The 56,700-nt window shown below is 72.2% G+C and carries 52 protein-coding genes (2 of these 52 running past the window's edge); 21 read left to right on the top strand and 31 right to left on the bottom strand.

The window, feature by feature from the left end:
* On the top strand, positions 1-442 hold the 3' end of the coding sequence (locus tag ACWD01_RS06880; RefSeq protein WP_451158848.1) for a zinc-dependent metalloprotease. The gene continues 1,037 nt to the left of window position 1, outside the view; 442 of the gene's 1,479 nt are visible here — the last part of the coding sequence; the start codon falls outside the window, past its left edge; its stop codon occupies positions 440-442.
* Positions 439-969: an NUDIX hydrolase gene (locus ACWD01_RS06875; RefSeq protein ID WP_451158846.1), complete on the top strand. Its 531-nt coding sequence runs from the start codon at positions 439-441 to the stop codon at positions 967-969. The genes ACWD01_RS06880 and ACWD01_RS06875 overlap by 4 nt, the downstream gene beginning before the upstream one ends.
* Before the next feature lie 90 nt (positions 970-1,059).
* Here the strand turns inward: ACWD01_RS06875 and ACWD01_RS06870 are convergent, their stop codons facing one another.
* The 4 genes from ACWD01_RS06870 to ACWD01_RS06855 all read right to left on the bottom strand — a co-directional run bounded on the left by ACWD01_RS06870 (position 1,060) and on the right by ACWD01_RS06855 (position 4,936).
* Positions 1,060-1,815, bottom strand: a complete 756-nt coding sequence (locus tag ACWD01_RS06870; protein ID WP_451158844.1) for an AIM24 family protein — start codon at positions 1,813-1,815, stop codon at positions 1,060-1,062.
* A gap of 19 nt (positions 1,816-1,834) precedes the next feature.
* The gene (locus ACWD01_RS06865; protein WP_451158842.1) at positions 1,835-2,515 is read right to left on the bottom strand and encodes an AIM24 family protein; all 681 of its coding nucleotides are present in this window, start codon (positions 2,513-2,515) and stop codon (positions 1,835-1,837) included.
* Between the two features lie 14 nt (positions 2,516-2,529).
* On the bottom strand, positions 2,530-4,206 hold the full coding sequence (locus ACWD01_RS06860) for a TerD family protein (RefSeq protein ID WP_451158840.1): 1,677 nt from the start codon (positions 4,204-4,206) through the stop codon (positions 2,530-2,532).
* A 106-nt stretch (positions 4,207-4,312) separates the two neighbouring features.
* On the bottom strand, positions 4,313-4,936 hold the full coding sequence (locus ACWD01_RS06855; RefSeq protein ID WP_451158838.1) for a SprT-like domain-containing protein: 624 nt from the start codon (positions 4,934-4,936) through the stop codon (positions 4,313-4,315).
* 270 nt (positions 4,937-5,206) lie between these two features.
* Between ACWD01_RS06855 and ACWD01_RS06850 the strand changes: the two genes are divergently transcribed.
* Both ACWD01_RS06850 and ACWD01_RS06845 read left to right on the top strand, forming a co-directional pair.
* Positions 5,207-6,349, top strand: coding sequence for a ThiF family adenylyltransferase (locus ACWD01_RS06850; protein ID WP_451158836.1), 1,143 nt, complete (start codon positions 5,207-5,209; stop codon positions 6,347-6,349).
* A 62-nt stretch (positions 6,350-6,411) separates the two neighbouring features.
* Complete coding sequence (locus tag ACWD01_RS06845; RefSeq protein ID WP_451158834.1) at positions 6,412-7,773, top strand: ABC1 kinase family protein; 1,362 nt, start codon at positions 6,412-6,414, stop codon at positions 7,771-7,773.
* A gap of 7 nt (positions 7,774-7,780) precedes the next feature.
* On the opposite strand, the gene ACWD01_RS06840 is transcribed toward ACWD01_RS06845, so the two are convergent.
* The 5 genes from ACWD01_RS06840 to ACWD01_RS06820 all read right to left on the bottom strand — a co-directional run bounded on the left by ACWD01_RS06840 (position 7,781) and on the right by ACWD01_RS06820 (position 11,827).
* Positions 7,781-7,981, bottom strand: coding sequence for a hypothetical protein (locus ACWD01_RS06840; RefSeq protein WP_451158832.1), 201 nt, complete (start codon positions 7,979-7,981; stop codon positions 7,781-7,783).
* 254 nt (positions 7,982-8,235) lie between these two features.
* On the bottom strand, positions 8,236-8,559 hold the full coding sequence (locus ACWD01_RS06835) for a hypothetical protein (RefSeq protein WP_451158830.1): 324 nt from the start codon (positions 8,557-8,559) through the stop codon (positions 8,236-8,238).
* Positions 8,556-8,930 carry a WhiB family transcriptional regulator gene (locus tag ACWD01_RS06830; RefSeq protein WP_451158828.1) on the bottom strand — a complete coding sequence of 125 codons (375 nt, stop codon included), beginning with the start codon at positions 8,928-8,930 and terminating at the stop codon, positions 8,556-8,558. The genes ACWD01_RS06835 and ACWD01_RS06830 overlap by 4 nt, the downstream gene beginning before the upstream one ends.
* Before the next feature lie 169 nt (positions 8,931-9,099).
* Complete coding sequence (locus ACWD01_RS06825) at positions 9,100-9,429, bottom strand: hypothetical protein (protein ID WP_451158826.1); 330 nt, start codon at positions 9,427-9,429, stop codon at positions 9,100-9,102.
* A gap of 163 nt (positions 9,430-9,592) precedes the next feature.
* The gene (locus ACWD01_RS06820) at positions 9,593-11,827 is read right to left on the bottom strand and encodes an ATP-dependent DNA helicase UvrD2 (RefSeq protein ID WP_451158824.1); all 2,235 of its coding nucleotides are present in this window, start codon (positions 11,825-11,827) and stop codon (positions 9,593-9,595) included.
* A gap of 139 nt (positions 11,828-11,966) precedes the next feature.
* Here ACWD01_RS06820 and ACWD01_RS06815 point away from each other — a divergent pair, with 139 nt between their 5' ends.
* Positions 11,967-12,209: a mycoredoxin gene (locus tag ACWD01_RS06815; protein WP_451158822.1), complete on the top strand. Its 243-nt coding sequence runs from the start codon at positions 11,967-11,969 to the stop codon at positions 12,207-12,209.
* On the opposite strand, the gene nudC is transcribed toward ACWD01_RS06815, so the two are convergent.
* From nudC to ACWD01_RS06785, 6 genes are all read right to left on the bottom strand, one after another.
* Positions 12,206-13,210 carry an NAD(+) diphosphatase gene (gene nudC / locus ACWD01_RS06810; protein WP_451158820.1) on the bottom strand — a complete coding sequence of 335 codons (1,005 nt, stop codon included), beginning with the start codon at positions 13,208-13,210 and terminating at the stop codon, positions 12,206-12,208. The two genes, ACWD01_RS06815 and nudC, sit on opposite strands and share 4 nt — an antisense overlap.
* 37 nt (positions 13,211-13,247) lie before the next feature.
* On the bottom strand, positions 13,248-14,645 hold the full coding sequence (locus tag ACWD01_RS06805; protein WP_451158818.1) for a dipeptidase: 1,398 nt from the start codon (positions 14,643-14,645) through the stop codon (positions 13,248-13,250).
* A 10-nt stretch (positions 14,646-14,655) separates the two neighbouring features.
* Positions 14,656-18,270 carry a UvrD-helicase domain-containing protein gene (locus ACWD01_RS06800; protein WP_451158816.1) on the bottom strand — a complete coding sequence of 1,205 codons (3,615 nt, stop codon included), beginning with the start codon at positions 18,268-18,270 and terminating at the stop codon, positions 14,656-14,658.
* A gap of 79 nt (positions 18,271-18,349) precedes the next feature.
* Entirely contained in the window at positions 18,350-19,489 is a 1,140-nt protein-coding gene (locus ACWD01_RS06795; protein WP_451158814.1) for a hypothetical protein, read from the bottom strand.
* A gap of 110 nt (positions 19,490-19,599) precedes the next feature.
* Positions 19,600-23,133, bottom strand: a complete 3,534-nt coding sequence (locus ACWD01_RS06790; protein ID WP_451158812.1) for an ATP-dependent helicase — start codon at positions 23,131-23,133, stop codon at positions 19,600-19,602.
* Positions 23,134-23,288: 155 nt separating this feature from the next.
* A complete protein-coding gene (locus ACWD01_RS06785) occupies positions 23,289-23,639 on the bottom strand; it encodes an MGMT family protein (RefSeq protein ID WP_451158811.1) in 351 nt (116 codons plus the stop codon).
* Between the two features lie 224 nt (positions 23,640-23,863).
* Between ACWD01_RS06785 and ACWD01_RS06780 the strand changes: the two genes are divergently transcribed.
* The 3 genes from ACWD01_RS06780 (at position 23,864) to ACWD01_RS06770 (ending at position 29,815) form a co-directional block, all read left to right on the top strand.
* On the top strand, positions 23,864-26,527 hold the full coding sequence (locus ACWD01_RS06780; protein ID WP_451158809.1) for a lysylphosphatidylglycerol synthase domain-containing protein: 2,664 nt from the start codon (positions 23,864-23,866) through the stop codon (positions 26,525-26,527).
* 119 nt (positions 26,528-26,646) lie between these two features.
* Positions 26,647-28,194, top strand: a complete 1,548-nt coding sequence (locus tag ACWD01_RS06775; protein WP_451158807.1) for an alpha/beta hydrolase — start codon at positions 26,647-26,649, stop codon at positions 28,192-28,194.
* A gap of 55 nt (positions 28,195-28,249) precedes the next feature.
* A complete protein-coding gene (locus ACWD01_RS06770; RefSeq protein WP_451158805.1) occupies positions 28,250-29,815 on the top strand; it encodes an alpha/beta hydrolase in 1,566 nt (521 codons plus the stop codon).
* 97 nt (positions 29,816-29,912) lie between these two features.
* Here the strand turns inward: ACWD01_RS06770 and moeZ are convergent, their stop codons facing one another.
* The 7 genes from moeZ to ACWD01_RS06735 form a co-directional block, all read right to left on the bottom strand.
* Complete coding sequence (moeZ, locus tag ACWD01_RS06765; protein WP_451158803.1) at positions 29,913-31,091, bottom strand: adenylyltransferase/sulfurtransferase MoeZ; 1,179 nt, start codon at positions 31,089-31,091, stop codon at positions 29,913-29,915.
* 63 nt (positions 31,092-31,154) lie between these two features.
* A complete protein-coding gene (locus ACWD01_RS06760) occupies positions 31,155-31,916 on the bottom strand; it encodes a spherulation-specific family 4 protein (RefSeq protein WP_451158801.1) in 762 nt (253 codons plus the stop codon).
* Positions 31,904-32,863, bottom strand: coding sequence for an NAD-dependent epimerase/dehydratase family protein (locus tag ACWD01_RS06755; RefSeq protein ID WP_451158799.1), 960 nt, complete (start codon positions 32,861-32,863; stop codon positions 31,904-31,906). The genes ACWD01_RS06760 and ACWD01_RS06755 overlap by 13 nt, the downstream gene beginning before the upstream one ends.
* Before the next feature lie 155 nt (positions 32,864-33,018).
* Complete coding sequence (locus tag ACWD01_RS06750) at positions 33,019-34,434, bottom strand: hypothetical protein (protein ID WP_451158797.1); 1,416 nt, start codon at positions 34,432-34,434, stop codon at positions 33,019-33,021.
* Positions 34,431-36,101: a DUF3492 domain-containing protein gene (locus ACWD01_RS06745; RefSeq protein ID WP_451158795.1), complete on the bottom strand. Its 1,671-nt coding sequence runs from the start codon at positions 36,099-36,101 to the stop codon at positions 34,431-34,433. Before ACWD01_RS06745 ends, ACWD01_RS06750 begins: the two co-directional genes overlap by 4 nt.
* Before the next feature lie 218 nt (positions 36,102-36,319).
* Positions 36,320-37,630 (bottom strand): DUF3152 domain-containing protein, encoded by a 1,311-nt coding sequence (locus ACWD01_RS06740; protein ID WP_451158793.1) that lies wholly within the window; start codon positions 37,628-37,630, stop codon positions 36,320-36,322.
* A gap of 8 nt (positions 37,631-37,638) precedes the next feature.
* Entirely contained in the window at positions 37,639-38,607 is a 969-nt protein-coding gene (locus tag ACWD01_RS06735) for an alpha/beta fold hydrolase (protein WP_451158791.1), read from the bottom strand.
* 169 nt (positions 38,608-38,776) lie between these two features.
* On the opposite strand from ACWD01_RS06735, the gene ACWD01_RS06730 reads away from it, so the two are divergent.
* The 4 genes from ACWD01_RS06730 (at position 38,777) to ACWD01_RS06715 (ending at position 40,757) form a co-directional block, all read left to right on the top strand.
* Positions 38,777-38,998, top strand: coding sequence for a hypothetical protein (locus ACWD01_RS06730; RefSeq protein WP_451158789.1), 222 nt, complete (start codon positions 38,777-38,779; stop codon positions 38,996-38,998).
* Positions 38,999-39,241: 243 nt separating this feature from the next.
* On the top strand, positions 39,242-39,889 hold the full coding sequence (locus ACWD01_RS06725) for a TetR/AcrR family transcriptional regulator (RefSeq protein ID WP_451158787.1): 648 nt from the start codon (positions 39,242-39,244) through the stop codon (positions 39,887-39,889).
* Positions 39,890-40,039: 150 nt separating this feature from the next.
* Positions 40,040-40,267, top strand: coding sequence for a DUF3107 domain-containing protein (locus ACWD01_RS06720; protein WP_356892353.1), 228 nt, complete (start codon positions 40,040-40,042; stop codon positions 40,265-40,267).
* A 214-nt stretch (positions 40,268-40,481) separates the two neighbouring features.
* Positions 40,482-40,757, top strand: coding sequence for a hypothetical protein (locus ACWD01_RS06715; RefSeq protein WP_451158785.1), 276 nt, complete (start codon positions 40,482-40,484; stop codon positions 40,755-40,757).
* A 211-nt stretch (positions 40,758-40,968) separates the two neighbouring features.
* Here ACWD01_RS06715 and ACWD01_RS06710 read toward each other — a convergent pair whose 3' ends face one another.
* Positions 40,969-41,703 (bottom strand): ferritin-like fold-containing protein, encoded by a 735-nt coding sequence (locus ACWD01_RS06710; RefSeq protein WP_451158784.1) that lies wholly within the window; start codon positions 41,701-41,703, stop codon positions 40,969-40,971.
* A gap of 467 nt (positions 41,704-42,170) precedes the next feature.
* Between ACWD01_RS06710 and ACWD01_RS06705 the strand changes: the two genes are divergently transcribed.
* Positions 42,171-44,183, top strand: a complete 2,013-nt coding sequence (locus ACWD01_RS06705) for a DEAD/DEAH box helicase (RefSeq protein ID WP_451158782.1) — start codon at positions 42,171-42,173, stop codon at positions 44,181-44,183.
* A 136-nt stretch (positions 44,184-44,319) separates the two neighbouring features.
* Positions 44,320-45,183 (top strand): alpha/beta fold hydrolase, encoded by an 864-nt coding sequence (locus ACWD01_RS06700; RefSeq protein ID WP_451158780.1) that lies wholly within the window; start codon positions 44,320-44,322, stop codon positions 45,181-45,183.
* On the opposite strand, the gene ACWD01_RS06695 is transcribed toward ACWD01_RS06700, so the two are convergent.
* Positions 45,174-46,076, bottom strand: a complete 903-nt coding sequence (locus tag ACWD01_RS06695) for an NYN domain-containing protein (RefSeq protein WP_451158778.1) — start codon at positions 46,074-46,076, stop codon at positions 45,174-45,176. The two genes, ACWD01_RS06700 and ACWD01_RS06695, sit on opposite strands and share 10 nt — an antisense overlap.
* Positions 46,077-46,254: 178 nt before the next feature.
* Between ACWD01_RS06695 and ACWD01_RS06690 the strand changes: the two genes are divergently transcribed.
* Positions 46,255-46,410, top strand: a complete 156-nt coding sequence (locus ACWD01_RS06690; RefSeq protein WP_356892365.1) for a hypothetical protein — start codon at positions 46,255-46,257, stop codon at positions 46,408-46,410.
* Between the two features lie 77 nt (positions 46,411-46,487).
* On the opposite strand, the gene ACWD01_RS06685 is transcribed toward ACWD01_RS06690, so the two are convergent.
* The 4 genes from ACWD01_RS06685 to ACWD01_RS06670 all read right to left on the bottom strand — a co-directional run bounded on the left by ACWD01_RS06685 (position 46,488) and on the right by ACWD01_RS06670 (position 49,524).
* A complete protein-coding gene (locus tag ACWD01_RS06685; protein WP_451158776.1) occupies positions 46,488-47,093 on the bottom strand; it encodes a MarC family protein in 606 nt (201 codons plus the stop codon).
* A gap of 48 nt (positions 47,094-47,141) precedes the next feature.
* Complete coding sequence (locus ACWD01_RS06680; protein WP_451158774.1) at positions 47,142-48,005, bottom strand: PHP domain-containing protein; 864 nt, start codon at positions 48,003-48,005, stop codon at positions 47,142-47,144.
* 111 nt (positions 48,006-48,116) lie between these two features.
* The gene (locus ACWD01_RS06675; protein WP_451158772.1) at positions 48,117-48,755 is read right to left on the bottom strand and encodes a DUF6758 family protein; all 639 of its coding nucleotides are present in this window, start codon (positions 48,753-48,755) and stop codon (positions 48,117-48,119) included.
* Between the two features lie 172 nt (positions 48,756-48,927).
* A complete protein-coding gene (locus ACWD01_RS06670) occupies positions 48,928-49,524 on the bottom strand; it encodes a suppressor of fused domain protein (RefSeq protein WP_451158770.1) in 597 nt (198 codons plus the stop codon).
* Between the two features lie 451 nt (positions 49,525-49,975).
* Here ACWD01_RS06670 and ACWD01_RS06665 point away from each other — a divergent pair, with 451 nt between their 5' ends.
* The 3 genes from ACWD01_RS06665 to ACWD01_RS06655 all read left to right on the top strand — a co-directional run bounded on the left by ACWD01_RS06665 (position 49,976) and on the right by ACWD01_RS06655 (position 52,169).
* Positions 49,976-51,091 carry a magnesium and cobalt transport protein CorA gene (locus ACWD01_RS06665; RefSeq protein WP_451158768.1) on the top strand — a complete coding sequence of 372 codons (1,116 nt, stop codon included), beginning with the start codon at positions 49,976-49,978 and terminating at the stop codon, positions 51,089-51,091.
* A 34-nt stretch (positions 51,092-51,125) separates the two neighbouring features.
* Positions 51,126-51,638 (top strand): hypothetical protein, encoded by a 513-nt coding sequence (locus ACWD01_RS06660; RefSeq protein WP_451158766.1) that lies wholly within the window; start codon positions 51,126-51,128, stop codon positions 51,636-51,638.
* Between the two features lie 243 nt (positions 51,639-51,881).
* The gene (locus ACWD01_RS06655) at positions 51,882-52,169 is read left to right on the top strand and encodes a hypothetical protein (RefSeq protein ID WP_356892379.1); all 288 of its coding nucleotides are present in this window, start codon (positions 51,882-51,884) and stop codon (positions 52,167-52,169) included.
* 10 nt (positions 52,170-52,179) lie between these two features.
* On the opposite strand, the gene ACWD01_RS06650 is transcribed toward ACWD01_RS06655, so the two are convergent.
* Both ACWD01_RS06650 and ACWD01_RS06645 read right to left on the bottom strand, forming a co-directional pair.
* Positions 52,180-52,557, bottom strand: a complete 378-nt coding sequence (locus tag ACWD01_RS06650; RefSeq protein ID WP_451158764.1) for a nuclear transport factor 2 family protein — start codon at positions 52,555-52,557, stop codon at positions 52,180-52,182.
* Between the two features lie 35 nt (positions 52,558-52,592).
* Positions 52,593-53,393, bottom strand: coding sequence for a hypothetical protein (locus tag ACWD01_RS06645; protein WP_451158762.1), 801 nt, complete (start codon positions 53,391-53,393; stop codon positions 52,593-52,595).
* Positions 53,394-53,563: 170 nt separating this feature from the next.
* On the opposite strand from ACWD01_RS06645, the gene ACWD01_RS06640 reads away from it, so the two are divergent.
* From ACWD01_RS06640 to ACWD01_RS06630, 3 genes are read left to right on the top strand one after another with little or no spacing between them, the layout of a single operon-like run.
* The gene (locus tag ACWD01_RS06640; RefSeq protein ID WP_451158760.1) at positions 53,564-54,826 is read left to right on the top strand and encodes a magnesium transporter MgtE N-terminal domain-containing protein; all 1,263 of its coding nucleotides are present in this window, start codon (positions 53,564-53,566) and stop codon (positions 54,824-54,826) included.
* Entirely contained in the window at positions 54,819-55,412 is a 594-nt protein-coding gene (locus ACWD01_RS06635; protein WP_451158758.1) for a DUF1003 domain-containing protein, read from the top strand. The genes ACWD01_RS06640 and ACWD01_RS06635 overlap by 8 nt, the downstream gene beginning before the upstream one ends.
* 42 nt (positions 55,413-55,454) lie before the next feature.
* Entirely contained in the window at positions 55,455-56,588 is a 1,134-nt protein-coding gene (locus tag ACWD01_RS06630) for an Mrp/NBP35 family ATP-binding protein (RefSeq protein WP_451158756.1), read from the top strand.
* 81 nt (positions 56,589-56,669) lie between these two features.
* Here the strand turns inward: ACWD01_RS06630 and ACWD01_RS06625 are convergent, their stop codons facing one another.
* On the bottom strand, positions 56,670-56,700 hold the 3' end of the coding sequence (locus tag ACWD01_RS06625) for a hypothetical protein (RefSeq protein ID WP_451158754.1). Its footprint extends 665 nt past the window's final position; 31 of the gene's 696 nt are visible here — the last part of the coding sequence; its start codon lies off the right edge, out of view; its stop codon occupies positions 56,670-56,672.

Raw genomic sequence — 56,700 nt, 5'->3', positions numbered from 1 at the left:
GGTGGTGCACGAGGCGGCCTCCTCCCGGCTGACGTCGGCGAGCGCCCTGCGGGAGACGCTGCGCAGGCGCCGTGCCTCCGGTGGCCCGGCCGAGCAGACGTTCGCGACCCTGATCGGCCTCCAGCTGCGTCCCCGCAGGCTTCGGGACGCCGCACGGCTGTGGGCCTCGCTGACGGACGCGCGCGGCATGGACGGACGTGACGCCCTGTGGGAGCACCCGGACATGCTGCCGACGGCCACCGACCTGGACGACCCGGACGGCTTCGTCCACCGCGAGCAGCTGGACTTCTCCGAGCTGGACAAGATGCTCGGCGAGGCGGCCGGCGGGAACAAGGGCGGCCCGAAGCTCGACAAGGACCGGCCGGGCGACTCCGGTGACTCCGGCGCGCAGGGAAGCACCGGCACGGACGAGGACCGAGGCGAGGGCGACACCGACAAGTGAGCCTCCATGACGACGCGGTCCTCGTACTCAAGGGCTACGACGCCCGAGGTGAACAGGAAGATCTGCGGCAGACGTATCTGGATCATCTGGCACAGCACCCGGACGGGACATGGAAGTCCTGCCACGCCGGGCATCTGACGGCCAGCGCCCTGGTGATCGACCCGGAGCACGGACGGGTGCTGCTCACGCTGCACAAGAAGCTCGGCATGTGGCTGCAGATGGGCGGCCACTGCGAGCCGGACGACACGACACTCGCCGGTGCGGCGCTGCGCGAGGCGACGGAGGAGTCCGGGATGGCCGGGCTCTCCCTGCTGCCCGGCGGGCCGGTCGTCCTCGACCGCCATCCGATCCCGGCGCCGTGCCACTGGCACCTGGACGTGCAGTACGCGGCGCTCGCCCCGGCGGGCGCCGCCCCGGCGATCAGCGACGAATCCCTGGACCTGCGCTGGTTCCGGTACGACGAGGTCGCGGACGTCGCCGACGCCTCTGTCATACGGCTCATGGAGCGTACGCGGGCGCTTCTTTAGCGGCTCCGGACACAGGCGGGTACGGGCGACAGACACGGGTAAGGGGCGGTCGACAAGGCGACCGCCCCTTACCCGTGTCTGTCGCCCGGGCTAGTTCCAGGCGTTGTTCTGGTTCTGGGCGTGGGAGCCGTGCTGGCCGGCGCCGAACTGCGCGCGCACGCCCTGGCCGATGTCCGCGCTCTGCGGGGGCATGACCTCGCTGGGCTGGACCAGGGCGAAGCCCTGGCCGAGGAAGCTGAGCTCCCAGCCCTCTCCGGTGTTGCCGCGGCGACGGCGCACGCCGGAGGAGTGCGTCTGCGCCTGCATCTGCACCCGCAGGCCCGTGGACCAGGCGACGATGGCATCGGCGTCGGCGTTGACGTACTTGTCCGGGGTGACCTGCATCATCAGCGGCTGACCGGAGGTCATCAGCGCGACCTTGCCCCGGCCCGAGATGTTGAGCTGGTACTTGCCGGACCCGGAGATGCCGTACTGGCTGTCCACCGCGATCACTTCGGTGTGCAGCGTGGAGTCGAGCGCCAGGACGTAGGCGCTGTCGACCGTCATGCCCTCCTGGTCGACGTCCACCACGTGGATGTACTGCGCGAGGTTGGCGAAGTAGACCGTGCCCTGACCCGAGCAGCGCATCAGGTCGAGGCCCTCACCGGTGTTGGCGCGGGACCGGCGCTGGTTGCTCGACTGGTACTCGCCGTCGAAGTCGACCAGTCCCTGGTACGCCACCATGGCGCCCTTGCGGGCGAGGATGTCGTCGTGGCCGGTCAGCGCGACCCGCAGCAGCTGCGGGTTCTGCACGACGTACCGTTCCTGGCTCTGCTGTTCTGCGTAGTTGAAAAGCGGGCTCTGCATGATGTGTTCTCGCTCCCCCTCAGTGCCGGATCCGCAGGCGGTCGGTACTGTCCTCGCTCGGCTGTACGACGACGATGCCCTCGCCGGAGAAGGCCATCTGGTACGCCTCGCCGCTTCCCCGCCCGATCAGCGAGGACGCCTTGAAGCTGCGCTTGCCCTTCACCTTCAGGTTCGGGGACCAGGCGACGAGCGCGTCGGGGTCGACGTACGTCTCGTCCTCGCCGCGGCCGCAGTCGACCACGATCGGGGTGCCGCGCGAGGTCAGGGCGACCCAGCCCGTCCCCGCGATCTCCACGTTCCACAGGCCCTGGCCGGCGAACTTGGCCAGGCCCTTGACCTTGCCCACGCCCCACTGGAGGTGCGCGTCGAAGGCGAGCAGATTGCTGCCGTTGACCGAGAGCGAGTCGTTGTTGAGGTTGATGACGACGATGTCCGCGCCGTAGTCGGCGAGGTAGAGCAGTCCGTCGCCGGAGCACTTCATGACGGGCGCGCCCTCGCCGGTCACCCACTGGCCGGCGATCTGCCGGACGGCGGGCGGGTTGGGCTCGTACTGGACGAAGCCCTCGTAGGCGACCATCGATCCGGTACGCGCGTACAGGTCCTGGCCGGTGGCCATGGCGACCTTGAGCATGGCGCGGCCGTGGTTCTCCATCCGGGCCGCGACGGGGGTCGGGGCGAAGCCCGCGAGTTGCTGGTTCATTTCTTCGGGCTCCCTCAGACCTCGTACGGCTGGACGACGATGAAGTTGCCGGGGGCTCCCCGGAACTGGAGGTTCACGGTCTCGCCGCTGTGTCCCGGATACGCGTTGCGGCGCAGCCGGACCTGGCTGGAGAGGATGACCTGTGAGGCGGCCGACCAGGCGACGACCGCGTTGCAGTCGGCGAACGTGGTGGGCGTGACGGGCAGGACGACGGGGATGCCGTGCGTCTTGACGACCACGGTGCCCGTGCCCTGGAACATCATCGTGAACAGCGCGCCGCCGGGGATGCCGTGGCCCTCGATGCGGCGGACCTCGTGCTGCAGGGACTCGTCGAAGGCGAGGACGTTCTCGGCGGAGACGCAGATCCCGTCGCCCTGCAGCTCGATGGAGTGCAGATGGGCGCCGTCCTCGGCGAGGAAGACCTGGCCGCGTCCGCTGCAGCGCATCAACTGCATTTCCTGGCCGGTCGCATTGCCGACGACCCGGCCGGCGAAACCGGCTCCCTTGTAACCGAAGTCGACCTTGCCCTGGTACATGACCATGCTGCCCTGGCGGGCGAGCACGGGCGTGCCGCCCATGGTCAGGTCGACGCGCATGAGCTGCTGGTTCTGCGGGGTCCAGCGCTGGCCCGTGGCCGTCTCACGGTACGGCTGCAGGGCCGCCTGGAGACCGGCGCCGCCCTGCGGAGCTCCCTGGGGCACGCCGCCCTGGGGCATACCGGGAGGCTGCTGGCCGTACGGGGCTGGGGCCTGCTGACCGTACGGGGCGGGGGGCTGCTGACCGTACGGCGACGGCATACCGGGCTGCGGCGGCTGCCCCGGGACCTGACCGGGCATCTGGCCGGGCATCTGTCCTGGTGGCGCCTGGCCGGGGACCTGGCCGAACTGCGGCTGCTGCGGCGGCTGTCCGTAAGGGGACGGGGCCGGCGGCGCCATAGGGGCGGCCATGGTCGGTGCGGCGTGCATCTGCGGGTTCTGCTGGGCGGCGGGAGCCTGCGGGGCCACCGGTGCGCCGAAGGAGGGCGCGGGCTGCGGCGGCTGCGGAGCCGCGGGTGCGGCAGGGGCCGCCGGAGCTCCGAACGCCGGTGCCGGTGCGGACGCCTGCGGAGGCGGGGCGAACGACGGAGCCGCGCCCTGCGGCGGCTGCGCGACCGGCTGCTCCTCCTCGGCAACCTCGCCGCCGAAGTTCTTCAGCAGGGCGTCGAGACCGCCGTCGAATCCCTGGCCGACGGCAGCGAAACGCCATACGTCCTTGAGGTAGAAGTCCCCCAGCATGACGGCGCGCTCGGTCGTGAACTCGGAGCCCGTGAAGGCGTACCGCACGACCTCTTCGCCACCGGCGACGATGCGGATGTACCCGGGGCCGATCTGCGACATCTGGCCGGCACCGTCGATCGTGGCGGTGAAGGACAGACGGTGGATGTTCGCCGGGATGCGGTCGAGCGTGACGCGGAACGACTCGGTGTCGCCGGACTGCGCGCCGAGCAGCTGAATGGACTCCTCGGGCGACTTCGGCTGGTTGAAGAAGATGAAGTACCGGTCGTCGGACAGCTGCTCGTTGACATCGAGCCCGAAGCAACTGATGTCGAAGGTCAGACCAGGAGCGGCGATCTGCACGCCTACGTACAGATCTGTTCCCGGAGTGAGATCACTGATCTTGGCCTTGTGGCCGCGTTGAAATTCCCTGGCCATACGTTACGACCGTCCCCCATCCCGAATTGAATGCGTCGCGTCAGGCTAACCGCTGGGGCGGACATTGAGCCAAGCCGGTACACATTCGGTACAGGACCGTTGACCGTCACTCTCCGCGAGCAGTCGGCAGATGCGGCAGCCGGTCGGCGGAGACGACGCCCTCCAGATAGCCGCGGGCGCGCTCGGTGCGCGGGTAGGCCTCCATCAGCCGCCAGAACCTGGGGCCATGACCGGGAACGAGCAGGTGGGCCAGCTCGTGGACGAGCACGTAGTCGACCACGTACTCGGGCATGCCCTGGAGCCGGTGGGACAGCCGGATACTGCCCTCCGCCGGAGTGCAGGACCCCCAGCGGGTGTTCTGGTTCGTCACCCAGCGTACGGAAGCCGGTCTGGCGCGCCCGTCGAAATACTGGGCCGACAAACGCTCCGCACGCTCCGTGAGTTCGGCGTCACCGAGGACCCGCTTGCTCTCCTGTGCGGCGAGTTTGTCGAGCATGACGCCGACCCAGCGCCGTTCCTCCGCCTCCGACATCCTGGCCGGGATCAGCACGATGGTGCGGTCACCCTCCCGGTACGCGGAGACCGTTCTGCTGCGCCGGGCGCTGCGACGGACCTCGACCGCGCTCGTCCCCGATCCGCGGGGCGGGTGGCGTGGCGCGCTGCGCTGCTGACCTCCCGCAACGCGCGGCGAGGTCTCCCCAGCGAGGCGAGGGGGAGGATCGACGGACACGCTTCGACGTTACCCGCTGCCCCTGGGAGAAGTCCCGTCCCTGGGACGCCTGCCACTTGATCCACCCCATGGCTGCACCATTTGAACGACTAATACCCCCTGCCTGTGGACAACTTTTCACACGCATCGCGGCCGCCCCGCATTCTGGCAACGGTTCGGACACGGCTCCGGATCACCGCGGCAAAGAACGAGCCGTGCCTGACGACGGCCGTGCAAAACGACGAGCCGTGCAAGCAACGAGCGGTGCCAAAGACCGACGGGGGAACGGAAATGCATCCGATGATGAAGCCCGCTTTGCGGCGGGCATGGCGGGACCGCCAGTCCGTGCAGTTCGGGGTCACGCCCGCGCACGCCGTGACTCTGGGGCCCGTGGACACGGCGACCGGCGCCCTGATGGAGTTGCTGGACGGAACACGCGGCCTCCCACTGCTGCGCGAGGAGGCACGGGCCATGGGCCTGCCGGACGGCAGGGCGGAAGCCCTCGTGAACCGCCTGACGGCAGCGGGCCTGCTCGACGACCCGACGGCCGGGGGCCCGGCGGTCGCCGCGCTGCGCAAACGGGCCGCGGCCCACGACCGGTTACGGCCGGACATCGCCTCACTGTCCGTGATCCATCCCGAACCGGGCGGCGCAGCAGGGCGGGTGGCCGCCCGGCGGGCCATACGGGTCCAGGTGCGCGGAGCGGGGAGGGTGGGCGCGTCGATCGCCGCGACGCTCTCGGCCGCCGGTGTGGGGCGGGTCGAAGTGCTGGACGGCGGATACACGGAGCCCGGCGACGTGGCACCCGGCGGCCTGCCCACCGAGGCGGTCGGGGACCGCAGGGACGCGGCGGCCCGGCGGCTGGTGCGGCGCGCCGCCCCGGCCGGCCGGCCGCGTGCCGCCGAGACCCGGGACCCGGTGGGTGCGGAGCCGGCGCTCAGCCTGGTCGTTCTCGCGCCGCGCGACGGGCTGGCCGCGTACGCGCCCGCCCTCCAGGAGGCCGAGGAGCGGATCGCAAGCGGCATTCCCCACCTCTATACGGGTGTAGTGGAGGCCACCGGCGTGGTCGGCCCCCTGGTGCTGCCCGGCTGCACGGCGTGCGGAAGCTGCATGGAGCGGAGGCGGGCGGATCTCGATCCGGGAAGGCCGCGGCTGCTCGCCCAGTGGCGGTCCGGCCGGCGCAGGACCGTGGCCGCCTGCGACATGACGCTGGCCACGGCGGTGTCGGGCCTGGCCGCCTGCCACGCACTATCGTTCCTCGACGGCGGAGCACCCGCGAGTGCCGGATCCAGGTGGGAGCTTTCGCTGCCGCAATTGTCATGGCGGTCCGAACGGATCCACCCTCATCCCGACTGCGTCTGCGGCGCGGCGGGAAAAACTGAGAGGGGGAACACCTCGGCGGTGGCCGCGACGCACGCGACAATGAACGGGTAACCGCGGTCGGCGGACTTCACCGCCGGCAGCCGCGGCAGGCTGTCTGGGATTTGGAGGGGCGCATGTCTGATCTTCCCCGGAAGGCGGTCACCCGGACCGCCAAGCTGGCAGCCCTGCCGCTGGGCTTCGCCGGCCGGGCCACCTGGGGGCTGGGGAAACGCATCGGCGGCAAGTCGGCCGAGATCGTGGCCCGCGAGCTGCAACAGCGCACGGCAGAGCAGTTGTTCCGCGTTCTGGGGGAGCTGAAGGGCGGTGCGATGAAGCTCGGGCAGGCACTGTCCGTCTTCGAATCGGCGCTGCCCGAGGAGGTCGCCGGCCCCTATCGTGCCGCTCTGACCAAACTTCAGGAGGCGGCGCCTCCGATGCCGACGCGGACGGTCCACGCGGCGCTGGAGGAGCGCCTGGGCGAGGACTGGCGAGAGCTCTTCCTGTCCTTCGAGGACAAGCCGGCGGCCGCCGCGTCGATCGGTCAGGTGCACCGAGCGGTGTGGCACGACGGACGTGACGTCGCCGTGAAGGTGCAGTACCCGGGCGCGGGCGAGGCGCTGCTGTCCGACCTGGCCCAACTGAGCAGGTTCGCCCGCCTCTTGGGGCCGCTCGTCCCGGGCATGGACATCAAGCCGCTGATCTCCGAGCTGCGCGACCGCGTGTCCGAGGAGCTGGACTACGAACTGGAGGCGCAGGCCCAGCGCGAACACGCCGCGGAGTTCGCCGACGACCCCGCCGTACTCGTGCCGGACGTCGTGCACCAGAGCGACCAGGTCCTGGTGACGGAGTGGATCGACGGCATACCGCTGGCCGACGTCATCTCCGGCGGCACGGACGAGGAGCGGGACCGGGCGGGCCAGCTCCTGGCGCACTTCCTCTTCTCCGGCCCCGCCCGCACCGGGCTTCTCCACGCCGACCCGCACCCGGGCAACTTCCGGCTGCTGCCCGACGACCAGGGCGACGGCTGGCGCCTGGGAGTGATGGACTTCGGCACCGTGGACCGGCTGCCGGGCGGGCTGCCCGACACCATCGGTGAATGTCTGCGGATGACTCTCGAGGGCGATGCGGAGGCGGTCTACGGGCTGCTGTGCGAGGAAGGCTTCGTCAAGGAGTCCATCGACCTCGACCCGGACGCGGTGCTGGAGTATCTGCTGCCCATCATCGAACCGGCCGAGGCGGAGGAGTTCACCTTCACCCGCAGCTGGCTCCGCACCCAGGCCGCCCGGATCGCCGATGTCCGGTCCCCCGCCCATCAGCTGGGCAAGCAGCTCAATCTGCCGCCGTCGTATCTGCTCATACACCGCGTGACGCTGAGCACGATCGGGGTGCTCTGCCAGTTGAACGCGACGGTGCGGCTCCGGGCCGAGCTCGAGGCGTGGCTGCCCGGGTTCCTGGAGGAAGAGGCGGAGGAGGTCGCGGAGGCGGAGGGCGCCTGAGGCGCACTCACCACCAGGACGAGTCGAGCCGGCCCTCGATCGCTCTGAGGTTGGCACGGGCGCAGTCGTCACAGAAGTAGCGCCGGACACCGTCCTCCACGGAACAGGTCCAGGTCACCGGTGTCTCCTCGGCGACTGTTCCGCAGCCGGCGCACACGACGTGCGCGCCACCCGGCTGCTCGGGCTGAGGGGTCGTGTCCTGTTCCACCTCGCGACGATACCGCCGCCCGCTTCCCGGGGCCGGAAGAACGCACCGCGCCGCCGACGGAAACCCCGACCGGTGCCGAGGCGCCACGTCCAGCCGTGGGCCGCGGCAGCACGCCCCACCGCCGGACCGGGCCCAGCCGGATGCCCCGGCCCGGCCAGCCGGCCGCCCCCACTTGAGCGCACCGCCGGCCCCCCTCCGAACGCGCCGCGGGGGCCGGTCCGTTCGGACCGGCCCCCGCGGGGAGTGCGTCGTCTTCACTGCATGATGGCCATGGCCAGGGCGCGACGGGCACGCATCGTCGCACGCTCGGCACGGCGCTGCATCCGCCGGGCGGCAACCAGGCGCACGGCCTGGCGTTCCGCGTCGACTTCGAGCAGGCGCTCTTGCATATGCGCACGGGCAAGGGCTTCTGGGATGAGTTGCATTTCGCGGGTCCTGTTCTGACGCGAGGCGTTCTCGCGGATGGTGGTGACGGCTCGGGTGGCGGAGCCCTGCGGCTCGCTCGGGGAAGAGGTCATCGGGGCCTGCTTCTTGGGGTCGTGCGTGACGGGTCGATCGATGGTTCCGAGGGCGTTCATGCCGCGACCGGGTTCTTGCGCGGGCGGCCACGCGGCCGCTTGCGGGCGACGACCACACCCTGGACGAAGAGCTCTCCGCCCCAGACGCCCCACGGCTCACGCCGCTCCTTGGCGCCCGCGAGGCAGGCCTCCATCAGCGGGCAGGTGCGGCAGAGGGACTTGGCGTACTCGACGTCGGCCGGCGACTCGGCGAAGAAGACCTCCGGGTCGTAGGACCGGCACGGGACGGGTACGCCCAGCTTCTCGATGGCGTCGTCGAGCGCGGTGAGCGCGGTGAGCGCGGTGAGGGGAGTCAAGTTCGAGTCCTCGGTAGGAGCGGGCGGGATGGTCTCGGAAGGCGGTACGGACGGGGCGTGCGCTTCGAGTTGCACGGTGTGTTCTTCCTCGTCTGGTCGTTCCGGCCGGTCGGCCGGGTGGCAGTTGGTACCGGGTGCTGCTGGTCCCGAGGCCCCTTCGCGCTGTCCCTCGTCGGGGAAAACAGAAGGGCCGCGGATCCCGGGTGGGGTTCCGCGGCCCTGAAGGCGCCGGCCTGATGTCGTATCAGGCTGGATCACTCCAGGGTTCGAGCCCGCGGAAGGCCCACTTCTTCGTCTGGTGCTTCGTCGTCTGCTGCTCGGTGCCGGCACTGGCCGCCGCGAGGGCATAGGCCTGAGCCTCTGCCGCTGCTACTCCTGCTGCCAGTGCCTTGGCCGGTCGCTCATTGCGCTCCCGGACGGGCAGGCCGCCCAGACCGGACACGGGAAGCGCGGCGGGAATGCCGGACATACCGGTGCCGTGGAACGCGGACGAGAAGCCGAGCGAGCAGGCGGAGGCGACCGCGAGATCGGTCATTTTGGCGGTGCTGACGAAGCTGCTGTTGATGCTGATCACTGGAATCGCCTCCTCTCGGCGTCTCGGGGACCGGACGAACCGGTCACGCTGTTCGGGTAAGTACAGCACGAAGACAGGGCTTCGAAGAAGCCGCTGTTTCCGTGGTTAAGAACCTATGGGGCTGGCCGGGGGCTGCGCAAACTATTTTTTCGACGAGTTTGCATCAGTCGTCCTCATCGCCCTCGCCAGGCTCTTCACCTGCGCAGATGGCCAGGACATCGGCCCCGAAACGATCCAGTTTGCGCCCACCGACCCCGGAGATCCCGGCCAGTTCGCTCTCGTCGCCGGGCACGGCCTCCGCGATCGCCATCAGCGTCTTGTCGGTGAAGACGCAGTACGCGGGCTGGCCCAGCTCCTTCGCCTGGCCGGCCCGCCACTCGCGCAGCCGCTCGTACAGCGCCTCGTCCATGTCCGAGGGACAGTCCTCGCAGCGCATCAGCTTCATCTCGCCGGCGTCCGTGAGCGTCTTGCCGCAGACCCGGCAGAGAACCGGGCCGCGACGCTTGCGGCGCCCGCCGCCGCGCTCGACACCGCCGCCGCCTCCCGCCGCCCGCGGCCCGGCGGCGGCGGCGGAGCCGGGACGCAGTCCGTTCAGGAAGCGGGTCGGACGGCGCGAGGCCCGGCCGCCGGGGGCACGCGACAGGGCCCAGGAGAGGGAGAGATGCAGCCGCGCACGGGTGACGCCCACGTAGAGGAGCCGGCGCTCCTCCTCGACCTGCTCGTCCGTCTTGGCGTAGGTGATCGGCATCATGCCCTCGGTGAGCCCGACGAGGAACACGGCGTCCCACTCGAGACCCTTCGCCGAGTGCAGGGAGGCGAGCGTGACGCCCTGGACGGTGGGCGCGTGCTGGGCGGCGGCGCGCTCGTCCAGCTCGGTCACCAGATCGGCGAGGGTGGCCTGAGGCCTGGCCCGTACGAAGTCCTCCGCAAGGCGGACCAGCGCGGCCAGCGACTCCCAGCGGTCACGCACCGCGCCGGAGCCGGCGGGCGGCTCGGTGGTCCACCCCTTGGTGGACAGCACCGCACGCACCTGGGAGGGCAGATCCTCCACGTCGTCGAGGAGCGCGTCGTTGCCCCCGGCCCGGGCGGCGCCCCGGAGCGCGACCCCCGCCTCGCGCACCTCCTGGCGCTCGAAGAACCGCTCGGCCCCGCGCAGCTGGTACGGGACGCCCGCGTCGGCCAGCGCCTGCTCGTAGACCTCGGACTGGGCGTTGATCCGGTACAGCACGGCGATCTCGCCGGCCGGGACGCCGGCGGCGATCAGGTCGCGGATCCGGCGGGCGGTGCCCTCGGCCTCGGCCGGCTCGTCCGAGTACTCCACATAGGCCGGCTCGGGGCCCGCCTCGCGCTGGGAGATCAGCTCCAGGCGGTGCTCCGCCGCCCGGCCGCGGGCCTGGCCGAGCAGGCCGTTGGCCAGGTGGACGACCTGTGGGGTGGAGCGGTAGTCACGGACCAGCTTGACGACGGTCGCGCCGGGGTGGCGGGTGCGGAAGTTCAGCAGGTGGTCGGGGGTGGCGCCGGTGAAGGAGTAGATCGTCTGGCTGGCGTCCCCGACGACGCACAGGCTGTCCCGCTCCCCCAGCCACAGGTCCAGCAGGCGCTGCTGGAGCGGGCTGACGTCCTGGTACTCGTCGACGACGAAGTGCTGGTACTGGCGGCGGACGTGGTCGGCGATGTCGTGCCGGTCCTGCAGGATGCCGACGGTGAGCAGCAGCACGTCCTCGAAGTCGATCACCGAGCGGTCGCGCTTGAGCTGCTCGTACATCGCGTAGACCTGGCTGATCTCGGCCGGGTCCCGGGGGGCGTCGCGCAGCGACTTGGCGACCACCGCCGGGTAGTCGCCCGGCACGGTCTGGGTGACCTTGGCCCACTCGATCTCGCCCGTGACGTCCCGCAGCTCGTTGCGGTCGAGCCGGATACGGCAGCGCGCGGCGGCCTCCGCGACGAGCTGGATCTTGCGCTCGAGCAACCGGGGCAGCTCGCCGCCGACCGCCTTGGGCCAGAAATACTGCAGCTGACGCAGCGCGGCGGAGTGGAACGTACGCGCCTGGACGCCGCCCGCGCCGAGCTGGCGCAGCCTGCCCCGCATCTCGCCGGCGGCACGGTTGGTGAAGGTGACGGCCAGCACGCTGGCGGGCTGGAGTATCCCCGCGCGCACCCCGTACGCGATGCGGTGGGTGATCGCGCGCGTCTTGCCCGTGCCGGCTCCTGCCAGCACGCACACCGGTCCTTGCAGGGCGGTCGCCACTTCACGCTGCTCGGGATCGAGCCCGTCGAGCACGGCGTCCGCCGAATCGGGGACCTGCGGGAAAAGGGAGGAGTGCGTTGCTGCTGTCACCCCGCCATGCTGCCAGGTCGCCCGGGACGGATGCGGCGGTTGTCCACAGGGGTGCGACATTCGTCGTACGGATCGGGCCGGGCCCCGGAGAGGCGGTCACCGCAGGGTCACCGAAGGAGCGGGAATTGTCACGGGGTCATGTGTGTTCTAGCCGCTGGTGATGACTCACCTCCGACCCCGACCTAGGGAGCAGAAGACGATGCAGGGAACTGTGACGATGTACAGCACCACCTGGTGCGGATACTGCCGTCGGCTGAAGAGCCAGATGGACCGCGAGGGCATCACGTACACCGAGGTCAACATCGAGCACGACCCTGACTCGGCAGCGTTCGTCGAGAAGGCCAACGGCGGCGACCAGACGGTTCCGACCGTGCTCTTCCCTGACGGGTCGACGCTGACCAACCCGTCGCTCGCCCAGGTCAAGCAGAAGGTCGGCGTCTAGTCACCCGAAGCACTGAAGCGCCTGAAGCGCCCAGAGGCGTCCGACGGCCGCGGAGAGACGTCGCCGGGCCTGGGGAGCGGCTTGCCGTACCAGAGCTCGATGAGACGGGCCGCGATCGAGATCCCGTAGGGAGGCAGCACCTCCCCGGACTCGAACGCGGCCCGCAGGTCTTCGCGGGAGAACCAGCGCGCCTCGTGGATCTCCTCGCCGTCGACCTCGATCCGCGACGAGGTGGCCCTGGCCATGAAGCCCAGCATCAGGCTCGACGGGAAGGGCCAGGGCTGGCTGGCGACGTACTCGACCTCGCCGACGTCGACGCCCACCTCCTCGCGGACCTCCCGGCGCACGGACTGCTCGATCGACTCCCCCGGCTCGACGAAGCCGGCGAGCGTCGAGAAGCGGCCCTCCGGCCAGTGCACCTGGCGGCCGAGGAGGGCGCGGTCCTCGTCGTCGGTGACCAGCATGATCACCGCGGGGTCGGTACGGGGATAGTGCTCGGCGCCGCACGCCTGGCAGCGGCGGATGTGGCCCGCCGCGGCGATGACGGTGCGCTCGCCGCAGCGGGAGCAGAAGCGGTGGAGCCGCTGCCAGTTCTCCAGGGCGACCGCGTGCACCAGCAGCCCCGCGTCGCGCGGGGACAGCAGCAGCCCGGCCTCGCGCAGCCCGGCGGGTCTGGCCGACTGGTCCATACGGCCCGGCAGGGCGTCCTTCTGGAGCGCGAAGTAGCGCACCCCTTCCTCGTCGGTGCCGAGGAAATAGCGGTGGGTCTCGGTGACCGGGGCCTCGAAGGCCGGCGTCATGACCAGTTCGGTCCGGCCGTCAGGGGTGTCGTCGACCAGCGCCTGGCCGCCCGAGACGACGAAGACACGGGTCGTCGGGTGGCTCCACGCCGCCGCGAGCCATGCCTCGTCGAGGCGGTTGTGCGCCTCGCGGTCGATGCCGCTGGGCGCGGTGAGACTGATCGGGCGCTCTGCGGCGTCGGCATAGCTCTTGGTGCTCACGGTTCTTCCAACTCCCCCGGACGGGTGGTGAATGTGTTCAGCGAAGGGCTGCGGCCAGGTCGCCCCACAGATGGGCGGCCGTCTCCGCGCCCTTGAGGAGGAGATCCAGCTCGACCTTCTCGTTCGGTGCGTGCCAGCCGTCGGACGGTACGGAGATGCCCAGGAAGAGCACGGGCGCGGCGAGCACGTCCTGCAGGTCGGCCGCCGGTCCCGAGCCGCCCTCGCGGGTGAAGCGGATCTTGTGGCCGTCGAAGGCGCGGCCCATGGCCCGTACGACGGCCTGCAGCGCCGGGTGGTCGAGCGGCGTCAGACACGGGCGGGTGGCGGCCCCGAACACGATCTCGTGACGAATGCCCGCGGGGATGCGGGCGGCGACCCAGTCGGCGACGGCCCGCTCGATCTTGTCCGGCTCCTGACCGGCGACCAGCCGGAAGGACAGCTTGAGGTGTGCGGACGACGGAATGATCGTCTTGCCGCCGGGGCCCTGGTAACCGCCGCCGATGCCGTTCAGCTCGGCCGTCGGGCGGGCCCAGACGCGCTCCAGCGTGGAGTAGCCGCTCTCCCCTAGGGTCCCGTGGGACCGGGCGGTGCGCAGCCAGGTCTCCTCGTCGAAGGGCAGTTCGGCGAAGAGTTCCCGCTCGGCGTCGGTGAGCGGCGCGACGCCCTCGTAGAAGCCGGGGACGGTGACCTGCTCGTTCTCGTCGTGCAGGGCGGCGACCAGGCGGGCGGCGACGGTCGCCGGGTTGGGCACGGCGCCGCCGAACGACCCGGAGTGGATGTCCTGGTCGGGGCCGTACAGCGTGATCTCGCAGTCCGCGAGGCCGCGCATGCCGGTGCAGACCGTGGGCGTGGTCTGTGACCACATGCCCGTGTCGGACACGATCACGGCGTCCGCGGCGAGGCGCTCGGCCCGCTGCTCGACGAGGGCGCGGAAGTGGGTGGAGCCCGATTCCTCCTCGCCCTCGATCAGCAGTTTCAGGTTCACGGCGGGCGCCGTGCGCCCGGTGACCGCGAGGTGGGCCCGCACGCCGAGGGTGTGGAAGAACACCTGGCCCTTGTCGTCGGCGGCGCCGCGGCCGTACATCCGGCCGTCGGCCGTGTGCGGCTCGAAGGGGTCGGTGTGCCAGCCGTCCTCGCGGGCGGCGGGCTGCACGTCGTGGTGGCCGTAGACGAGCACGGTGGGCGCGTCCGGGTCGCCGGACGGCCACTCGGCGAACACGGCGGGGGCGCCCGGTGTGGGCCAGATCTCGGCGACCGGGAAACCGGTCCCGGTGAGCTTGGCCGCGAGCCACTCGGCGCTGCGCCGTACGTCCCCGTCGTGCTCGGGCTGTGCCGACACCGACGGGATGCGCAGCCACTCGGCGAGGTCGTCGAGGAAGGCGGCGCGGTGCTGCTGTATGTACGTACGGACGGCGTTGTCCGGGGTCTCGCTCATGCTCTGAAGCCTAACGGGCGACGGCACCGGCCCGGTCTGCCGTCCCGTCCAGCAGGATGCGCTCCAGCCCGGCACGGTCGGGAAGGCCCTCGGGACGCACGACCTCGCCGGTGCGTACGAACACGAAGGTGGCGGTCACGGCGTCGAGCGGGATGCCGTGGCGCTCGGCCCACGCGAGGCGGTAGACGGCGAGCTGGAGGGGGTCCGCGGTGCCGCCGCGCGCGGTCTTCCAGTCGACGATCTCGTACGTGTCCTCCCCTGTCCGGTACACGGCGTCGATACGGCCCCGGACGACCCGCCCCGCCAGCGTGAACTGGAAGGGGACCTCGACGCCGTGCGGAGTGCGGCGGGCGTACGGCGTGCGCTCGAACGCCTCCTTGAGCGCGGCCAGGTCCTGCTCGTCCGCGATGTCGTGCTCGTCGGGACCGCCGAGGTCGCCGTCGCCGCCCGGGAGCTCGTCCGGGCCGAGCATGGGCAGCGGCAGCTCCTCGAAACGCGCCTCCACCCAGGCGTGGAACCGGGTGCCTCTGCGGGCCGCGGGCTGCGGCGGGCGGGGCATGGGGCGGGCCAGCTCCTGGGCGAAGCCGTCGGGGTCGGCGGCGATACGGAGCAGCTGGGACGCGGAGAGCGAGGGCGGCACGAGGACGTCGCGGACGGTGGCGCGGCTGCGGCGGAGCTCGCCGGCGAGGGCGTCGAGGTCGCGGTCCCAGGAGGCGATGGTGCGGCTCTCCTCAGGCGTGAGGCGCGCGGGGCTCGCCGCCTCGGCCGCGGGCACGGGGCCGACTCCGCCGTCCTGAGCGGGGGGCACGGGGCTGACTCCGCCGTCCTGAGCCGGGGGCAGATCCTGGGGCTGGAGGCGCGTGGGGCTCTCGTCCGCCGCCGGGGACAGATCGTCGCGTCCCCGGGTGGCCTGGTGGGGGACGGTGGTCTCCGGGTGGTCGTCGAAGGGCGGCGGGGCTTCGTCCTCGGGCGGCGCCTGATCCGGCCAGTCCCAGTCGTCGGGCTCCTCCAGCTCGTGCAGCGCGTCGTACTCGTCCGGCTCGTCCAGAGCAGCCGGCCCGCCCGGGAAGGCCGGCCGATCGACCGGTTCCGGCCCGCCCGCCGGGTCGTCGGCGGGGGCCGGTTCCGGTGCCGCCGCCAGCGCTTCCAGGTGGGCCAGGACCGTGTCCGCCGCGGCACGGCGGCGGGACAGCGAGACGGGGTCCAGCGGCAGCGGCCAGGCGTGGTCCGCGGTGGCCGCGCCGAGCGCCGGGTTCTCGGCGTCCTCCTCGGGCTCCTCCGCCCAGACCTCGATCTCGCCGTGCCCCTGCTCGCAGTGGTCGTACAGCGCCTGCAGGAACGCCGACGGGCCGCGCCGCCGCTTCTGGCTGGGGCCCCACCAGTGCCCGGAGCCGAGGAGGAGCGAACGGGGGCGGGTGAAGGTCACGTACCCGAGGCGGAGCTCTTCCGTGTGCTGGTGGTCCGTCATCGCCTCCTTGAACGCCTTCAGGCCCCGCGCGTCCCACGACTCGACATCGGGGAGCGTGTCCGCGTCGCCGCGCAGGGCGTGCGGGAGCACCTTGGACCGGGAGGTCCACGCGTCCCGCGCCTGGTCGTTCGGGAAGTGCTTGGCGACGAGCCCGGGGACGGCGACGACGTCCCACTCCAGTCCCTTGGACTTGTGGGCCGTGAGCACCTTGACCGTGTTCTCGCCGCCGGGGAGGGCGTTGTCGAGACCCTTCTCGTACTGCGCGGCGGTGCGCAGGAAGCCGAGGAAGGCCAGCAGGGTCGCCTCTCCGTCCAACGCGGCGAAACCGGCGGCGACGTCGAGGAAGTTGCCGAGGGTCTCGCGGCGGCGCGCCGCCAGGGCATGGGGCGAGGCGGCCAGTTCGACCTCGAGGCCGGTGGTGGACAGCACCCGGTGCAGGACGTCCATCAGCGGGTCGGCCAGCGAGCGCCGCAGGTCGCGCAGCTCGGCGGCGAGGCGGGCGAAGCGGATCCGGGCCTCGGGGGAGAACGCCAGGCCGTCGTCCTCACCGCCGGCCGATTCGAGGAACGTGTCGAGCGCGTCGGCCAGCGAGACGATCTCGGCGGGGTCGGTGCCCTCCACCGCCGCGGCGAGGCGCTGGTCCGGGTCGTCGCCGGCGGCGGCGCGGTGCACGAGGAGCCGCGCCCGGCGGCCGAGGAGCGCCAGGTCGCGCGGCCCGATGCGCCACCGCGGGCCGGTGAGCAGGCGCACGAGGGAGGCGTTGGCCCCCGGGTCCTGGAGCACCTCGCACACCGCGACGAGGTCGGCGACCTCCGGCAGGTGCAGCAGCCCGGACAGGCCGACGACCTCGACCGGGACGTCGCGGGCGACCAGAGCGCCCTGGATCTCCGGGAAGTCCCCCGCGGTACGGCACAGGACCGCGATCTCGCCGGGCTCCTTGCCGGTGCGCACCAGGTGCGCGATCGAGTCCGCGAGCCACTCGATCTCGTCGGCGTGCGTCGGCAGCAGCGCGCAGCGCACGATGCCGTCCCGCTCGGCCCCCGGGGCGGGCCGCAGCGCCTCGACGCCCTCGTGCATGGCGCGCAGCGGGGTGGCGAGGCCGTTGGCGAGGCGCAGGAGCCGGCCGCCGCTGCGGCGGTTCTCGCTGAGCGAGTAGCGGGTGGCCGGGCTGCCGCCGGCGTGCGGGAAGTGGACGGGGAAGTCGTCGAGGTTGGCGACGGACGCTCCGCGCCAGCCGTAGATCGCCTGGCAGGGGTCGCCGACCGCGGTGACCGCGTGGCCCGTGCCCTTCCCGAACAGCCCGGAGAGCAGCAGCCGCTGCGCGACGGACGTGTCCTGGTACTCGTCGAGCAGGACCACCCGGAACTCGTCCCGCAGGAGGGCGCCCACCTCCGGCCGGGTCATCGCCAGCTCGGCGGAGAGGGCGATCTGGTCGCCGAAGTCGAGCAGGTCCCGCTCCCGCTTGGCGGCGCGGTACCGGACCGTCAGGTCGAGCAGTTCACGGCGCGCCGCCGCGGCCTCCGGGACCTTGCGCAGGTCGGCGTTGGTCAGCCGCGCGCCCTCCAGGGTGCGCAGCAGCTCCGCGTCGTACGCCGCCAGGCGCTCGGTGGACACCAGATGCTCGGCGAGCTCGGCGTCGAGCGCCAGCAGGTCGCTGACGAGGGACGGGAAGGAACGGGTGAGCGCCGGATACGGCCCCGGGGCCTCGCGCAGCACGCGGGCCGCGAGCTGGTACCGGGTGGCGTCGGCGAGCAGCCGGGCGGTCGGCTCGAGTCCGATGCGCAGGCCGTGGTCGGTGAGGAGCCGGCCCGCGAAGGCGTGGTACGTGGAGATGCGCGGCTCGCCCGGAGGGTTGTCCGGGTCGATGACCTCGGGGTCCGTCACCCCCGCGCGGACCAGGGCGGTGCGGACGCGCTCGGCGAGCTCTCCGGCCGCCTTGTTGGTGAACGTGAGGCCGAGGACCTGCTCGGGGGCCACCTGGCCGGTGCCGACGAGCCAGACCACGCGGGCCGCCATGACCGTCGTCTTCCCCGAACCGGCTCCGGCCACGATGACCTGCGGCGCGGGCGGCGCGGTGATGCAGGCCGTCTGCTCCGGGGTGAAGGGGATCCCGAGGAGCTCCTTGAGCTGCTCGGGGTCGGTGATACGTGCGGTCACCTCGTAGAGGCTAACGGGGGCCACTGACAGCCGGTGGCCCCCATGTCTCCCGGTGCACCCCGGTATGCCCGGAAAGCTCCTACGAGGCGCTCTCGCCGTCCGCCGCGGTCCCGGCTCCGGACCCCGTGTCCTGCCCCCCGGTGTCCGTACCGGTGCCGCTGCCCGACTCGGAGGCGCCGCCCGAATCGGCGCCGGTGCCGGTACCCGTGTCGGAGCCCGCGCCGTTCCCGGTGCCGGAGCCCGGGTCCGTGCCGGAATCAGACCCGGCCCCGGTGTCGGATTCCGTGTCGGCGTCGGTGCCCCGGTCCGTCCCTGCCTCCAGGCCGACGTCCGGCCCGGTGCCCGACTCCCCGTCCCCGTCGCTCCAGTCCCCCGACTGCTCCCCCGTCTGCGACTCGCCCGCCTCGAACCCCTCGCCCCCGGTCAGGCTGTCGAGGTCGATGACCTCCTCCGACGGCGGGGCGTCGACCCGGACCGGCTTGTCGTAGCCGGAGAGGACGATCGTGCCGGTCTCGTCACCGCCCGTCCTGACGATCTTGAGAACGCGGGGCTTGCCCTCCTTGGCGACGTGGACCGTCGTGGTCGTGCCCTGTTCCCTCTTCACCAAGGTCACGGTCGGCGCGCCGTCGACCGACGAGTCCGGGCCCTTCTTCATCCGCTTCCGGTCGGCCTCGTCCACGTCCATCCGGGCGAACATCGACTTGAGGTCGCAGACGCGGTCCATGTCCGCGACGCTGCCCACGGGCATCTTGATCCAGCGGCCCGTCATGAGCTCCACCACGGCCCCGTTGTCGGACCCGTCGGGCGAGCCGGAGGAACGCTCCTGCAACGAGGCCCGCCAGAACGGCTCGTCACCCTTCAGATACATCGTCTCGGCCAGCTGCCGCAGCTCGGCCCGGCCTCCCTTGACGCCGAGCCGGCCGGTGCAGTTCTGGGCGGAGTCCAGGGCGAGGTCGACCGAGACCGGCTCGCCGTCCTTCTCGATCCGGCCCGCCATGGTCAGCGACCTGGCGGACCTGGTGGCCTCGACCGCCTTGTCGGCGATCTGCCCCGCGTCCAGGCCGGCCAGCGAATCGGCGCTGGTCGCGGCCGCCGGCTCCTTCCGCTCCCCGGGGGCCCCCTTGGCCTTGGTGTCACCGTCCTGGGAACAGCCCGCCAGCACGACGATGGCACTCGCCCAGGCCACCGCCGTGGCCAGGGACTTCCGCTTGGCCGTCATGTTGTGTCTCCTCGCGATCCGCAGGGTCCCGCCATCGGCCTTCGGCGGCCGGGCCTCCATTGGAGCGGGGCGAATGCGACGTCGCATGACAAACACACCGGCCGTTCGGCTCATTCGACTATTTGGCGGCCCTCCGGCTGCGCACTGCACGAGGCGCGGAAGGTGCAGTGCGTGCAGTGCTGGCCGGTGGAGGGCGTGAAGCGCTCGTCGAGCACGCGGCCGGCCGCGGTGGCGAGCAGATCGCCCACCCACTCGCCCGCGAGCGCCTCCTGCGCCTGCACCTTGGGCAGGGCCTCGCCGCCCTCCTTCTTGGCGGCCGGCTGCCGCAGCTGTACGAGTTCGGCGCCGCCCGGCTCCGGCCTGCGGCCGTCGAAGATCTCGTCGACCGCGCCCTCGCGGACCGCGAGCTGGTACACGGCGAGCTGCGGATGGCGGGCGACCTCGTCCTTCGTGGGCATCGCCTTGCCCGTCTTGAAGTCGACGACATACGCACGGCCCTGCTCGTCCTGCTCGACGCGGTCCATGGACCCGCGGATGCGCACCTCGAACTCGCCCGCCGGCAGCGTCACGTCGAAGTCGTGCTCCGTCGCGGCGGGGGTACGGCCGCCGCGGTCCATCACGTGCCAGCGCAGGAAACGTTCGAGCGCGGCCCGCGCGTGCTCCTTCTCCTGATGCGACTTCCAGGGAGCGTCGAAGACCAGCGCGTCCCACACCGAGTCGAGACGCTCCATAAGAACGGCGAGATCGGCGGGGGTACGGCCGGAGGCGACCTCGTCGGCGAGTACGTGCACGACGTTGCCGAAACCCTGGGCGGCGGTCGCGGGCGCGTCCGCCTTCACCTCGCGGCCGAGGAACCACTGGAGCGCGCAGCTGTTGGCGAGCTGGTCCAGCGCGCTGCCGGAGAGCGTGACCGGCCGGTCGCGGTCCCGCAGCGGTTTGGCGCTGTGCGTGGGCTCGTACAGGCCCCACCAGCGGTAGGGGTGGGCGGCGGGCACGAGCGGCCGGCCTTCGTCGTCCGTCAGGGCGGCGAGCCGGGCGAGCCGGCGGGCGGCCGCCTCCCGCAGTTCGGGGGAGGCCGCCGGGTCCACGGTGGTCGCGCGGAGCTCCGCGACGAGCGGGGCGACGGCGAGCGGGCGGCGCGGACGGCCGGTGACGTCGCGCGGCTCCTGGCCGAGCTCGGCCAGGAGACGGGACGGCTGGTCGCCGTCGTCCGCCGGCGCCTTGACCGCCGTGACGACGAGACGGTCGCGGGCACGGGTCGCCGCCACGTAGAAGAGCCGGCGCTCCTCTGCCAGCAGGGCGCCGGGGGTGAGCGGCTCCGCGAGACCGTCCCGGCCGATGCGGTCGGCCTCCAGGAGCGAGCCTCTGCGGCGGAGGTCGGGCCACAGGCCCTCCTGCACGCCCGCGACGACGACCAGGCTCCACTCCAGGCCCTTGGAACGGTGAGCGGTCATCAGTCGGACGGCGTCCGGGCGGGCCTCCCGCCGGGAGAGCGTGTCGGCGGCGATGTCCTGGGCCTCGATCTCCTTGATGAAGTTGAGAGCGCCGCGGCCGCCGGTGCGCTCCTCGGCGCGGGCCGCGGTCTCGAAGAGAGCGCAGACGGCGTCCAAATCGCGGTCCGCGTTACGGCCGCCCGCGCCGCCGCGGAACGCGGCGCGCTCCAGGCGGCCGGGCCAGGGGGTGCCGTCCCACAGCAGCCACAGGGCCTCCTCCGCGGTGCCGCCGCCCTCGAGGAGCTCGCGCGCCTTGCGCAGCAGCGCGCCGAGCCGCTGGGCGCCGCGGGCGTACGCGGGGTCGTGCGCGACGAGCCGCTCAGGCTCGGCGAGCGCGCGGGCGAGCAGCCGGTCGGACGGCGGCGGCAGCATGTTGCCGCCGGCCCGCTCCTCGTCCCGCAGGGCCCGGCCGAGACGGCGGAGGTCGGCGGTGTCCATGCCGCCGAGGGGGGAGGTGAGGAGGGTGATCGCGGTCTCGGTGTCGATCCAGCCCTCGTCCCCACCACGATCCCCGGCATTCGCCGCGCCGTCCGTGCCGTCCGGCTGGTCCCCGGCCGCCTCCGGCACGCCGGCCCCGGCCGCGCCCCCCTCAAGCGCGTCCACCGCACCGGACGCGTCGTCCGCCCCCGCAGCACCCTCCGCACCAGCCAGGACGTCCGGCGCTTCCACCGCCCCCGGCGCCCCGTCGGCCCCCCGCGCCTCGCGGCCGGGCTCCGACGCCCCCGTACCCCCCGTACGGCCCGACCCCGACGCCGCCGTCGCCACCGTGCGGAGGGCGGTCAGGAGCGGGGCCACCGCCGGTTCGTGGCGCAGCGCGACGTCGTCGCCGTCGACCTCGAGGGGGACGCCCGCCGACGTCAGGGCGCGGCGGATCGACGGGATCGTGCGGCCGCCCGCGCGGACGAGGACCGCCATCTCGTGCCAGGGGACGCCGTCCTCAAGGTGCGCGCGGCGCAGGATGTCCGCGACGTTGTCGAGTTCCGCGGAGGCCGTCGGGTACGTGTACGCCTCGACGTGGCCTCCCTCGCGGACGGCGGACAGCTCGCGGTGTGCGCGCACCTTGTCGGACGGCAGCCGCGTCAGCGGCATCCGGCGGGTCAGCAGGCGGGTCGCCTCCAGCAGCACCTCCCCGCTGCGCCGGGAGGTGGTGAGCACCGCGACGTCGGCGGGCCTGCCGTCGGCCCGCGGGAAGGCGTCGGGGAAGTCGAGGATGCCGTTCACGTCCGCGCCGCGGAACGCGTAGATCGACTGGTCCGGGTCGCCGAAGGCGACCAGCGTCCGCCCGCCGCCCGCGAGTGCCGTCAGCAGCCGCACCTGGGCCGGGTCGGTGTCCTGGTATTCGTCGACGAACACCGCGTCGTACGAAGGCAGGGGCGTCTCCTCGGCCAGCAGCACCGCCCGGTGCACCAGCTCCGCGTAGTCGAGCACGCCCTGCAGGTCGAGGACGTCCAGGTACTCGGCGAGGAACGCCGCGGCGGCCGCCCAGTCGGGCCGTCCCGTGCGGGCGGCGAAGCGGGCGAGGGAGTCGGGGCCGAGGCCCAGCTCCCGGCTGCGGGCGAGCACGGCCCGCACCTCGTCGGCGAAGCCGCGGGTGGTGAGGCAGGCCCGCAGCTCGTCGGGCCACCGCACGCCGCCGGGCAGGCCGATCTGGCCGGCCAGCAGGTCGCGGACGGCGACGTCCTGCTCGGGACCCGACAGCAGCCGCAGCGGCTCGGCGAACAGGTCGGCGTCCTGGTGGGCGCGGACCAGCGCGTAACAGAAGGAGTGGAACGTCGTCGCCTGCGGCCCCCGCGTGCCGCCCAGCCGCAGCGCCATCCGGTCGCGCAGCTCCACCGCAGCCTTGCGGCTGAAGGTGAGGACGAGGATGCGGGCCGGGTCCACACCCCGGGCGATGCGCGCGGCGACGGCCTCGACGAGCGTGGTCGTCTTGCCCGTGCCCGGTCCGGCGAGGACGAGAAGCGGTCCCTCTCCATGGTCAACCACCGAGCGCTGAGCTGCGTCCAGGAGAGGGGGAGCCACCGGGCCCGGAGGGGTCCGCACCAGCCGGTACGCGCCCGGGGACCCGTCCCTGCGGCCCTGCGGGCGCACGGGAACCCCCGGCCGTACCTGCTGCGGGTACGGCGTACGCCCGGTGGTGGAGGAGGAGCTCACGTGGTTCGCCGGTCCTGGGTCTGCTGGTGGTGAGACTGCGCTGCGTGCCGCGCGCTGAAGACGCTACGCCAGCGGCCCGCGGGCGGACGGCGGGGCCGTTTCGTCCCTCGTACGGTCTTCGCACTCCCCGTACGGCCGCCACTTGGCGGAAGCTGTCATATGTGAGCTTCGTCGCTGTGCGTCCCGGCGCCGTCCCATCGTGCGCGTCTCATGTCGAGACGCGGCACATGGCCCTCCGCGGCGCGGGACGCCGCGCGCAGCGGAGTCCCCTCTTCGCGGTACCGCTCCAGGGCGCGCAGCTCGTTGCCGGGGAGCAGGACCCCGTCGGAGCGCACGACGCGCCACCAGGGCACGCCGCCGCCGTACAGCGCCATGACCCGGCCGACCTGGCGGGGTCCCGCCTCGCCGAGCCACTCCGCGACGTCCCCGTAGGTCATGACGCGTCCCGGCGGGATCAGCTCGGCGACCTCCAGAACCCGCTCGGCGTACTCAGACAGCTCGTCCATCCGACTCATCCTGCCGTACGCCACCGACAGTGCCGTGGCCGCGAGCGCTCCGGAGACCGGGAGGCGAATCGGCACAGGGGCGGCAAAGAGGTGTACCGTACGCGCCTCGAACCCCCGCATTGCACCCTGACACCCCTCTCTGTCGGCGGCTCGTGCCACCATCGTGCGGGCGGTGACTGGTGATACGAGATCAAGAAGAGACCGAGACGGCGAAGGATCAGGGCGTGAAGCCTTCGAAGGCAGCAGGCACCCCTGACTCCGAGCCGCACCCGAAAGCACCGGCCCGGGACAGGGAGACCGAGGTCGCCCACGCGGACCAGGTGTCCGGGGACGAGCCGCTGCTCGCCGCGCGGGTGCACCGCCCCTCGGACCTGATGCGGCTGCTGATCGGCATCCTGGCGATCGCGGTCGTCCTCGCCGTCGCCGCGTTCGCCCAGGGCACCACGACCGGCCTCGAGCAGGACATCAACAAGGGCACCGGCCAGGCCCCCGACCTGCTGGTCAAGATCGCCGGGCTGGTGTCCAGCATCGCCGTGCTCCTCGTCCCCGTGGCGTTCGCCATCGAGCGTCTGATCAAACGGGACGGGCTGCGGATCGCGGACGGTGTGCTCGCCGCGGTCCTCGCGCACGGGGTCACCCTCGCCACCGACCTCTGGGTCTCCAAGAGCGCGCCGGGCAGCCTTCAGGACGCCCTGACGCAGCAGCAGACCGGCGGCGAACTGACCGATCCGGTGCACGGCTATCTCGCGCCGGTCATCGCGTACATGACGGCGGTGGGCATGGCCCGCAGACCGCGCTGGCGCGTGGTGCTGTGGATGGTGCTGATGCTCGACGCCTTCGCGATGCTGGTGGCCGGCTACACCACCCCCTTCTCCGTGCTGCTGACCGTGCTGCTGGGCTGGACCGTCGCGTACGGCACCCTGTACGCCGTCGGCTCGCCGAACGTCCGGCCCACCGGCCAGAACCTGCTCGCCGGGCTGCGTCACGTCGGCTTCCACCCGGTGACGGCCATGCGCGCGGAGGACGACGCCCCGGAGAGCGCGGACCAGGACCGCGGCCGGCGCTATCTGGTGTCCCTCGAGGACGGCCCACCGCTCGACGTCACCGTCGTCGACCGCGAACAGCAGGCGCAGGGCTTCTTCTACCGGGTGTGGCGCCGGCTGACGCTGCGGTCCATCACCACGCGCCGCTCCATCCAGTCGCTGCGCCAGGCGCTGGAGCAGGAGGCGTTGCTGGCGTACGCGGCGATCGCCGCCGGCGCCAACGCCCCCAAGCTGATCGCCACCTCCGAGCTCGGCCCCGACGCCGTGATGCTCGTGTACGAGCATTCCGGCGGCCGTTCCCTCGACTCCCTGAGCGACTCCGAGATCACCGACGACGTGGTGCGCGGCGCCTGGCGGCAGGTGAAGGCGCTCCACTCGCGCCGTATCGCGCACCGCAGGCTCGCCGGCGACGCGATCCTGGTGGACCCGGGCGGCCAGGTGATCATCACGGACCTGCGCGGCGGCGAGATCGCCGCCGGGGACATGGTGCTGCGGATGGACATCGCCCAGCTGCTGACCACCCTCGGTCTGCGGGTGGGCGCCGGCCGCGCGGTGACCGCGGCGGTCGACGTGCTCGGCCCGGACAAGGTCGCGGACTGTCTGCCGCTGCTCCAGCCGATCGCGCTGAGCCGCTCGACCAGGGCCACCCTGCGCCAGCAGGCGCGGGAGCGGGCGCAGCGGGAGCGCGAGTCGGTGCTGGAGGCCTCCCAGTCGGCGAAGCGCGCCCGTACCGGTGAGCTCGCGGCCGACGACCGCAAGGCCGCGAGAAAGGCGGAGCGCGCGGAGAAGCAGGCCGACAAGCGGGCCATGGACGAGGCCATGGAGGAGGTCCGCGAGGAGGATCTGCTCTCCCAGATCCGCCGGCAGGTGCTGCTCATCAGGCCGCAGGCGCCGGTCGAGCCGGTCCGTCTGGAGCGGATCAGGCCCCGCACGCTGGTCAGCTTCATCGCGGGCGCCGTCGCCGCCTACTTCCTGCTGTCGCAGATCGCCGGCATCGACTTCGGCACGGTGTTCGCCAACGCGCACTGGGGCTGGGTGGCGGCCGCCCTCCTGTTCTCCGCGCTCAGCTACTTCGCCGCGGCGATGAGCCTGCTCGGGTTCGTCCCGGAGCGGGTCGGGTTCCTGCGGACCGTGCTGGCCCAGGTCGCCGGGTCGTTCGTCAAGATCGTCGCCCCGGCGGCGGTCGGCGGCGTCGCTCTGAACACCCGGTTCCTCCAGCGCTCCGGGGTCCGGCCGGGGCTGGCGGTGGCCAGTGTCGGCGCCTCGCAGCTCTTCGGCCTCGGCGCCCACATCCTGCTGCTGCTGTCCTTCGGTTATCTCACCGGCACGGAGAAGACGGCGTCGCTCACCCCGTCCAGGACCGTGATCGCCGGTCTGCTGACGGTCGCCGTGCTGGTGCTGGTGGTGACGGCGATCCCGTTCCTGCGGAAGTTCGTGGCGACCCGGCTGAGGTCCCTGTTCGCCGGGGTCGTGCCGCGGATGCTGGACGTGCTCCAGCGGCCGGTGAAGCTGCTCACCGGCATCGGCGGGATGCTGCTGCTGACCAGTGTGTTCGTGCTGTGCCTGGACGCGTCGGTCCGGGCGTTCGACGGCGGCAACCAGCCGGTGAGCTACGCCAGCATCGCCGTGGTGTTCCTCGCGGGCAACGCGCTCGGTTCCGCGGCGCCGACGCCCGGCGGTGTGGGCGCCGTCGAGGGCGCGCTGCTCGGCGGTCTGGTGCTGGTGGGCGTGCCCAAGGAGGTCGCCGCGCCGGCCGTGCTGCTGTACCGGACGATGACGCTGTGGCTGCCGGTGCTGCCCGGCTGGTTCGCGTTCACGCACCTCACCCGCAAGGGCTCCCTCTGAAGGAGCGTGCCGCCGCCCGGTGTCACCCGGGCGGCGCAGCGCACGGGCCGCCCACCCGCATGGACGCCGGGCGTCCGCCAGCCCGTGCGGGGCCCGCGGGGGCGGCGCACGATGGCTGCATGCCGATGACTTCCGCCGCCGTACGCGCAGCCGCCGCCACAGTGACCGCCGTACTGCTGGCCGCCGGCTGTTCCGACGGGGGAAGCGGCTCCGAGGACCGGCAGGACTTCGCCGCCCAGGAGCTGGAGTGGCGCGCCTGCCCGCCTCCCACCGACGCGCAGGGCAACGGCCCGTCGCCGTCGCCGCTGCCCGGGGGCACGCAGTGGCAGTGCTCGTTCATGGACGTCCCGCTGGACTACGAGAAGCCCGACGGCGAGACCATCGAGTTGGCCCTGATCCGGGCGCCGGCGCGGGATCAGAAGAACCGCATCGGCTCCCTCGTCTTCAACTTCGGCGGACCCGGCGCCTCTGGCGTGTACACGCTGCCCGCCCTCGCCTCCGACTACGACGGTCTGCGGTCCCGCTACGACCTGGTGAGCTTCGACCCGCGCGGAGTGGGCCGCAGCGTGCCGGTCGAGTGCCTCGACGACCGGGAGCTCGAACGACTGGCCACCGTAGACCCGACGCCGGACGACACCGCGGAGGAGCGGGCGTACCTGGACGGGATCGAGCGGTTCACCGACGGCTGCGAGGAGAACTCGGGGGACGAGCTCCCGTACGTCGGCACCCGTAACGCCGCTCGCGACCTCGATCTGATGCGCCAGGTCCTCGGTGACAGGAAGCTGCACTACTTCGGCATCTCGTACGGCACCGAGCTGGGCGGCGTCTACGCCCACCTGTATCCGAAGAACGTCGGGCGGGCCGTCTTCGACGCCGTCGTGGACCCGACGCAGGGCACCGTCCAGAGCGCGCTCGGCCAGGTCAGGGGCTTCCAGCAGGCGCTCACCAATTTCGCGGAGGACTGCCTGGAGCGCGGCGACGCCTGCCGGCTCCCCGGTTCCTCCGTCCAGGAGATCGAGGACTGGATCACCGGTTTCCTCGACCGGCTCGACAAGAAACCGGTCAAGGGCATCGGGGAGCGGATGCTCACCGAGGGCCAGGCGGCGAACGGCATCATCCAGACGCTGTACTCGAAGGAGTACTGGACGCTGCTGGAACAGGGCCTCGACGAGGCCGACGGCGGCGACGGAGCCCTGCTGATGGCGTTCTCCGACGCGCTGAACGGCCGCAACGAGGACGGCAGCTACAGCAACATCCAGGCGGCGGGCACGGCGATCGGCTGTGTCGACTCCAAGGCCCGCCACACGCTGGACGAGGCCAAGGCCATGGTGCCCGAGTTCCGCGCGGCCTCCCCGGTCTTCGGCGAGTACCTCGCGTGGGGTCAGGCGAGCTGCACGAAGTGGCCGGTGCCCGGCACCTGGGTCCACCCGGACGTCTCCGCGCCCGGCGCACCGCCCATCGTGCTGGTCGGCACCACCGGCGACCCGGCGACGCCCTATGAGGGCACCGAGGCGATGGCCCGGGCGCTGGGCGAGGGAGTGGCGGCCGTGGTCACGTACGAGGGCGAGGGCCACGGCGCGTACAGCAGCAGTCCGTGTGTGCGGAAGGCCGTGAACACCTATCTGCTGGAGGGCGAGCCGCCGTCCGACGGCACGGTGTGCGGGTAGTCCCGCCCGGCGATCTAGGATGTCGAACCTGTCTTCGAAAGCCGTGGGGGGCGTCATGAGACATCGGACAAGGGCGGGATCGCTGGCCGTCGCCGCGCTGCTGACCGTGGGCACGCTCGCCGGGTGCGACAGCGGGCCGGGCACGGCCGACGGCCGGGCCGCGCCGTCCGCACGGCCGTCCGCCGGCGGGGAGCTTTCCGCCCTGCCCGCGGCGCTGACCGGCCAGCGGCTGGAGTGGAAGGGCTGCGACGCCCCGGTGGAGGCGCGCGGCAGCGACGCGGAGAAGCCCGGCAAGGAGTGGCAGTGCGCCACGCTCGACGCGCCCCTCGACTACCAGGACCCGGCGGGCGAGACGATCGGCATCGCCCTGATCCGGAGCGAGGCCCCTGATCCGGAGCGGCGGATCGGCTCGCTGCTGTTCAACTTCGGCGGCCCCGGCGGCTCCGGCGTGGCCACGCTGCCCAACGCCGCCGACGACTACGGGAATCTGGCCAAGCGCTACGACCTGGTCGGCTTCGACCCGCGCGGGGTGGCACGGAGCTCCGCCGTCGACTGCCGCGACGACGCGGAGACGGAGAAGTCGCTGGCGATCGACCCCACCCCGGACGACGCGGCGGAGGAGAAGGCCTATCTGGCCGACGCCGCGGACTTCGGCGCGGACTGCGCCGCGCGGTCCGGCCGGCTGCTGCCGCACGTCGGCACGCTCGACACCGCGCGCGACATGGATCTGATGCGGCACGTCCTCGGCGACGAGAAGCTTCACTACGTCGGCTTCTCCTACGGCACCGAGCTCGGCGGGGTCTACGCGCACCTGTTCCCGCAGAACGTCGGGCGGCTCGTCCTGGACGCCGTGGTCGACTCGACCGCCGACGACGTGGCGCACTCGCGCAACCAGGTGCTCGGCTTCCAGCGGGCTCTGGAGAACTACTTCAAGAGCCGCGGGATCGGCGCGACGGAGGGCACGGACCGCGTCGTCGCGCTCCTCGAGAAGCTGGACCGGGAGCCGCTGCCCACGCGGGACGGCCGGGTGCTGACCGAGGGTCTCGCAACCATCGGGATCATCATGCCGCTCTACTCTCGCTCCGACTGGCAGTACCTGACCATCGGTCTGCAGGCCGCAGAGCGCGGTGACGGGAGTGTGCTGCTGGCCTTCGCGGACGCGTACCACACCCGTGACAGCGAAGGGCACTACTCCGGTCAGCACGAGTCCCATGCCGCCATCACCTGCGCGGACACGGCGGTCGAGGCGACCACGGCCGACGCGAGGGCCCGTCACCTCGCCGAGTTCACGAAGATCTCCCCCGTGTTCGGTCCGCCCCTCGGATGGGGGCTGGCCGCCGGGTGCGCCGACTGGCCCGTCAAGGGCGCGGCGACGACTCCGGACGTCTCCGCGAAGGGCGCGGCGCCGATCCTGGTGATCGGCACGACGGGCGACCCGGCGACGCCGTACGAGGGCGCGCGGAAGACGGCCGACGAACTGGGCAAGGGCGTCGGGGTGCTCATCACCAACGAGGGCGAGGGGCACGGCTCGTACGGCGAGGGCGCCTGTGTGACCAAGCTCGTCGACGCCTATCTGCTGCGGGGCACGGTGCCGAAGGACGGCACGACCTGCTCTTCCTGAGCACCGGGCGGGCTCGTCGCGCACACGGAAGGCCCGGGACACACGGAAGGCCCCGGACCGCTCGCGGCGGTCCGGGGCCTTTCGTGGTTTCGCGCGATCAGTAGATCGGCTTCTCCGGCTCGATCTGGTTGACCCAGCCGATGACGCCGCCGCCGACGTGCACCGCGTCGGCGAAGCCCGCCGACTTCAGCACGGCGAGGACTTCCGCACTGCGGACACCCGTCTTGCAATGCAGGACGATCTTCTTGTCCTGCGGCAGGTCCTGGAGGGCGGTGCCCATCAGGAATTCGTTCTTCGGGATCAGCCGGGCGCCCGGGATCGAGACGATCTCGTACTCGTTGACCTCGCGGACATCGATGATGTCGATGTTCTCGCCCTCGTCGATCCACTCCTTGAGCTGCTTCGGAGTGATCGTCGCACCGGCCGCCGCCTCCTGGGCCTCCTCGGAGACGACGCCGCAGAAGGCCTCGTAGTCGATGAGCTCGGTGACGGTCGGGTTCTCGCCGCAGACCGCGCAGTCCGGGTCCTTGCGGACCTTGACCTGGCGGTACTGCATCTCGAGGGCGTCGTAGATCATCAGTCGGCCGACCAGCGGCTCACCGATGCCGGCGAGCAGCTTGATGGCCTCGTTGACCTGGATCGAACCGATCGAGGCGCAGAGCACGCCCAGCACGCCGCCCTCGGCGCAGCTCGGGACCATGCCCGGCGGCGGGGGCTCCGGGTAGAGGCAGCGGTAGCAGGGGCCGTGCTCGGACCAGAAGACGGACGCCTGGCCGTCGAAGCGGTAGATCGAGCCCCAGACGTACGGCTTGTTCAGCAGCACGCACGCGTCGTTGACCAGGTACCTGGTCGCGAAGTTGTCCGTGCCGTCGACGATCAGGTCGTACTGGCTGAAGATCTCCATCACGTTCTCGGCCTCGAGCCGCTCTTCGTGGAGGATCACGTTCACGTACGGGTTGATGCCCTTGACGCTGTCACGGGCGGATTCGGCCTTGGAGCGGCCGATGTCGGCCTGGCTGTGGATGATCTGGCGCTGCAGGTTCGACTCGTCGACCTCGTCGAACTCCACGATGCCGAGCGTGCCGACACCGGCCGCCGCCAGGTACATCAGGGCCGGCGAACCGAGGCCGCCCGCGCCGACGGCGAGCACACGGGCGTTCTTCAGCCGCTTCTGCCCGTCCATCCCGACATCCGGGATGATCAGGTGGCGGGAGTACCTGCGGACCTCGTCTACGGTGAGCTCGGCAGCCGGCTCGACCAGGGGTGGCAGCGACACGGGGGCTCCGTTGGTCGGTATGTCAGTACGGTTGTTCTCTCCGTAACACTGCCATGGCCCTTCTCATTCCGAGACACCACGTCCGATCTGCGAGACGATTTCGTCCCAGTACCCGGGCAGTGTCTCGTACGGCCCGCTCTGCCCCTTTCCTGCCCTGCGGCCGCCCCGGTCGGTGAAGAAGATCGTCCCCGCGCCCTGCCAGCGGGCGATGCGCGTCGCCTCCTCCAGATGCGTGCGCGGCACTCCGTGGACGAAGTGGACGAACCGTTCCGGCGGATACTCCGCGGTCCACTCGGCCACCTGTGACCAGCGGTACTCGGTCCACGGGCCGGAGAAGGTGACGAGCTGGTCCGCCGCCTCCGCGTAGCCCGGGTACGGGTGCGAACCGTGCCCGAGGACCAGGTGACCGCCGTCCAGTACCGCGTCCAGGGTGGCCGTCGTCCGCCGCACCTGGGCGAGGTCGGCCCGCTCCGTGGGGCAGCGGTCCAGCATGAACCCGTCGGTCTGGTACCAGTCGGCGAAGTGCTGGGCGTCACGGACGAGGTCTCCGAAGGGACGCGACCCGTCGGCCATGTCGATGTGCCCCAGGACGCGCACGCCGGCGTTGCGCAGCCGGCCGGCGGCCTCCAGGCAGTGCGGGTCGGGCAGTTCGCCCGGTCCTCCCGCGACATTGAGCACCACCCAGTGCAGCGGCGTCCCCGGACGGGTCAGCTCGGCCCATTCGACCGGGGCGAGCATCGGGTGGGCGTACCCGGGGACGCCGAAGCCGAGCCTCTCCGCGCCGGTGGCGGAGAGCGGTGTGTCCGTCGTGGTCAGATGCGGCATGCCGCCTCCATCCAGATGTCGGCGAGGGACTCCTCGAAGTTGATACGGGGACGCCAGCCGAGCCGGTCGCGCGCGGTGCGCACATCGGCCTGCTGCCAGCCGCCGCAGCCGTCCGGGTACGGGGAGGGCGTGGCGCCGAGGTGCTCGATGATCGACTCGGAGCGCGGGCTGCCGACGACCGGGCGGCCCGGGGGCGTGTCCAGTTCGTGCAGCGCGCCCGCGTAACCGGCGACCCGGGCGAGGGTGGCCGCGGCGTCCCTGAGCTTGACCGCCCGTCCGGTGCCGATGTTGACGACGCCCTGCGCGGCGGAGAGCGAGGCGGCGTGCACGGCGCGCGCCACGTCGCGCACGTCGACGAAGTCGCGCTGCACGCCGAGGCCGCTGAGCTTGAGCTCGCCGTCGCCGGACTGCATGGCGCGCCGCATGGCCTCCGCGAGCCGGCCGAGCGGGGAGCCGGCCGGGGTGCCGGGACCGACGGGCGAGAAGACGCGCAGGACGACGGCGTCCAGGCCGGAGCCGAGCACCAGCTCGGTGGCGGCCAGCTTGCTCACCCCGTACGGACCGCCGGGGCGCGGGACGGCGTCCTCCGCCGTCGACGAGCCCTGCTGCGACGGCCCGTACTCGGACGCGCAGCCGACCTGGACGAGGCGGGCGCCGCAGCCGCTGCGGCGCAGCGCCTCGCAGACGGTCGCGACGGCCACCGTGTTGTGCCTGGTGAGCTCGCGGGCTCCGCCGCGGGTGGCGCCCGCGCAGTTGATGACCACGCCGGGGTGGACGGCGCCCAGGAAGCGGGTGAGCGCTCCTGGGCTGCCGCCGGAGAGGTCGAAGCGGACGTCGGCGTCGTCGCCGCGGCCCAGAGTGGTCAGGTGCACGGCCGGATCGGCGAGCAGCCGGTCGGCCACGAAGCGGCCGAGGAATCCATTGGCACCGAGCAGGAGCACCCTCATCGCGCCGCTCCTCGGGGCCGACGGGCCGGAGCTGGGTGTTGCGGGGTCATGTCGCGTTCTCCTTCACGATTGCTGTCGATGCCATGGCGGCCGGTACTGCGAGGTGTCGGCTCCGCGGAGTGCGGCGGATGGTCCGGCGGCATTCAAGGGGCAGGTCAAGGGGTGTGGGCGGAGGCCCGGGACAGGGCCACGGCGGCATGGACGAGCAGCCCGGCGGCGGCCGCGCCGCAGGCGAGCGCCGGCACGGCCGCCGTGCCCCAGACGCCGACGACCGCGTCGACGGGACGCGCGAGGGCATCGAGACCGGGCAGACGTCCGGCCAGCAGCAGGGCGGGTGCGGCGGCCTCGGCGGCGCAGGCGGCAGCCAGGGCGGTCGCGGCGGACTTGGGGAAGCCGTGGACGACGAGCAGCCGGGCCAGGAAGAGGAGCGTGCCGAGCGCGGCGGTGGGCGCCGGCGAGCCGCCCGGGAGAACGAGCCCGGTGAGGATGAGCACGACGGTGAGTGCCCCCATGTGGAGCACCAGGACCGCGAGAAGCAGCGGCCGCGCCCCCGCCGCGAACTCGTCCAGCCCGCGGCACCGTTCGAGCCGGCGCCGGGCGAGCACGGAGTAGAGGTGAGCGCAGCAGGCCGCCGGGGCGACGGCGAGGGCGAGCCCGACCAGCGGCGTGGTGTCCATCGGCCATGCGCGGTCCGGTCCCCCGCTGATCACCTCGTGCAGGAGCCCCTCACCGAAGGCGGCGAACGCGAGCAGGCAGAGCGTCCACATCTGTACGGAGGCGACGGTGCGGCCCTTCGCCCGGAGCGGTCCGCGGCGCAGGCACAGCGCCATCGCCACGGCGACCCCGACGGCCCCGGCCACACCGGCGAGGAGCCGCAGGTTGCCCTCGGCCGCCTCCATGCCCGCCACGGCGAGAGCGCACACGGCTCCCGGCAGGAGCGCACGCAGCAGCCAGGGGGCGGATCCGGTCCGGCCGGCGCGCGAATCGGCGGCGCGCGCCGGCCGGACCGGAGCGGGGGTGTGTTCCGTGGCGCGGGGCACCCGCGCGTACATCTCCTCGGCGAGTGCGAACACGTCCCGGTGACGGAAGCGTGCCGCGGTGCGGTCCGTGACCCCGTGCGCCTCGAGCCCGGCGGCGATCTCCAACGGATCGACGGCCCGCTCGCACAACTCGCGATGACGGTGCATGAGCGCCTTCACGGGGTCGGCTGCCCCTCGGCGGCCGGATGCGCCGCCGCGGCGTTCGGCGGGCCCCGTGTCGACCGCCCCCGGACCCGACCGGCTCTCCCTGGACCGGGCGCCGCCCGGGGCCTCCGGGCCCGCGCCGGGCCGGTTGCCCGCCAGGGCCTCCGGGCGCTCCGGGCCGGGCTCCGCCTCCTGACCGGCCCATGGGCCGGGCCGTCGGTCTGCGCCGGACCGGCCACCCGCTGCGGGCTCCGTCGGCCGCGCCCGACCGGGCGTCGCCAGCCCCTCCGCCTGGACGTGGCCCAGGGCCGTCAGAGCGCGTGCGGCGTCGGGCGCGGTCGCCGTGCCGAGGGCCGCGGAGCTCTCGGTGGTGCGGGGAGCCGTCATCGGTGGGCCTCCTCAGGCGTGTCCCCAGGGGCTCCGGTCGCGACGAGGCGCGGCTCGTCCGCCCAGCTCGGGGTGTGCGGCCCCGCCGCCGTGCCGGTCCAGTGGCCCGGCACGTGCGACTCGGCGGGGTGCGCGAAGGGCAGCGGCTCGCCGTCCGCGTCGACGGCCTCCCGCTGCACCGGGGAGTGCGATATGAGTTCCAGGTAGATGCCGCGAAATGCCGTCAGGTTCTGCTCCACGGTGAAGAGTTCGAGCGCGCGGGCGCGCGCCGCCGCGCCCAGCCGCTCCCGGCGGGCCGGGTCGCGCAGCAGCGCGACGCAGGCGTCGGCGAGCGCCCGCGGGTTGCGCGGGGGCACGACCAGCCCGGTGCCGCCGATGACCTCCACGACCGCGCCGACGTCCGTCGACACCGTCGCGCGGCCGCAGAACATCGCCTCGACCAGGCTGACGGGGAAGCCCTCCACGACGCTGGAGAGGACGACCACTCCCCCGGCGGCGTACGCGTCGACGAGCTCCGGGGCCTCGGGCCCGCCGATCTCCTCGAAGGAGACCGGGTTGTCGCCGACGGCGTGCGCGCCGTCGGCCTCGTCGGGGAAGAGCTGCGCGGCGAACGCCTTGCAGTGCCCCAGGTAGGTGACCGCCTCCGGGCTCGCGGCGGGCGGTGCGAACAGCCGCAGCCGGGCCGCCGGCTCCTCCTTGCGGATCTCGGCGAAGGCGTGCAGCAGGGCGACGATGTCCTTGGCGGGCTCGATCCGGCCGACCCAGACGAGGGTGTGCGGTTCGCCGGTGTCGGCGCTGTCGCCGACGGCCGCGAAACGGTCCGCCTCCATTCCGGGGTAGACGGTGCGCAGCTTCCGGCGGTCGGCGCCGCACTTCTCCTGCCACCGCCGCGCGTGGGTGTTGCCGGGGGTGATGACGGCGGCCTGCCGGTAGACCTCGGTGGCCAGCTGCCGGTGGAAGGAGGCGAGGAGGGCCCGTACCGGGGTGCTCAGGCCGGCGTCTGTGGCCGCGAGATAGTGGGCGCGCAGCTGGACGCCGTACTCGGTGACCAGCAGCGGCACCCCGCAGAAGCGTTTGGCCAAAAGGCCGGGCAGGGCCGCCGGTCCGCCGGACGCCGCGTGGCAGAGGTCGACCGCGCCGAGGCCTTCCTCGTCGTACCAGTCGAGGAGCAGCGGACGCAGCGCGCGTTCGAGACGGTCGGCGAAGGCGAGGTGGTCGACCACGGTCGCGCCGTGCACCGTACGGCGGGTGCCGGGCGCACGGCACGCGGACTCGAGGGCGCGCACGGCGGTCTCCGACCGGAGCGCGGCGTACAGTCCGCCGTGTTCGCGGGCGAGTTCGGCCAATCCGTACAGTCCGTCGGCGAATCCGTCGCCGTCGGCGCACACCGCGGCGGCGAGGTCCTTGAAGTGGCCCGCGAAGCGCCGGCGCTCGCGCCGCCCGTGGCTCAGGCCGTCGTCCGCCGGGGCCCACAGCGCGGCGGTGCGCACCCTGCGCACCTGCGGGGGAAGCCGCATACAGCCCTGGTCCTCCTGCCGGGCGCTGCGGCTGAGGGCGTACAGGTCGAACTCGTGCTGACCGAGTCCGCGCACCAACCGGTCGCACCAGAGCCTGGACTCACCGGTCGCATACGGGTAACCACCCTCCGTGAGCAGTCCGATCCGCACGAGTGCACCCCCGTTCTCCCTTGTGGCGGCCGCCGTTGGTTTCCGGCGACTCACAGCGGAACGACGTTAAGCGGACATGCCGGTGGCGCGACGGACGGTTGTCCGTCGCACCACCGGAAGGGGTGAATGCACGTAACTTTCGCACCCGGGTGGCGTTCCGTCGCGCTACGGCGCCGATCGACCACGGAGCGTCATGCACGGGCCAGGCCCGCGTGTGATCATTCGCCGGGGTACGCCCAGGGGTTGGCGCGGCACTTGATGCCGCCGATCTCCAGCGTCTTGGTCTGCTGCTGCATCACGGGCGCGAGCGCGCCGGGGGTGCCACAGTTGACGTGGTTGTACCCGAGCCGGTGGCCGATCTCGTGGTTGATGAGCATCTGCCGGTAGGCCAGCATCGCGTCGTCGCCGTACGTCTCGGCGCCCCGCGCCCACCGGAAGGCGTTGATCATCACGCGCTCGGTGGAGGCGGAGTCGCAGGAGACGTTGTCGACGGTGGTGTCGAGCCCGGACTTCGCGCACCAGACGGCGGTCGTGCCGGGGCTGGCCAGTGAGATGACGAACTCGGGCTCGCCCGAGGAGATCCGCTCGAAGGTCATCTCACCGCCGTGCGCCCAGCTGCGGTCGTCGTTCAGCGTCTCCTGGACCGCCCGGGCGAAGAGCTCGGCGTCCATGTCGAGGCCCTTCTCGACGTCCACGCGGTAGCGGATCTTGCGGCCCTTGCCGGGCGCCTTGTCGAAGCCGGGCACGGCCGCGAAGTCGCCGGAGGCCGTCAGCTCGGGGTCGATCGGGAACTGCCGCGCCATCAGCTGCTGGTAGCTCGGGGCCACGGCGGGGGGCTCGGCCCCCTGGGGCGGCGTGGGCCTGCCCTCGGAGCGGCCCGGGCGCTGCTCCTCCACGGGGCGCTCCCCGGGGGACTGGCCGCCGATCGTCTCCGACCGATCGGCCGCGACCTGCCCGGCGACGACGACGGCGAGCACGGTGATCACCGCGGCGGCCGCGATCCCGGTGAATGCGCGGCCCTTGCCGCCCTTGGCCGGCGGCTCACCGTCCGGCAGTTCCTCGTCCGGCGTCCCGGCAGCGTCGGATAGGGCGTCGGCCTCGCGGTCGTCCGCGATTTCGGGGGGCCGTCCGTGCCCGGTGTCCCAGTCGGTGCGAGCGGCGTACGGATCGGCCGAGTACGGATCGGGGCGGGGGGTGCGGGCGGGCGGCGCCTGGTCGAAGGCGTCGACGTACTCGCGTCGCGGGCCCGGCACCCGCGGCCCGGCGATCGTGCCCGCCTGCGGCGGCTGCGGACGCTGTCCGGTCTGCGTCCAGTCGCCCCAGCCGCCTCCGGCCTCGTGGTGCTGCGGGTGCTCGCGGCGGGGCGGCGGCGTCCCGTACCCGGGGGCGTGCTGTTCGGGCCGGGAACCGTCGTCCGGGCCCGCCGGGCGTCCGCGCCGGCCCCTGCCGGGTAGAGCGGCCTCGGCGTCCCGTTCGGCGGGGGCCGGTCCGCTCTCCGTGCGCGCGCCCTTGCGACTGTGTCGTCCCACGCCCCGGATCAGCTCCTACCGCATTCGTCGTCGAGCAGCTCCCGGAAGGCCTGGGCGACCGCTTCCGGGTACTCCATCATGGCAACGTGCCCGGCGTCCGGGAGCGTCAGCAGCCGGGAGTCCCGGAAGGCCACTGCCGCCTTGCGCGCCATACGGTACGAGACAAGCTGGTCCTTGCGCCCGTAGACGAGGAGCGTCGGCGCGAGTACCCGCTCCGCCTGCCGCCACAGCCCCTGCTGTCCGCTGAGCGTGTACGCGTCCACGATTCCCCGCGCCGACCTGGCCATCGCGTCCCAGAAGTACGGCAGGCTCATCCGCCGCTCCATCTCCTCGACAGCATGACGCAGGGCTTCGTCCGTCACTCGCGAGGGGTCTCCGTAACAGAGCGCGACCACTCCTCTGGTGCGCTGCTCCGCGGTCCAGTCCTTGGTCATCCGGGCGAAGAGACCGGCGATGCCCGGCAGCGCGAGCAGCGCGGTCGGCACGGCGGCACGCTGCACGCGCAGCTCCGGCAGGGCGGGCGAGACCAGCGTCAGGGTGCGCACCAGGTCGGGCCTGACGGCTGCGACCCGGGTGCAGACGGCGCCGCCCAGGGAATTGCCCAGCAGATGTACGGGGCCTCTGCCGCCGGAGTCGAGGAAGCGGATCACGGCTCTGGTGTGACCGGTGACCGAGTAGTTGCCGTCGTCCGGCGGCGGGGAGTCCCCGAAGCCGGGCAGGTCGAGCGCCTCACCGTCCACGACGTCGTCGAGCCGCGCCATCAGCGCCGACCAGTTCTGCGAGGAGCCGCCCAGCCCGTGCACGTACAGCGCGGGCGGCAGCCCGGTGCGGGCCGGGGGCCGCGAGCGCACCGTCAGAGTCAGTCCGGGCAGGGCGACGGAGCGCAGCTCCTCCCCCTCCGCGACGCGCACGGTCGCGACCTTGGGAGCCGCCGCGGCACTGAGGGCGCGGGCTCCCGGCAGCTCGGTCGAAGACATGGGGCAATGTTACGAGACGATCACGCGGGTTCCTGTGTGTTCGGCGTCACACATCGCCGGCGTCCACCGGGGCACCCGGAAGGGGCGAGGGAATCACCACGTAGCGCCATGAATCACTACCTCCTAGGCTCGTATGAAAAGGGCGCTCTCAAATCGAAAGCGGTGCCGCATGTCAGTCGACCCGACCGATCCCGAGACTTTTGAGGAAGACGAACAGAACACCGGAACGCGCGACGAAGAGGTCCCCGAGGCGGACGCCGCCGAGCAGCACACCGAGGTGCGCACCGAGCGCGACGACCCGGTGGACCGCGTCGACCCGGCCACCGCCAACGAGGCGGACATCGTCGAACAGACGCGTGTGGTCAGGCTCGACGAGGACGACTACCGGTGACCTGCGGCCCGTTGCCCCGATATGTCCAGGGTCGATTCACGAAACTGCAGCTTCCACGACTGTCCGGTCCGTGAAATCCTGCGTCCACGCGACACACGGCCGGGTTACCCAAAAGTACGATGGCGTGCGCGGCGCGCAGCGCACGCGGGAGACCGCGACGGTCCAGGCAAATGCTTGTTCAGGCAGGCACCTGTTCAAACTGTGCTCGTTCGAACTGTGCTTGTTCTTACATTGGGAGGCGGCGTGACAGCCATCGAGCAGACAGAGGCGGCGCGCCCGCGGGGCACACGCCTGCCACGCCGAGCCCGCAGAAACCAGCTCCTGGGCGCCGCCCAGGAAGTCTTCGTGGCCCAGGGCTACCACTCCGCGGCGATGGACGACATCGCCGAGCGGGCCGGAGTCAGCAAGCCCGTGCTCTACCAGCACTTCCCCGGGAAGCTCGAGCTCTACCTGGCGCTGCTCGACCAGCACTGCGAATCGCTGCTCCAGGCCGTCCGGGGCGCCCTGGCCTCCACCACGGACAACAAGCTCCGCGTCGCGGCCACGATGGACGCCTACTTCGCGTACGTGGAGGACGAGGGCGGCGCCTTCCGGCTGGTCTTCGAGTCGGACCTGACCAACGAGCCCGCCGTCCGCGAGCGCGTGGACCGGGTGTCGCTGCAGTGCGCGGAGGCCATCTCCGACGTGATCGCGGAGGACACGGGCCTGTCCAAGGACGAGTCGATGCTGCTCGCCGTGGGCCTCGGCGGCGTCTCGCAGGTGGTGGCCAGATACTGGCTCTCCAGTGGCTCCAACATCCCGCGCGACACCGCCGTGCAGCTCCTCACCTCGCTGGCCTGGCGCGGCATCGCCGGCTTCCCGCTGCACGGCAGCGACCAGCAGCAGCAATGACACGGGCCCTGCGCCGGCCGCTCCGGCGCGGGGGCTGTTCGCTCCTGGCGTTTCCCGGCGGGTCCTGACCCGTCCCGACTCCGGGCTAATGTGTGCTGCGTACGGCGCGGCTGACCGCGCAACGCACTGACCGTTCGGAGGGACATAGCCGTGGAGGTCAAGATCGGCGTGCAGCACGCGCCCCGGGAGATCGTTCTGGAGAGCGAGCAGTCCGCCGAGGAGGTCGAGCGCGCGGTGGCCGATGCGCTGGCCGGCAAGGCGCAGCTGCTCAGCCTCACGGACGAGAAGGGCCGCAAGGTCCTGGTGCCGTCCGACCGGCTCGCCTACGTCGAGATCGGCGAGACGACGGCGCGGCGCGTGGGATTCGGCGCGCTGTAGCCGCAGCGGCCGCGCCGCCGGACACGATCCGGACAAACGCGCGAAGCACACGGAAGAGGGCCCGGCGGGAGACCGCCGGGCCCTCTTCGGCTGCTCGGCCCTCCGCAGGTCGACGCTGCTCCGAACCGCTCCCTGGAGGGTTGCGCTGCGTGTACGTCGGGTAGTACGGGCTACGACCGACTGCCCGTGTCCGGCGTCCGCGAGGTGATCAGCAGTGCTCTTGGAATCGCTCGGTTCAGTCCTGCTCGGGCTCGCCCTCTCCTGGGCGGCGGTCCGGCACCTCGCCGATCGTCTTCCCTCCCGCAGGGCGGTCTTCACCACCGGCACGCTGGGCGCGCTCTTCGGCGCCTACGTGACGCACGTGGCCCTGGGGCCCGGGTACCCGCTGGCGACCCTGCTGGGCGCGGTGGCCATCGGGGCCGTACTGCTCTCGCTGCTGATCCGCCCGTCCACACGCACCCGCACGCTGAGCCGCGCGTTCCCTTTCTGAGCCGGCACAAGAGCCGCCCGCCCCACCGGCGGGCGCAGCGGCCCGGGAGCACGCAGACGTCCCCGGGCGACGCAGCGCCCGGGTCCGAGTCCGGGCCGCCGCTCGAGGGGCCGGACACGGCGCCGCCGCCCGGTAAACCCGAGGAGCCCGGTCCCCGGACGCGGCGCGGAAATCGCTCCTGACGCTCCCCCGGCGCCGCTGCCCCGCCGCGCTACGCCGCGAGGCCCAGCGCCGCCATGCGCCTGGTGTGCGCCTTGGTGATCCGGGAGAACATCTCGCCGACCGCGGCCAGGTCGAAACCGTCGGCCACACCGCCGACGAGCATGGTGGACAGCGCGTCGCGCTCGGCGACCACGCGCTGCGCCTGGGACAGCGCCTCGCCCATCAGCCGCCGCGCCCACAGGGCGAGCCGGCCGCCGACCCGCGGGTCCGCCTCGATCGCGGCGCGGACCTTCTCCACGGCGAAGTTCCCGTGACCGGTGTCGTCGAGCACCGCGAGCACCAGGGCACGGGTGTCGCTGTCCAGGCGGGCGGCCACCTCGCGGTAGAAGTCGCTGGCGATCGAGTCACCGACATAGGCCTTGACCAGGCCCTCCAGCCAGTCGGACGGCGCGGTCTGCCGGTGGAAGTCGTCCAGGGCCTGGGCGAACGGCTCCATCGCGGCCGTGGGCTCCGCGTCGATGGCCGTCAGCCGGTCGCGCAGTTGCTCGAAGTGGTGGAACTCCGCGGAGGCCATCTTCGCCAGCTCGGCCTTGTCGGCCAGCGACGGCGCCAGCTTGGCGTCCTCCGCGAGCCGCTCGAATGCCGCCAGCTCGCCGTACGCGAGCGCCCCGAGCAGGTCCACGACGGCGGCACGGTACTGCGGTTCCGCGGAGGCCGCCGCCCAGTCCTGGGCGGCGATCCCGGTGTGTCCGGTGGATTCAGTGGCGTTGTCAGGCGTCTCCATGACGGCACAATAGCCCGCCCGCCGCGGACAGTAAGGGCCTGGTCAGCCATGCCCCGAAGACAGTTCTCGTGAATTCACCCAACACACATGCGCGAATCCGGGGTACAGTGGTAAAGCGCCTGCTGAGCGTCGGAGTACTTCTGCGCCTTCAGTGGGCCGTCTGATGAATGAGGATGCCCGGTCGGTGCCACGATCGGCTCCGACCCGACCGCCCTCCCGGTGGATCGTCCGCACCCTTGCGTACGACCGCAGAAGAGGGGCCCCCTCAGCGGTACGAGCGCTCGAGCGACGGCAGTGGTCCCGCACCGTCCGGCCGACCCATGGCCGGTCAGACACCGGGTGCGGTACGACCCCCGCGTTCGCCTCGCGCCGCGTCTCACAGAAGAGGCAACACCCTGACTACGCAGACTTTCCGGGATCTCGGGATCCTGCCCGAGACCGCCGAAGCCCTCGAGGCCGTCGGCATCGTGAACCCCTTCCCCATCCAGGAGATGACGCTTCCCGTCGCGCTCTCCGGCTCCGACGTCATCGGCCAGGCCAAGACCGGCACCGGCAAGACGCTCGGTTTCGGCCTGCCGCTGCTGGAGCGCGTCACCGTCCCCGCGGACGTCGAGGCGGGCCGGGCGAAGCCCGAGCAGCTGACCGACGCCCCTCAGGCGCTGGTGGTCGTTCCCACCCGCGAGCTGTGCACCCAGGTGACCAACGACCTGCTGACCGCCGGCAAGGTACGTAACGTCCGCGTGCTCGCCATCTACGGCGGCCGGGCCTACGAGCCGCAGGTCGAGGCGCTCAAGAAGGGCGTCGACGTCATCGTCGGCACGCCCGGGCGCCTGCTGGACCTGGCCGGCCAGAAGAAGCTGAACCTCTCGCACGTGCGTGCGCTCGTCCTCGACGAGGCCGACGAGATGCTCGACCTGGGCTTCCTGCCCGACGTGGAGAAGATCATCCAGCAGCTGCCCGCCAAGCGGCAGACCATGCTGTTCTCCGCGACCATGCCGGGCGCGGTCATCGGCCTCGCCCGCCGCTACATGTCGCAGCCCACGCACATCAGCGCCACCTCGCCCGACGACGAGGGCGCGACCGTGCGCAACACGACCCAGCGCGTCTACCGCGCGCACTCCATGGACAAGCCCGAGATGGTCTCGCGCATCCTGCAGGCCGACGGCCGCGGACTGGCGATGATCTTCTGCCGTACGAAGCGGACGGCGGCGGACATCGCCGACCAGCTCGCCCGCCGCGGCTTCGCCTCCGGAGCCGTCCACGGCGACCTGGGCCAGGGCGCCCGTGAGCAGGCGCTGCGCGCGTTCCGCAACGGCAAGGTCGACGTGCTCGTGTGCACCGACGTCGCCGCGCGAGGCATCGACGTCGAGGGCGTCACGCACGTCATCAACTACCAGTCGCCCGAGGACGAGAAGACGTACCTCCACCGCATCGGCCGCACCGGCCGCGCGGGGGCGAAGGGCATCGCGGTCACGCTGGTCGACTGGGACGACATCCCGCGCTGGCAGCTGATCAACAAGGCGCTGGACCTGGGCTTCCCGGACCCGCCGGAGACGTACTCCACGTCGTCACACCTGTTCGAGGAGCTGTCGATCCCGGCCGGCACCAAGGGTGTCCTGCCGCGTGCCGAGCGCACGCGCGCGGGTCTCTCCGCGGAGGAGGTCGAGGACCTCGGCGAGACCGGTGGCCGCGGCCGCCGGTCCGCGTCGCCGGCGCCTGCCGCCGTCGAGGAGCGTCCGGCCCGTACGCGCACGCCGCGTCAGCGCCGCCGCACGCGCAACGGGGAGACGGTCGTACCGGAGCAGGCCACCGGCGACTCGCCGACGGCCGAAGCGCGCACCCCGCGCCGCCGCCGTCGCACCCGCGTGAGCGCGCAGGCGTCGCCGGAGGCGACCGCCGCGGTGGAGACGGCCGGCGTGGGCAGCGTCGCCGTCGAGACCGCCGAGGGCACCACGGTGACCCGGCCTCGCCGCCGCACCCGCGGCGCCGTGGCCGCCGTCACCGAGGCCGAGCCGGTCGCGGAGGCCGTGGAGGTCTCGGAGCCGGCCGTTGCGACGGAGCCGGAGCCGGAGGCCAAGCCGCGCCGCCGGACCCGTGCGGCCGCCGCCACCGACACGGTCGAAGCCCCCGAGGCCGAGACCAAGCCCCGCCGCACCCGCACCCGCAAGACCGCGGAAACCGCCGAGACGGCCGAGGCCACCGCCGAGCCGGAGACCAAGCCGCGCCGGACGCGTGCCCGCAAGGCCGTGGCGACGGCCGAGGGTGACGTCGAGGCCGCGGCCGAGACCAAGCCCCGCCGCCGGACCCGTGCGGCCGCCGCCACCGACACGGTCGAAGCCCCCGAGGCCGAGACCAAGCCCCGCCGCACCCGCACCCGCAAGACCGCGGAAACCGCCGAGGCGCCCGAGGCCACCGCCGAGCCGGAGACCAAGCCGCGCCGGACGCGTGCCCGCAAGGCCGTGGCGCAGCCGGAGAGCTGACGCCCGCGCACCTGTGACGGCCCGGCCCCCTTCGCGGGGGCCGGGCCGTCGTGCGTTCGTCCCCGCCGGGGCCGACCCGTGGGGTCACCGGGTGGCGCGTCCCGCGACGCGCGGGCCCCGCGCTAGCCTCGTGCGCATGAGCCGGCCTCCCACCTTCGTCCCGCCCCCCTGCGCCGTCTCCCGCGCGCTGTCGACGTCGCGCGGCGAGTTCGCCGTGCTCGACGCGCGGCCGGCGGCAGGAGACAGCCGCGGCACCGCGCTGATGCTGCCCGGATACACGGGCAGCAAGGAGGACTTCATCGCGCTGCTCGAGCCGGTGTCGGCGGCCGGCTACCGCGTGGTCGCCGTCGACGGACGCGGGCAGTACGAGACCGACGGCCCGGCGGACCAAGCCGCGTACGACCAGGAAGGGTTGGCGAAGGACGTCCTGGCGCAGGCTGCCGCGCTCGGCGGCGACGGCGGGCCGCTGCACCTCGTGGGGCATTCACTGGGCGGCCAGATCGCCCGGGCCGCCGTGCTCCTCGACGCCGCCCCGTTCGCGACACTGACACTGATGTCCTCGGGCCCCGCGCAGATCAGTCCCGCCCAGCAGCAGCGGGTGAAGCTGCTGAGCGACGCGCTCACCGTGATGTCGCTGGAGCAGGTGTGGCAGGCGATCCTGGCCTTCGACGCCCCGGAGGACGCGGCGGAGGAGGCCACCGAGGGCCGTGAGGACCTGCGGCGCCGGTGGCTGCGCCACAGTCCGGCCCAACTGCTCGCGACGGGCCGTCAGCTGACGACAGAGCCGGACCGGGTCGCGGAGCTGGCCGCCGTACGGCCGCTTCCCAAGCATGTGCTGTCGGGCGAGCGTGACGACACCTGGCCCGTGCCGCTGCTGGACGACATGGCCCGGCGGCTGGACGCGCACCGGACGGTGATCCGCGGGGCGGAGCACTCACCGAACACGGACCGTCCTCTGGAGACGGCCACCGCGCTCGTGGACTTCTGGGCTCAGAACTGACCCTGCAGGTGCTGCCAGAACCCGTCCCGCAGCGCCCGCCTGAGCACCGCGTATCCGCGCAGTGAGCGCTGGAGCCGCCGTTCGGCCTCGATGAGCAGGTCCTGGTCGACGGGGCCTGGCAGATACGGGTGGCCGGGCAGCAGTTCGGCCATCTCGGCGCGCCCCCGCTCCACCAGCCAGGTCGCGGCGATCTGCGCGCCGACGAAGCGCACCTCGTCGCGCGAGGGCGGCGGGGTGCCCTCGTTCTCGTAGGTCGTGACGGGCCTGCGGGTGATGTACGGGCGGCAGAAGTCCAGGTCGAAGGTGCGCTGGCTGTCGACCTCCCACAGCAGCGGCTCCGCCTGGTTGCGCCCCTCGCCGGCCTCGATGCCCCAGAGATGGACCCGGGCGCCGTAGCCCTGGGCGGCCTCGACCGCGGAGACCAGGTCCTCGTCGCCGCCGACGAGCGCCGCGTCGCTGATGGCACGGTGCCGGGCGAGGGACTCCAGGTCGGTGCGGATCAGGGAGTCGACGCCCTTCTGCTGGTTGTTGGCGTTCAGGTTGCCGAGCCGCACCTTGACGTCGGGGAGTTCGGCGACGGACTGCTGCTCGGGGGTGTGGATACGGCGCCTGGCGCCGTCGTACCAGTACACCCGCAGCAGCCGGCTGTCGGCGAAGATCGTCCGCGCCTTGTCGATGAACGCCTCGATCAGGCCCTCCGCGTCCAGGTCGAAGGAGCGCCGGTCCTCGGTGCCCGCCACCAGCAACCCGGCCGCAGCATAGACGTAACCGGCGTCGACGAAGATGGCATGGGTGGAAGGGGTCTTCGCGACCTCGGCGAGCATCCGCTGCAGGAGCTCATTGGTGCGCTCCAGGCGGGTCGCGATGTCGCTGATCTCGGCGTCGTCGTTCATACGCGGCTCATTGTCCGTGGCCCGAGCGCTACTCGCCAGTACTTAGGCATTCGAAAAATTTCCTTAGCGTAGGGAATGTTTGCAAGCTACATCTCGTTGTACCCGTAGGTACCAGGACGGGGGACACCCGTCTGCCACACAGTTCTCCTGCAGGAGGATCACGACGAAGGGAGAAGCCTTGCGCTTCGAAATCATGCGACTGGACGACGTCAACGGCAGCGCCGTGGACAGTACGGTCGTGGATGCCGCCTCCGTCAACCGGATCGTGCAGCACGCCGCCAACACCGGCCAGCGCATCTACATCCGGCCCGCCGACTCCACCACTGCTTCATAACGCTTGCGAGTTCCCGGCGTGTGACGCCCCCGTACGGACGATCCGTACGGGGGCGCGTTGTCCGCGGGGGGCGTGGCTCACGCGCCCTGGATCACCTGGGTGACGCCGTTGATGATCTGCTGCACGGCGATCGCGGAGAGCATCATGCCCGCGAGCCTGGTCACCAGGACCACTCCGCCGTCCTTGATCACGCGGATGATCACCAGCGAGTAGCGCATCGTCAGCCAGAGCACGGCGTGCATGGCCACGATCGCCGCCCACACCGAGATCTGCTCCCCGGCACCGTCCGCGTGCTGCACGGCGAGGATCACGGAGACGATCGCACCGGGCCCCGCCAGCAGCGGCATGCCCAGCGGCACCAGCGCCACATTGACGTCCTTGGTCTGCTGGGGCTCGTCCGTCTTGCCCGTGAGCAGATCAAGGGCGATCAGCAGCAGGAGCAGCCCGCCGGCGATCATCAGCGCGGGCACGGAGACATGCAGATAGTCGAGGATCTGCTGACCGAGGATGCCGAAGACGGTGATCACACCGAAGGCGACGGCCACCGCCTGCCAGGCCATCCGCCGCTGCACCTTGGTGGCGCGGCCGGAGGTCAGGGCCAGGAAGATCGGCGTGATCCCGGGGGGATCCATGATGACGAAAAGGGTCAGGAACAGAGAGCCGAAAACGGCAGCGTCGAACACAGTGGGGACCTTGCGGGAAGAGAGTGGTACGCGGTGGACGGGCGAGGGTTACGGACGGACTCCGCCCGTGCCCGGCACCGGGAACGCGCCCGTGGCGCGGCGGGTGATCTCGCCGTAGATCTCCGGGTCGGTGGTGTACTCGCCGAGCCGGCAGGTCTTGCGGCTGCCGTGGTAGTCGCTCGAACCGGTCGTCAGCAGCCCGAGCTCCGCGGCGAGGGCGCGCAGCCGGGCGCGCGTCGGCTCGTCGTGGTCCATGTGGTCGACCTCGATGCCGTCGAGGCCGCAGGCGGCCAGCTCGGCGACGGCCGCCTCGGGCACCACCCGGCCGCGCTTCACGGCGAACGGATGGGCGAGGACGGTGACCCCGCCGGCGGCCTTGACCAGACGGACGGCGGTGAAGGGGTCGAGCTCGTGCTTCTCGACGTACGCCCGGCCGCCGTCAGCGAGCCACTCGGGGGTGAAGGCGTCGGAGACGGAGGGCACCACGCCGAGTGCGACGAGGGCCTCCGCGATGTGGGGCCGGCCGACGGAGCCGTCCCCGGCGATACGGGCGACCTGCTCCCACTCGACGGGCACGCCGAGTCCCTGCAGCTTGCCCACCATGGCCCGGGCGCGCGGCACCCGGTCGTCGCGGACGAGCTCGCGCTCGCGCAGCAGCTCGGGCTCCTCCGCGTCGAACAGGTATGCGAGCATGTGCACGCCCACGCCGTCGAGGCGGCAGGAGAGTTCGGCGCCGGTGACGAGGGTCACGCCCTCGGGGACGGCGGCGGCCGCCTCGGCATGGCCCCGGGTGGTGTCGTGGTCGGTGAGCGCGACGACGTCCAGACCGGCCGCGGCCGCGTTCCGTACGAGCTCCGCCGGAGTGTCCGTACCGTCCGAGGCCGTGGAGTGGGTGTGCAGATCGATGCGCACGACGCGTGACTCCGGGGCTCGGGGGTGGGCAGGGGACACCTCAGGATAACTGCCGCGCAAGCACCCTCCGGCCGCCCTGCCGCGGCGGCGGAGGGCGGCACGGCGCCTCCGCTACGACAGGAGCCGCGGCGACAGCGCCCCGCACGGCAGCAGTTCGACCTCCGCCCCCGCGTCCCGCAGGTCGGTGAGGACCAGCTCGTCGTACATCAGCAGCCCGGACTGCTCCGGCCAGACGACGGCCCACAGCCACAGCCCGCGCGCCTCGCCCGCGAACACCGCGCGGTCGTCGGGCGAGCCGCTGACGTGCCACAGCGGGGTGGGCCGGCCGGCCGCCAGGACCTTGGCCTGCGGCGGCTTGGCGACCTCGATGTGCGGTCCCGGGTCGGGTCCGTCGATCCCGGCGTACCGCGATCCGAGCCCGACGCCGAGCTCCTCGGCGATCAGCACCAGCTCGCCGATGCCGCCGAGCGGCCCCGGACCGGAGCACGCCACCGCGGTGGCACGGCCGCCGCTGCGGTCGTCGCCCGCGTAGGCGACACCCGTGAACAGCCAGCCGACCGGCAGTGGCCAGGGCATCCACACCGGGACCTGAGCGCGGTGCACCACGACACCGAGGGCCTCGACACTGGGCGGGATCACCGGCTGGAGAGGGTGCACAGCACCGTGCACACCACACTGCCAGGAATCGGCGAAGAGACCGGGCGCCCTCACCCGGCCACCGCACTTCGGGCAACTGGGTTCGCCCCTCATAAGGACCAACGGTCCTCTCCGGCCGACCCCGCGTCAAGGACGATCACCCGTCCGGAGCGCGCCCTGGCCCTGGAAGTGGTAGATGCGCGGTGCATTTATCGGCGCCTCCCAGGTGATGCGACCCGGTGCTGAAGGCCCGTCATGCGAGGGTGCTGCGGCCCGCCGGCCGGCCTCAGTCCAGGGTCACGGACCTGCGCAGCGGATCGCGGAGGTCCGTGCCGTGCGTCAGCCAGCGCTCCTGGAGCTCCGCCGCGCCGTGCACCCGCTTCCACGCCGCCTCGTTCGACGTCATGGGCAGCAGCGGCAAAAAGCGCACCGGGTCCATGGGTTCGTCCAGTTCGAGATCCTCGACCAGACCGCCCGGCTCCGCGACCAGCACCGAGCTGAAGGGCGCCGACGGCCAGAGCGGCTCCCCCACGTCGAGCGAGGCGCCCGGCGCCACGATCACGCCCTCGACCTGCGGCGAGGCGGCCAGCACGGCGAGCGGGCGCAGCACCTTGTCGGTGTCCGCGAGGCCGGCCCGCACGGTGAGCACCAGCTCGGCGCGGGGCCCCTTCACGGGGTCGGCAAGGGTCGCGGTGGGGTCGGCCATCGGGTGCGCGGACATGCCGAGAGTGGCGTATCGCACGATGTCCTTGCCGCTGTCCCGGCCCTGGAAGCGCAGGACCTCGATACGGTCGGTACCGAGGAACGTCACCGCGGCGCGTGCGTCCGGTTCGCCAAGTGCGCTGCGCAGCCGGGCTTCGACGAGAGCGAGAACATCTTCCATGTGGCGAGCATAGGTCGCGTAAGGAACGGGCAAACACAGGGATTGACCCGTAGTCGGCTGATAGGCTTGGCCGCTGGTCGGGACGGCACACAGAAGTGATGCCTTCAAGTCCTGACGACACGTCGTCCCTCACGGGGGACCGGCCGGAGGAGGTGAGGCTGCGGTGGATCGAAGTCGATCGTGCAGTACCGGCAGCTCTTCCGCACGGCACCCTTCCTCTCGACGGTCCTGACCCGACGAGCCGGATCCGGTGAGCTGAGGACTTCTCCCGCACGGGGCCCTACGGCATTTCGCATGACGGAAGAGCGCCAGCACTTCGTTTTTGCCTGTCTGTAGCGAACGCCGTCACCGCGTCCCCGCGGTGCCGCCCGCTTTGCGGACGTACGCCTCACGTCCCCATTCCGGGCTGTGCCACGCCACCGCCGACGGCCTCTCCGTGAAGGAGCCAGCCATGTCGATGATCCGTGACCTGCGCGCAGCGGTCCGCCCCTCGCTGCGCAAGAGCAGCACCCCCTACAGCGGCTACGACACGACCCGTGACCCCTCGGCGTCCAGCGCGGTCGTCGACTGCGCCGTCTACCGCGACGGCCGTCGCCTCGAGAGCACCGTCTGCCTCACCCCGCACGAGGCGATGCTGCGGGTGCGTGAGGGCGGCGGCTTCGCCTGGATCGGGCTGCACGAGCCGACGGAGGCCGAATTCGCGGGCATCGCCGCCGAGTTCGGGCTGCACCCGCTGGCCGTCGAGGACGCGGTCCACGCCCACCAGCGGCCGAAGCTGGAGCGCTACGACGACACGCTGTTCACGGTCTTCAAGACGATCCACTACGTGGAGCACGCCGAACTGACCGCGACCAGCGAGGTCGTGGAGACCGGCGAGGTGATGTGCTTCACCGGCCGGGACTTCGTCATCACGGTGCGGCACGGCGGCAAGGGCTCGCTGCGTGCGCTGCGGCACGGCCTGCAGAAGGACGCCGAACTGCTCGCCAAGGGCCCCTCGGCGGTGCTGCACGCCATCGCGGACCATGTCGTCGACGGTTACATCGCGGTCGCGGAGGCCGTGCAGGACGACATCGACGAGGTCGAGATCGAGGTCTTCTCCGCACCCGCCAAGGGCAGCACCCGCGGCGGCGACGCCGGGCGGATCTACCAACTCAAGCGCGAGGTGCTGGAGTTCAAGCGGGCCGTCTCCCCGCTGCTGCGGCCGATGCAGCTGCTGAGCGAGCGGCCGATGCGGCTGGTCGACCCGGACATCCAGAAGTACTTCCGCGACGTCGCCGACCACCTCGCCCGCGTGCAGGAGGAGGTCATCGGCTTCGACGAGCTGCTGAACTCCATCCTCCAGGCCAATCTGGCCCAGGCGACGGTCGCCCAGAACGAGGACATGCGCAAGATCACCTCCTGGGCGGCGATCATCGCCGTCCCCACGGCGGTCTGCGGGATCTACGGCATGAACTTCGAGCACATGCCGGAACTCCAGTGGAAGTACGGCTACCCGCTGGTGCTCACCGGGATCGCCGTGGTCTGTTTCGCGATCCACCGCACGCTCAAGCGCAACGGCTGGCTGTAGGCCGGTGGCGGGAGCCGGTCGATAGGCTGAGCGCATGACATCGCATCTGCTCGACCGGGCGCTCGTCGAGGAGGCCACCAAGAAGTCCGGCCTCGTCTGGGTCCGCGGCGACGGCCCCACGCGCGCCCTGTGGCACGTGTGGCACGAGGGCGCCGCGCACATCGTCGGCGACGGCCCCGGCGAACAGCCGCTGCCGGGTCTCGCCGACGGCGGGGACGCGGAGGTCACGGTCCGGAGCAAGGACAAGGGCGGTCGGCTGGTGGCCTGGTCGGCCCGCGTGGCCGAGCTGGTCCCGCACTCCGAGGAGTGGCACGCCGCCGTCGCCGAACTGAAGGGCAAGCGGCTGAACGCGCCGGACGCCGAGCAGATGACGGAGCGCTGGGCGCGTGAGTGCCGCGTGCTCCGGCTCGAGCCGCGGAATGTCTCCACGGAGCTGCCGGACGGTTCGCTGGCGGCCGCGCCCCTGCCGACCGTCGCGACCACCCGGCGGCCGGCGCCGGCGGCGCTGCCGCGGCTTCTGCTGAAGCGGCGGGGGCGGCGCGGCTGACGGGGGTGCGGGCGGGGGTGCCGCTGCGCGGCCGGGCTTCGCCCGGGCCCGGTACCGCGCTCCGCGCGGTGGCCTCACTCAGCCTCGCCGGCGCTTGAGGCGCGGAGGTCCGGGGGGCAGCGCCCCCCGGTCACGAGAAGGGGGCGGGTAGGGGAACACGTCCGCCGTGAGCCTTCCGCGCGCCGGGATGCGGCGCTGCCGCGACCATGGAAGCGCAAGCCCCTCCGGCCCAAGGAGAGCACCATGGTGACGCTCCACATCGAGCACGCGATCACCGACATGGAGACATGGAAGTCCGCGTTCGACCGGTTCGCCGACTTCCGTCGCCAGGGCGGCGTACGCGGCTACCGCATCCAGCAGCCCGTCGACAATCCGAAGTACGTCGTCGTCGACCTGGACTTCGACACGGCCGGGGAGGCCGAGAAGTTCCGCGACGCCCTGGTCGCGAACGTCTGGCCGTCGCGGGAGAAGGCGCCCGCGCTGATCGGTACGCCGGAGACGAAGGTCCTCGACGTGGTCGAGGAGGGCTGACCCCCCGGTCTCAGATCCGCTCGACGTACGGAGCCCGCCACGCAGGGGAGGGGTCCGCGCCGAGCTCCGTCCAGTATTCGCGGCCGCCGGTGATCCGGCCGTCGTGAACGGTCCAGAAGGACACCACCCGGTGGACGCCCATCGTGTCGTGCGGGACCTCGACCTCGGAGACGACGTCGTTTCCGGACGCCACGATGCGCAGGACGTCGATCGACCATCCCTCCGGGTACTCCGCGTTGATGCGCACATAGTTCTCGCGGCCGAGGATGCGCTCACCGCTGACCGGCCACTCCACGACCACATCGGCCGCCAGCAGTTCGCCGACGCCTGCCCAGTCCCGGTCCTGCATGCGGTCCCAGAGCAGCTGAACGGTCTTCGAAGGTTCCATGACCCACATCCTGCACCGCACCACTGACAGCGGCGTCAGTCGTCGGAGTCCGAGCCAGAGCCGGAGTCCGAGTCGGACGTCTTGGGGAGCTGCTTCCCGTAGTCCACCGTCTCGCCCTCCGCGGGCTCGGCCAGCGGGAAGTCCTTGTCCCAGTCCGCCAGGGTGAGCACTCCCGCGCCCCCGGCCCGCCGGAACTGCAGCGGATACGGCTTGCCCTCCAGCGACACGTCGAGGACACCGCCCCGGCCGCCCTCGCCCGCCTTCACCTTGATGGTGCGCACCCCGCCGACGCGGGTCCGGTCGCCCTTGGTGAACTCGCCCTGCATACCGAGCAGCCCGTCGAGCAGCACGTCCATGTCGGTGAAGCCGCGGAACTGCTTGTAGGAGGGGTCGCCCTTCGGCACCTTCACGTACTTGTCCGCCAGCTTCTTCGCCGCGTCCAGGTCGGACTTGGCCGGCTCCTTGTCCCCGTCGCCGTCCGCGTGGCTCCAGAAACCGGCGTCGGCCTTCAGGAAGAGGGTGTCGCCGATCCGCAGCAGTTCGAAGGCGTTCTCCTCCGAGGTGAGGGAGCCGGTGCCGCCGTCCTGCTTGAGCCGCATGTCCAGCTTGTAGGTGCCCCCCTTGCTGACCAGCGTGCCGGAGAGGCGTACGGAGTTCGCGGCGTCGGCTGCCGCCCGCGCCTTGGTCTCGATCTCCTCCGCCGTGAGTTTCCCGATCCCGTTGGTCCCCGCGTCCGGGTCTTCTGCGCACGCCGTGAGCGCCACGGCCAGTCCGGCGCAGAGCACCGCAGAGAGCGCGGCCCGGCGCACTCGGCCGGCCGGAGGGAGGGGAGTCACGAGCGCTCTGCCTCTCATCTTTGGGGGGATGGCAGACCGCAGCGTACCCGTGTGGGGTGCACCGTTACGCAGGCAGCCGTACGGACGTCAGCCGGGGGCGGGCCGGATCGGTACCGGCTAGCCTGAACCCATCGAAAGCCAGTATTTCCGGGCATAAGAGAGGGGCGAGCATGGCGGCGGGCGCTCCTCGGGTCTTCGTCTCGCACCTCGCGGGCGTGCCTGTGTTCGACCCCAACGGCGATCAGGTCGGCCGGGTGCGGGACCTGGTCGCGATGCTGCGCGTGGGGCGGCGTCCGCCGCGGCTGCTGGGCCTGGTGGTCGAGGTCATCAGCCGCCGCCGGATCTTCCTCCCGATGACGCGGGTGACCGGCATCGAGTCGGGACAGGTCATCACGACCGGCGTGCTCAACGTGCGCCGCTTCGAGCAGCGGCCCACCGAGCGGCTGGTGCTGGGCGAACTGCTGGACCGCCGGGTCCGCCTGGTGGAGAGCGGCGAGGAGGTCACCGTTCTCGATGTGGCGATCCAACAGCTGCCCGCCCGCCGCGACTGGGAGATCGACAAGGTCTTCGTGCGCAAGGGCAAGGGCGGGGCGCTGCGCCGCAAGGGAGAGACGCTGACCCTGGAGTGGTCCGCCGTCACCGGCTTCTCGCTCGAGGAGCACGGGCAGGGCGCCGAGAGCCTGCTCGCCACCTTCGAGCAGCTGCGGCCGGCCGACCTCGCCAATGTGCTGCACCATCTCTCGCCGAAGCGGCGCGCCGAGGTGGCCGCGGCCCTCGACGACGACCGGCTCGCCGATGTGCTGGAGGAGCTCCCCGACGACGACCAGGTGGAGATCCTCGGCAAGCTCAAGGAGGAACGGGCCGCCGACGTCCTGGAGGCCATGGACCCGGACGACGCCGCCGACCTGCTGTCCGAGCTGCCGGAGGCGGACAAGGAGCGGCTGCTGGCCCTGATGCGGCCCGACGACGCGGCGGACGTCAGGCGGCTGCTGGCGTACGAGGAACGCACGGCGGGCGGGCTGATGACGACCGAGCCGATCGTGCTGCGTCCCGACTCGACGGTGGCCGACGCGCTCGCCCGGGTGCGCCAGCAGGACCTATCCCCCGCCCTCGCCGCGCAGGTGTACGTGTGCCGGCCGCCCGACGAGACGCCGACCGGCAAGTACCTGGGCACGGTGCACTTCCAGCGGCTGCTGCGCGACCCGCCGTTCACGCTGGTCAGCTCGATCGTGGACAGCGATCTGCCACCGCTGCCGCCGGACGCCCCGCTGAGGTCGGTCACCCAGCACCTCGCCGCGTACAACATGGTGGCGGCGCCGGTCGTGGACGAGAGCGGGTCGCTGCTCGGGGTCGTGACCGTCGACGACGTACTGGACCACCTGCTGCCGGACGACTGGCGCGAGACCGAGTTCGAGGACCCCGCGCATGGTTAGCGGGCGGGACCCCGGCCTGCCCGACCGGAGCGAGCGGGAACGCATGCCGGCCGGGGCGAGCGCCGCGCCGCGGACCCGGGTGCGGCTCGACCTGCCGCGGCCGCCGCGCCGGAGCCTGCTGCCCGAGTACGACCCGGAGGCCTTCGGGCGGTTCTCGGAGCAGATCGCCCGGTTCCTGGGGACGGGCCGCTTCCTGGTCTGGATGACGATGACGATCATCACGTGGGTGGGGTGGAACGTCACCGCGCCCCCGGACCTGCGGTTCGACGAGTACCCGTTCATCTTTCTGACCTTCGCGCTGTCGCTCCAGGCCTCGTACGCGGCGCCGCTGATCCTGCTGGCGCAGAACCGGCAGGACGACCGTGACCGGGTCAATCTGGAGCAGGACCGGAAGCAGAACGAGCGGTCGATCGCGGACACGGAGTATCTGACCCGTGAGATCGCGGCGCTCCGGATGGGCCTCGGCGAGGTCGCGACCCGGGACTGGATCCGCTCGGAGCTCCAGGACCTGGCGCGGGAGCTGGAGGAGCAGCGGGCCGCCGTCACGTACGAGCAGTCCGGCCGGAGTGACGAAGACGACCGCTGACGGGCTTCCCGGTGGCGGGAGGCAGCGCCGTACCATTCCCGTATGGCTACGGAAGACGCGGTGCTTGAGGCACTGGCGACGGTGAACGACCCCGAGATCAACCGACCGATCACCGAACTGGGCATGGTCAAGTCGGTGGACATCGGGGACGACGGCACGGTCGCCGTCACGGTGTTCCTCACCGTCTCCGGCTGTCCCATGCGAGAAACGATCACCAGGAACGTCTCGGAGGCGGTCTCGCGCGTCGAGGGCGTCTCCCACGTCGACGTCACGCTGGACGTGATGAGCGACGAGCAGCGGAAGGATCTCGCCGCGTCGCTGCGGGGCACCACGGCGGAACGCGAGGTGCCGTTCGCCAAGCCGGGTTCGCTGACGCGGGTCTACGCGGTGGCGTCCGGCAAGGGCGGTGTCGGCAAGTCGTCGGTGACCGTGAACCTGGCGGCGGCCATGGCGGCCGACGGCCTCAAGGTCGGCGTCGTCGACGCGGACATCTACGGCCACAGCGTGCCGCGCATGCTGGGTGCGGACGGCCGTCCCACCCAGGTCGAGAACATGATCATGCCGCCGTCGGCGCACGGCGTGAAGGTGATCTCCATCGGCATGTTCACCCCGGGCAACACGCCCGTGGTGTGGCGCGGTCCGATGCTCCACCGGGCGCTGCAGCAGTTCCTCGCCGACGTGTACTGGGGCGACCTGGACGTGCTGCTGCTCGACCTCCCGCCGGGCACGGGCGACATCGCGATCTCCGTCGCGCAGCTCGTCCCGAACGCGGAGATCCTCGTCGTCACCACCCCGCAGCAGGCCGCGGCCGAGGTCGCGGAGCGTGCCGGGTCCATCGCGGTGCAGACGCACCAGAAGATCGTGGGCGTCGTCGAGAACATGTCGGGGCTGCCCTGCCCGCACTGCGACGAGATGGTCGACGTCTTCGGCACCGGCGGCGGTCAGAGCGTCGCGGAGGGCCTGACCAGGACGACCGGCGCGACAGTACCGGTGCTGGGCTCGATCCCGATCGACGTACGGCTCCGCGAGGGCGGCGACGAGGGCAAGCCGGTCGTCCTGACGGACCCTGACTCCCCGGCCGGCGCGGCGCTGCGCGCGATCGCCACCAAGCTCGGCGACCGCCAGCGCGGTCTGTCCGGCATGTCCCTGGGGATCACGCCCCGCAACAAGTTCTGACGGGTCTCCCCCGCGTGACGCCCCGCTGAGTCGCGAAACCGCACAGGAGAAAGGCGCCGCTCGGTCCGAGCGGTGCCTTTCTCACTGCGCGTACGCGGCCGGGTTGGGCACC

Source organism: Streptomyces sp. NPDC002835, from assembly GCF_053591995.1.
Note: the sequence above shows the minus strand (reverse complement) of the source record. Positions and strands in the feature narration are given on the sequence as shown.

Excerpts from the sequence above, each read along its gene's own strand:
- ACWD01_RS06870 (WP_451158844.1), bottom strand. The coding sequence starts at position 1,815 with ATGCAGAGCCCGCTTTTCAACTACGCAGAACAGCAGAGCCAGGAACGG.
- ACWD01_RS06865 (WP_451158842.1), bottom strand. The coding sequence starts at position 2,515 with ATGAACCAGCAACTCGCGGGCTTCGCCCCGACCCCCGTCGCGGCCCGG.
- ACWD01_RS06860 (WP_451158840.1), bottom strand. The coding sequence starts at position 4,206 with ATGGCCAGGGAATTTCAACGCGGCCACAAGGCCAAGATCAGTGATCTC.
- ACWD01_RS06850 (WP_451158836.1), top strand. The coding sequence starts at position 5,207 with ATGCATCCGATGATGAAGCCCGCTTTGCGGCGGGCATGGCGGGACCGC.
- ACWD01_RS06845 (WP_451158834.1), top strand. The coding sequence starts at position 6,412 with ATGTCTGATCTTCCCCGGAAGGCGGTCACCCGGACCGCCAAGCTGGCA.
- ACWD01_RS06835 (WP_451158830.1), bottom strand. The coding sequence starts at position 8,559 with ATGAACGCCCTCGGAACCATCGATCGACCCGTCACGCACGACCCCAAG.
- ACWD01_RS06820 (WP_451158824.1), bottom strand. The coding sequence starts at position 11,827 with ATGTCGCACCCCTGTGGACAACCGCCGCATCCGTCCCGGGCGACCTGG.
- ACWD01_RS06815 (WP_451158822.1), top strand. The coding sequence starts at position 11,967 with ATGCAGGGAACTGTGACGATGTACAGCACCACCTGGTGCGGATACTGC.
- ACWD01_RS06805 (WP_451158818.1), bottom strand. The coding sequence starts at position 14,645 with ATGAGCGAGACCCCGGACAACGCCGTCCGTACGTACATACAGCAGCAC.
- ACWD01_RS06795 (WP_451158814.1), bottom strand. The coding sequence starts at position 19,489 with ATGACGGCCAAGCGGAAGTCCCTGGCCACGGCGGTGGCCTGGGCGAGT.
- ACWD01_RS06785 (WP_451158811.1), bottom strand. The coding sequence starts at position 23,639 with ATGGACGAGCTGTCTGAGTACGCCGAGCGGGTTCTGGAGGTCGCCGAG.
- ACWD01_RS06775 (WP_451158807.1), top strand. The coding sequence starts at position 26,647 with ATGCCGATGACTTCCGCCGCCGTACGCGCAGCCGCCGCCACAGTGACC.
- ACWD01_RS06770 (WP_451158805.1), top strand. The coding sequence starts at position 28,250 with ATGAGACATCGGACAAGGGCGGGATCGCTGGCCGTCGCCGCGCTGCTG.
- ACWD01_RS06760 (WP_451158801.1), bottom strand. The coding sequence starts at position 31,916 with ATGCCGCATCTGACCACGACGGACACACCGCTCTCCGCCACCGGCGCG.
- ACWD01_RS06755 (WP_451158799.1), bottom strand. The coding sequence starts at position 32,863 with ATGAGGGTGCTCCTGCTCGGTGCCAATGGATTCCTCGGCCGCTTCGTG.
- ACWD01_RS06750 (WP_451158797.1), bottom strand. The coding sequence starts at position 34,434 with ATGACGGCTCCCCGCACCACCGAGAGCTCCGCGGCCCTCGGCACGGCG.
- ACWD01_RS06735 (WP_451158791.1), bottom strand. The coding sequence starts at position 38,607 with ATGTCTTCGACCGAGCTGCCGGGAGCCCGCGCCCTCAGTGCCGCGGCG.
- ACWD01_RS06730 (WP_451158789.1), top strand. The coding sequence starts at position 38,777 with ATGTCAGTCGACCCGACCGATCCCGAGACTTTTGAGGAAGACGAACAG.
- ACWD01_RS06710 (WP_451158784.1), bottom strand. The coding sequence starts at position 41,703 with ATGGAGACGCCTGACAACGCCACTGAATCCACCGGACACACCGGGATC.
- ACWD01_RS06700 (WP_451158780.1), top strand. The coding sequence starts at position 44,320 with ATGAGCCGGCCTCCCACCTTCGTCCCGCCCCCCTGCGCCGTCTCCCGC.
- ACWD01_RS06695 (WP_451158778.1), bottom strand. The coding sequence starts at position 46,076 with ATGAACGACGACGCCGAGATCAGCGACATCGCGACCCGCCTGGAGCGC.
- ACWD01_RS06675 (WP_451158772.1), bottom strand. The coding sequence starts at position 48,755 with ATGAGGGGCGAACCCAGTTGCCCGAAGTGCGGTGGCCGGGTGAGGGCG.
- ACWD01_RS06670 (WP_451158770.1), bottom strand. The coding sequence starts at position 49,524 with ATGGAAGATGTTCTCGCTCTCGTCGAAGCCCGGCTGCGCAGCGCACTT.
- ACWD01_RS06665 (WP_451158768.1), top strand. The coding sequence starts at position 49,976 with ATGTCGATGATCCGTGACCTGCGCGCAGCGGTCCGCCCCTCGCTGCGC.
- ACWD01_RS06660 (WP_451158766.1), top strand. The coding sequence starts at position 51,126 with ATGACATCGCATCTGCTCGACCGGGCGCTCGTCGAGGAGGCCACCAAG.
- ACWD01_RS06655 (WP_356892379.1), top strand. The coding sequence starts at position 51,882 with ATGGTGACGCTCCACATCGAGCACGCGATCACCGACATGGAGACATGG.
- ACWD01_RS06650 (WP_451158764.1), bottom strand. The coding sequence starts at position 52,557 with ATGGAACCTTCGAAGACCGTTCAGCTGCTCTGGGACCGCATGCAGGAC.
- ACWD01_RS06640 (WP_451158760.1), top strand. The coding sequence starts at position 53,564 with ATGGCGGCGGGCGCTCCTCGGGTCTTCGTCTCGCACCTCGCGGGCGTG.
- ACWD01_RS06635 (WP_451158758.1), top strand. The coding sequence starts at position 54,819 with ATGGTTAGCGGGCGGGACCCCGGCCTGCCCGACCGGAGCGAGCGGGAA.
- ACWD01_RS06630 (WP_451158756.1), top strand. The coding sequence starts at position 55,455 with ATGGCTACGGAAGACGCGGTGCTTGAGGCACTGGCGACGGTGAACGAC.